Genomic DNA, 56,866 nt, shown 5'->3' with positions numbered 1-56,866 from the left:
CAGACGCCGGTGGCGATCCTGCCAGGCGATACCGGCGACACCCTGGCCGCGCGCGTGCTGATCGCGGAACACCAGCTCTATTCGCGCGTGCTGGCCGACTTCGTGACGCGCGAAACCGCGCCGGACTACCTTGTCGCGCAAGTGCGCGAACGCGCCATGGCGCTGCCCGAGGCGGACGAAGTCACCAGCCACGGCATGCCTTGCTTCGGCGTAACGAAGGGCAAGAAGTTCGCCTACATCTCGATCGACCACCACGGCGACGGCCGGACGGCGCTGCTGGTCAAGATCAGCGGGCTGGACGAACAGGAACAGCTGATCGAAAGCGATCCGGCGCGCTATTACCGGCCGGCCTATTTCGGCGATGGCTGGATCGCGATCCGGCTCGACCTGGGCGATACCGACTGGGACGGCATCGCCGACTGGCTGCGCCGAAGCTGGGCCGCCATCGCCCCCAAGCGCCTGGCCGCAATGATGGACTTCTGACGGGCGCTTTCCGCGTTCCTCGCTGCCTGACCCTTTACAGGCGCCCGCGCGCGTGGGACGCAGAGGGCGATGACGCTTTACCAGCTTGAAGTTACCGGCGCGCTCCTTCTCGTCGCGGCGGAAATATGGGCGCTGTTGCGCGCCATGCTGCGGCCGCACCGCGAACCCGAATCGCGCGTCGCCTGGCTTGTGGTCATCCTCATGTTCCCGGTCGTCGGCGTGCTGGGCTACCTGCTGCTGGGTGAAACGCTGCTCAGCCGCGACCGGAGGCGGCGCGGCGCGGAGATCGATGCCGCGCTGCCCCGCCCGCCCGGCGACATGGCCGCGCATTGCCAGGTGAGCCAGAGCCCCTATGCCGCGCCGTTCGCGCTGGCGAGCACGGTCAACGCGCTGGAGCCGGGCGGTGGCAACGCCGCCCGCCTGTTCACCGACAGCAATGCCGCGATCGACGGCATGATCGCGGACATCGAGGCGGCACGGGACACGGTCCACCTGTGCTTCTACATCTGGTTGCCCGACAACAACGGCACGCGGCTGGCCGAAACCATGGCCCGCGCCGCCCGGCGCGGGGTGCGCGTGCGCGTGCTGGCCGATGCGCTGGGATCGCGCCTGATGACATCGTCGCCGCTGTGGCGGATGATGCGCGAAGCGGGCGTGGAAGCCCTGCCCGCGCTGCCGGTGGGCAATGTACTGTGGACGATGCTGCGCGGCCGCGTAGACCTGCGCAACCACCGCAAGGTGCTGGTGATCGACAACCGCATCGCCTGGTGCGGCAGCCAGAACGCCGCCGACCGCGAATTCCGCATCAAGCCCCGCTTCGCGCCGTGGGTGGACATCATGACCCGCTGGGAAGGACCGGTAACGCGGCAATGCCAGTTCCTGTTCGCGTCCGACTGGATGGCCGAAGGCGGGGACGACGTATCACCGTTGCTGATCGACGCTTGCGAGGAGACGGACGAACGGCCGGGCGACATAATCGCGCAGGTCATCGGCACCGGCCCCACGCTGACGTATGCGGCGATGACCGCCTGCTTCGCCGAACTCATCCATTCCGCGCGGCGCGAACTGGTGATCAGCACGCCCTATTTCGTGCCAGACGAACAACTGCTCTACGCGCTGCTGTCCACTGCGCGGCGCGGCGTGGACACGGTGCTGATCGTGCCCGCGCGCAACGACAGCCGCTTCGTCGCGGCCGCCTGCCGCAGCTATTACCATGCGCTGCTGGAAGCCGGGGTGAAGATCCACGAATACCGGCCCGGCCTGCTCCACGCCAAGACCATGGCCGTCGACGGGCAGGTGACGATGATCGGTTCGGCCAATCTCGACCGCCGCAGCTTCGAGCTGAACTACGAGAACAACATCCTGTTTCTCGATCCGACGCTGACGAGCGCGATCCGGGCCACGCAGGACCACTGGATCGCGCAGTCCGTGCCCATCACCGCCGCGATCGTGGCCGGATACAGCCTGCCCCGCCGCCTGTGGCAGAACCTTGCCGCGATGATGAGCCCGCTGCTCTGAGAGTCAGATTTCGGCGTAATCGACCTGCGGCCGGCTTTCGCGCGTGCCGCGATAGCGGCAGGAGGGATCGTTGGCGTCGCCTGCGATCACCACGTGATCGTCATGCACTTCCAGCAGGGTGCCCACGAAAGGCATGCCTTCGAAACTGCCGTTGACGCGGTAGCTGACGGTATCGCCGACCTTGAACGTCGCGGCGTCGAAATTGAACTCGAAAGGGCAATCGCCCGAACCCATGCCATGCATCGCCTGTCTCCCGCGCCAGACATAGCTGGTCGGCAGCGGCAGGCAAAGCAAAAGGGCCGGAGCGCTTGCCCCGGCCCTTCATGCTTTCCGTTCGGTGCGAACGATTAGCCGACGATTTCTTCCGGCTTGAAGAAGAACGCGATCTCGATCGCGGCGTTCTCTTCGGAATCCGAACCGTGGACCGAGTTGGCTTCGATCGATTCGGCAAAGAGCTTGCGGATCGTGCCTTCGGCGGCGTCCTTGGGGTTGGTGGCGCCCATGATGTCGCGGTTGCGCTTCACGGCGTCTTCGCCTTCGAGCACCTGCACCACGACCGGACCGGAGATCATGAATTCAACGAGTTCGCCGAAGAAGGGGCGTTCCTTGTGCACTGCGTAGAAGCCTTCGGCCTGTTCGCGGCTCATGTGGATGCGCTTGGAGGCAACGACGCGCAGGCCCGCTTCCTCGAGCTTCGCCGTGACGGCGCCCGTCAGGTTGCGACGGGTGGCGTCGGGCTTGATGATCGAAAACGTGCGGGTAACCGCCATGGAATGTTCCTTCGCGAAATTGGGGATTTGTTGCGCGCGCCCCTAGCCGGGATTGTGCTGCGCCGCAAGACGCGCAAAAATCGGGGAGCGCGGTCGGGCTGCTACGGCCCTTCGCGCCACTTGCCGCCTTCCTGCCGCCAATAGCGCCGATCCACGCCTTCGCGCTGGCCCAGCATTCGCCAGCAATCGCGCGCGCCATCGATGCGATCGGGCGGGAACAGCAGGAACACGCGCTCGAAATCCTCCGCGCCTTCCGCCGCATCGCGCCACACCCCGTCGGCCAGCGCCAGGAAGCGCGCGCCGTTGGCGGGATTTACCGTATCGGACAGCAGAATCGGCTGGCGGCTGTCGTGCGCGCCGCCCGCCCGTCCATGCGCGAGAAAGCTGTCAGGCAGGCGCGTCCACAGCGCCTCGCCGATGCGGCCGAGCTGCGCCTCGTCCTGTGACACCACCAGCAGCCGGGCGCCCGCCCCCAGCGTGTTGCGCGCGATCTGTGGCAGCACGCCTTCGGCGGGATCGCGGCTCAACTGGTAGAAGTCGACGCGCACGGTGCCCGGTCAGGCTTCCAGCACGTCGCGCACGTAGCGGTCGAGCAGGCGCACGCCGAAACCGGTCGCGCCCTTGTCCCAGGTCGCGCCGGGCTTGTCCGCCCAGACCGTGCCGGCGATGTCGAGATGCGCCCAGGCCACGCCCTTGTCGACGAAGCGCTGGATGAACTGCGCGGCGGTGATCGACCCGCCATAGCGCGGCCCCACGTTCTTCATGTCGGCGATGGGGCTGTCGATCAGCTTGTCGTAAGCCGGCCCGATCGGGAAGCGCCACAGCTTGTCGCCGCTGGCCTTGCCCGCCGCATCGAGCTGGCTGGCGAGCAGATCGTCGTTGGCAAAGAGGCCGGCGTGTTCATGGCCGAGCGAGATGATCATCGCGCCGGTCAGCGTGGCAAGGTCAACGATCGTGGCGGGGGCATATTCCTTCTGCACCCAGGTCAGCGCATCGCACAGCACGAGGCGGCCTTCGGCATCGGTGTTGATCACCTCGATCGTCTGCCCCGACATCGAGGTGACGACATCACCGGGGCGCTGCGCGTTGCCGTCCGGCATGTTCTCGACCAGACCGCACACGCCGATCACGTCGGCTTCGGCGTTGCGCTTCGCCAGGGCGAGCATGGTGCCGGCAACGGCAGCGGCGCCACCCATGTCCCACTTCATGTCTTCCATGCCGGCGGCCGGCTTGATCGAGATGCCGCCGGTGTCGAACGTCACGCCCTTGCCCACGAACGCGGTCGGCTTGGTTCCGGCCTTGCCCTTCCAGCGCATTGCCAGGATGCGCGGTTCGCGGACCGACCCCTGCGCCACGCCGAGCAGCGCGCCCATGCCCAGTTCGGTCATTTCCGCCTTGTCGAGCACACGGATTTCCACGCCGAGGCCGGCCAGCCGCTCCTGCGCGCGGGCGACGAAGCTTTCGGGGTAGATCACGTTCGCCGGCTCGGTCACCAGTTCGCGGGTGAAGGCCACGCCTTCGGCCAGCGCGGCTTCCGCCTGCCAGGCGGCTTCGGTGCCATCGGGCGCGCCGATCGCGACAATCTCGGCCAGCGAGGGCTTCTGTTCGTCGGTCAGCCTGGTGCGATAGACATCGAGGCGCCAGCCGCGCAGCAGCGCGCCGAACAGCACCGCCACCGCTTCCTCGGCGGACAGCCCGCTGCCGGCGAAATCGATGCCCAGCGCGGTTTCGCCCGAGGTCAGGTATTTCGCGGTCAGCGCCGCGCCGGCGCGTTCCAGCGCCGACAGGCGATCCGCCGCACTCCCATCGCCGATGCCGGCGAAAGCGAGCCGCTGGAGACCGTCCGCACCTTGCGCGAAGGCTTCGAACACCTGCCCGATCTTGCCGGTGAAGCGCGCGGCGGCCGCGCCATCGCGCACGACGGCATCGGCCTGCGCCGGGAAGGCACCCTGCGGCACCAGCGTGGCCACCAGACGGGGACGGGTTTGGGCGGCCGGGCGGAAAACAACGTTCATCGGGTGCTCCTGTCGGAAAGCGGCCACAGCCCGGCGCAGTCTTGTCCGGGCTGAAATTGTGGATTTGCAGTTAGGGCGCGCTGGTGCGATAGGCAAGCCATGCAACCCGCCAAGCGGCCGCAGCCGCAAGCCCTTTACCGACGCTTGCGTCCGCGCCGCATGACCGCAGGCGTGGCGCTGATCCCGTTTTCCCGCGAGCTGGCGGGCGGCCTGGCGCTGGGCCTGATGCTCGGCACGGCCTGGCCCGCGCTGGCGCAGACGGCCATTCCGGCCTCTCCGCCCGCCCCTGCGCCATCCGCCACGCCAGCCGCCGCCGATTCGGATGATGACACCCCCGTCCAGTTCGCGGCGGACAAGGTCGAATACGCGAACGACTCCGATGTCGTCACCGCCCGCGGCAATGTCGTGCTGCGGCGCGAGGAACAGTCGGTCCGCGCCGATACGATCACGTGGAACCGCAAGACCGGCGCGATCCAGGCGCAAGGCAACGTCCGCATGGTCGATGACGTGGGCAACATCGTCTATACCGACAAGGCCGACCTGACCGAGGAACTGAAGGCCGGCGCGATGGACGACCTGCTGGTCGTGATGCGCGAAGGCGGGCGGCTGGCGGCGAAAAGCGGCGAGCGCGAGGACAATGGCGACATCATCCTGCACGATGCCGCCTATTCGGGCTGCGCGATCGAGGACATCGAAGGCTGCGCCAAGAAGCCGAGCTGGGAAATCACCGCCGTCCGCGTCCACTACGACGACAAGCAGAAGCGGGTGCGCTACAAGGGCGCGGTTCTGCACGTGTTCGGCGTGCCGCTGCTGCCGCTGCCCGGCCTTGCCCACACATCGGACTTCCGCGCCGTCAGCGGGTTGCTGATCCCGGACTTCCGGCTGGGCGCGTCGAACGGCGCCGAACTGGGCCTGACCTGGTACTGGCGCATCGCCCAGAACAAGGACCTGGCGGTAACCGGCAACTTCTACACCGGCTCGCTGCCGATGGTGAAGACCCGCTACCGCCAGTTGACCGAAAGCGGCGCCTTCCAGATCACGGGCTACCTCACGCGCAGCTCGGTGATCTCGGTCTCGGGCAATACGGGCGCGCAGAACCAGCAGTTCCGTGGCTATTTCGAAGGTAACGGCCGCTTCCAGCTTTCCGACAACTGGAGCATTTCGGGCTACGGCCGCATCGCCAGCGACCGCACCTTCCTGCGCCGCTATGACCTGGGCCGCGACGACCGGCTGCGCTCCTCGATCAATCTCGAACGCATCGACGACAACAGCTATTTCAGCCTGGCCGGCTGGGCGGTGCAGACGCTGCGCGTCGGCTACGCCCAGGGGCAGGTGCCGATCGCGATCCCGGCGATCGACTATCGCCGCCGGCTCGATATGCCGGGCGTGGGCGGCAAGCTGGAACTGCAGGCCAACACGCTGGCGATCACACGCACCGGCGGGCAGGATACGCAGCGCGCCTTCGCCCGCGCGCAGTGGGACCTGCGAACCGTGACCGGCATGGGCCAGGTGATCACGCTGACCGGGCTGCTGCGCGGCGACGTCTATCACAGCGACCAGAACGCCCTGACGCCAACCGTGCTCTATCGCGGCAATCCCGGCTGGCAGGCGCGCGGCATCGCCACCGCCGCGATCGACGTGCGCTGGCCCTTCGTGGGCGAATTCCTGGGCGGCACGCAGGTGCTGACCCCGCGCTTCCAGATCGTCGCCACGCCGCACGTGCGCAACCTGTCGATCCCCAACGAGGATTCGCGTTCGGTCGATCTCGACGATGCCAACCTGTTCTCGCTGAACCGGTTTCCCGGATACGACCGGATCGAGGACGGCGTCCGCTTCACCTACGGCCTCGACTGGAGCCTGACCCGGCCCGGCTGGCGCATTTCCAGCACGGTGGGGCAAAGCTACCGCCTGTCCAACGACATGACCCTGCTGCCCGACGGCACCGGCCTGACCACCCGCGCGTCCGACATCGTTGGCAGGACCGACCTGCGCTTTGGCGATATCGTCAAGTTCACGCACCGGTTCCGGCTGGATCACAACGATTTCGTGCTGCGCCGCAACGAATTCGACGCGACCATCGGCGGACACAAGTCCTACTTCGAAGTAGGCTACCTCCGCCTCAACCGCGATATCGCCTCCACCTTCGAGGACCTGCGCGACCGGCAGGAGCTGCGCTTCACCGGGCGCGTGGCCTTCGCGAAATACTGGTCGGTGTTTGGATCGGGCGTGGTCAACCTGACGCCGCGCGCCGAGGACCCGACGAACACCGCTTCCGACGGGTTCCAGATGCTGCGGCATCGGCTGGGCTTCGCCTATACCGACGATTGCCTCGACCTGTCCTTCACCTGGGTGCGCGACTACGTGACGACGGGCGACGCGAAGCAGGGTAACGGCTTCTCGTTCTCGCTGTCGCTGCGCAGCCTGGGCGGGCGTTGACCGGCGCTTGGGGATGTCCGGCACCCCGGCCGTTCGGGGTTTTCCCCGCTTTCGCTTCCCTCGCCGTTGCAATACGGCTATCGCCGCGCCACTCAGCTTGGGTTAAGCCCGGCGATACCATTTGCCGGGAAATGCGCAGAAGGATGCCGGTGCGCCGGTTCGACAGGATATTCAGATTGCCATGACGCGTACCGTCCGCCTTCCTTCCCCGATCCGTCGTCCCCTGATCGGCCAGAGCGCGCTGGTTCTGGGCCTTGCCGCCATGGTCGCCGGGCCGATCGCCTCGAGCGCAAGCGCGCAGGCCGTGCGGGAAAGCGCCGACGCCAACGGCGCCCTGAACATCCCGGCCAACCCCACCCTGTTCGGCAAGAGCGATCCCAACGTGCGCCGTGCCACGGCGATCGTGAACGGCGAGATCGTGACCGGCACCGACGTGGAACAGCGCCTGGCGCTGATCGTCAACGCCAACGGCAACAAGGTGGGGCCGGAGGAAATGGACCGCCTGCGCCTGCAGGTGCTGCGCAACCTGATCGACGAAACGCTACAGATCCAGGAAGCCAAGGCCGCCGACATCCAGATCGGCGACGACGAGGTGAACCAGACGTTCGAGCGCGTGGCCACGCAGAACTTCGGCCAGTCGGTGCCGGCGCTGGAAAAGTACCTCGCCTCGATCGGCTCGTCGGCCGCCTCGCTCAAGCGCCAGATCAAGGGCGAGCTTTCGTGGCAGCGCCTGCTGCGCCGTAACGTTCAGCCGTTCATCAACATCTCCGACGGCGAAGTGCGCGAGATGATGGAGCGGCTTCAGGCGTCGAAGGGCACCGAGGAATACCGCATCGGCGAAATCTTCCTGTCGGCGACGGACGAAACCCAGCAGCAGGTCCGCGCCAACGCCGAAAAGATCGTCGAGCAGATCAAGCAGGGCGGCAGCTTCGTTGCCTATGCGCGCCAGTTCTCCGAAGCCTCGACGGCGGCGGTCGGCGGCGATCTCGGCTGGATTCGCCTCGGCCAGTTGCCCAACGAACTGGCCGCGGCCGCGACCGGCATGGCCCCGGGCCAGCTTGCCGGCCCGATCCCGATTCCCGGCGGCTTCTCGATTCTCTACCTGATCGACAAGCGCCAGGTGCTGACCGCCGACCCGCGCGATGCCGTGCTCAGCCTCAAGCAAATCTCGATCGCGTTCCCCAAGGGCACCACGGAAAAGCAGGCTGCCGACAAGGCCGCCGACTTCGCCAGCATGGTGAAGTCGATCCACGGCTGCGGCGAGGCGGAAAAGGCCGCTGCGACGATCGGCGCATCGGTGGTCGCCAACGACCAGATCAAGGCGCGCGACCTGCCGGGTGCGCTGCAGGAAACGCTGCTCAAGCTCTCGGTCGGCGAGGCGACCCCGCCGTTCGGATCGATCGAGGACGGCGTGCGCGTGCTGCTGCTGTGCGGGCGTGACGATCCCAAGGTGGATTCCGGCCCCAGTTTCGACGAGTTGCAGCAGCAGATGGAAGACGATCGCGTCAACAAGCGCGCGCAGACCTATCTGCGCGATCTGCGGCGCGATGCGGTGATCGAATACAACTGACGCTGACCCCGCCGCGTCTTTGCGAATCCGCAAGGACCGGCGGCCCGGCGCATGACAGGGAACCGCTATGACGCTTTCCCTTCCCCTCGCCGCCAGCATCGGCGATCCCGCCGGTGTCGGCCCCGAACTGTTCTGCGCAGCCTGGGCGCTGAGCGGCGCCGAAGCCCTGCCCCCGTTCTTCGTAGTAGGCAGCCGGGCGCTGCTCGAACAGGCGGCGCATCGGCGCGGTATCGAGGTTCCGGTGCGCGCCATCGCCGGGCCGGACGAAGCGCTGGAGGTCTATGATACCGCGCTACCGGTCATAGACCTGGGCGACCTCCCTTATACCCCCGGCCAGCCCGACGAAGCCGGCGCGGCGCTCGCGCTGCGCGCGCTGGAAACGGCGACCGGCCTTGCCCGGTCCGGCACCGCGGCGGGCATCGTCACCGGCCCCATCGCCAAGAGCCGCCTTGCCGCGATCGGCTTCCGCCAGCCGGGGCAGACCGAATTCGTCGCCGAAGCCTGCGGCGTCACCCCCCGGAACGCGGTGATGATGCTGGCGGGGCCAAGCCTGCGCGTGGTGCCCGTGACCGTCCACGTTCCGCTGCGCGCCGTGCCCGACCTGCTGACTGCCGAGCTTATCCGCACGCGCACCGCGATCACGGCGGCGGCGCTGGCGCGCGATTTCGGCGTCGCGCACCCCCGGCTGGCCATCGCCGGGCTGAACCCGCACGCGGGCGAGGACGGCCGCATGGGGCACGAGGATGCCGATGTGGTCGCCCCCGCCGTCGCCGCGCTGCGCGCCGCCGGGATCGACGCGCGCGGGCCTTTGCCGGCGGACACGATGTTCCACGCCGAAGCGCGCGAAACCTATGACGCGGCGATCTGCATGTACCACGATCAGGCGCTGATCCCGCTCAAGGCGCTGGATTTCGACGCCGGCGTCAACGTCACGCTGGGGTTGCCGATCGTGCGCACCTCGCCCGACCATGGCACGGCCTTCGCCATTGCCGGAACGGGCACGGCGCGCGCGGGCGCGACCGTCGCCGCAATCCGCATGGCCGGGGAATGCGCGGTGCGCAGGCTTTCCGCATGACCGACCTACCGCCCCAATTGCCGCCATTGCGCGAGGTGGTGAACCGCCACGGTCTGTTCGCCAGCAAGGCGCTGGGCCAGAACTTCCTGTTCGACGAACAGTTGCTGGACCGGATCGCCAAGGTGCCCGGCAGCCTGCGCGGGGCGAACGTGCTGGAAGTCGGCCCCGGTCCCGGCGGGCTGACCCGCGCGCTGCTGCGCGCCGGGGCGAACGTGACCGCGATAGAGATGGACAAGCGCTGCCTGCCGGCGCTTGCGGAACTGTCGGATGCCTTCCCCGGCCAGTTGACCGTGATCGAGGGCGACGCGACGCGGATCGATCCCGTCACACTGTTCGACGGGCCGTGGCACGTGGCCGCCAACCTGCCCTACAACGTGGGCACGCTGCTGTTCACCGGCTGGCTTTCCGGCCAGGAATGGCCGCCGCGCTGGCAATCGCTGACGCTGATGTTCCAGCTGGAAGTGGCCGAACGCATCGTCGCCCGGCCCGGCACCGATGCCTATGGCCGGCTCGCCGTGCTGGCGCAGTGGCGCGCCAGCCCCGTCATCACGATGAAAGTGCACCGCAGCGCGTTCACCCCGCCGCCCAAGGTCATGTCGGCGATCGTGCATGTCGAGCCGGCGGCGATGCCCGCGGGCGTCTCCGCGCGGATGCTGGAACGGGTGACCGAGGCCGCCTTCGGCCAGCGCCGCAAGATGTTGCGCCAGTCGCTCAAGGGCCTGCCCGGCGCGCTGGACGTGCTGGAGCCACTGGGCATCGACCCCCAGCGGCGTGCCGAAACATTGGATGTCGCGGAATTCGTCGCGATCGCGCGCGCCCTGACGCCGTAAACGCCGGGCTACCCGTTCGTCTCGGCCAGCGTGTGCGCCACGATGGCATTCGCGTGGCCATGGCCCATGCCGTGCTGATTCTTCAGCATCGCCACCAGTTCCATATGCTTCGCCGGAAGCGCGGCGCGGACCAGTGCCTTCCATTCGGCGATCGGCTTGCCGTACTTCTTCTCGATCGACGGGAAGTACGATGCGGGTCCGGTGACTTTGGGCTCAGTCATGGCCGCGAAGCAACCATGCCGAGCCCTGCCCTGTCAATGCGCCCTGTCAATGCGGATCAGGCCGGCTCCGCCACCTTGGCGATCGCCGCCTTCTTCTTCTGCCGCCAGGCGTGCAGCAGCGGTTCGGTATAGCCGTTGGGCTGCTCCACGCCCTTGAACACCAGATCGCAGGCCGCGCGGAACGCGAAGCTGGTGTCCCAGTTGCCCGCCATCGGCTCGTAGAGCGGATCGCCCGCGTTCTGCGCATCGACCTTGGCCGCCATGCGGTGCAACGAATCCAGGACCTGCTCCTTCGAGCAAACGCCGTGCAGCAGCCAGTTGGCAATGTGCTGGCTGGAAATGCGCAGCGTGGCGCGGTCTTCCATCAGGCCCACGTCGTTGAGGTCGGGCACCTTGGAGCAGCCGACGCCCTGATCGATCCAGCGCACGACATAGCCCAGCAGCCCTTGCGCGTTGTTGTCCAGTTCCGCGCGCACTTCGTCTTCCGACCAGTTCGCGCCCGCCGCCAGCGGCACGGCCAGCAGCGCGTCCAGCCCGGGCGTTTCCTCCTTCGCCACGTCCTTCTGGACGGCGAAGACATCGACCTGGTGATAGTGCGTGGCGTGCAGCGTCGCGGCCGTGGGCGAAGGCACCCAGGCGGTGTTGGCGCCGGTCTTCGGATGGCCGATCTTCTGGTCCATCATGTCGCGCATCATGTCCGGCGCGGCCCACATGCCCTTGCCGATCTGCGCCTTGCCGGAAAGGCCATGGTGCAGGCCGATGCAGACGTTGCGCTTTTCGTAGGCGGCGATCCAGCCGGACGCCTTCATCGCACCCTTGCGGATCATCACGCCGGCCTGCATCGAGGTGTGGATCTCGTCGCCCGTGCGATCGAGGAAGCCGGTGTTGATGAACACGATGCGGTCCTTCACCGCCGCGATGCAGGCGGCAAGATTGGCGCTGGTGCGGCGTTCCTCGTCCATCACGCCGACCTTGACGGTGTGGCGCGGCAGCCCGAGCAGGTCTTCCACCGCATCGAACAGGGTGTTGGTGAAAGCCACTTCCTCCGGCCCGTGCATCTTGGGCTTGACGATATAGATGCTGCCGGTGCGGCTGTTGCGGAAGCGGCCAAGGCCCTTCACGTCGTGCGTGCTGATCGCCGAGGTGATGACCGCATCCAGGATGCCTTCGGGGATTTCCGATCCATCGGCCAGCAGGATCGCCGGATTGGTCATCAGATGGCCGACGTTGCGCACGAACAGCAGGCTGCGCCCCGGCAGGCTGAACGCCGATCCCGAAGGCGCGTGCCAGGTGCGGTCTTCCGCCAACGTGCGGGTGATGGTCTGGCCGCCCTTCTCGAACGTATCGGCCAGATCGCCCCGGATCACGCCCAGCCAGTTGGCGTAGGCCGCCAGCTTGTCCTCGGCATCGACCGCCGCGACCGAATCCTCCAGATCGACGATCGTGGTCAGCGCGGCTTCGAGCACGATGTCGGCAATGCCCAGCGGATCGCCCTTGCCCACCGGGTGATTGCGATCGATCACCACTTCGATGTGCAACCCGTTGTGCTTGAACATCACCCCGCCATCGCGCGTGGCGTAAGGATGCGGGCATTCGCCGCCGGTCAGCGCCGCTTCCCAGCCGGGCAGCGCGCCATTGAGGAACTGGCGCCCGGCAGCGATCACCGCCGCGCCGCGCGCCTCGTCATACCCGCCGGGGCGCGCCGGCGGCGCATCGAGCGCGTCGGTGCCGTAGAACGCGTCATAGAGGCTGCCCCAGCGCGCGTTGGCGGCGTTGAGCAGGAAGCGCGCGTTGAGCACGGGAACGACAAGCTGCGGCCCGGCCATCGTGGCGATTTCCTCGTCCACGTTCTGCGTGCCGATCAGGAAGTCCTCCGGTTCGGGCACGAGATAGCCGATCTCGGTCAGGAACGCGCGATAGGCGCCGGCGTCGATCGGCTGGCCCTTGCGCGCCAGATGCCAGGCGTCGATCTGCGCCTGCAGCGCATCGCGCTTGGCCAGCAGCGCGCGGTTCTGCGGCACGAGGCGATCGCACAGCGCGGCAAAGCCCTGCCAGAAGGCGGCGGCGTCCTGCCCGATCGGCGCCAGCACGCGCTGTTCGAGGAAAGCGGCCAGCTGGCCATCGACCCTCAGACCGCTGCGTTCAACCCGTTCACTCATCGCTTGCTCCCATGCGCATCCATTCCGATGCGCGCATTCTAGCCTTCGGCCTTCTCGTTCGGTAGAGTGATTAAAGTTACGACACTCATTCCTTAAGAGAACCAATGGACGGCGACCGGGACTATCGGCTTTTCGCGCAGATCGTGGCCAGCGGCAGCCTGGCCGGCGCGGCGCGCGCGCTGCGGCTTTCCCCGCCCATGGTGTCGAAGCGGCTGGCGCGGCTGGAGGAGCGGCTGGGTGCCGAACTGATCCGGCGCACGACGCGGCGGCTGGAACTGACCGAACAGGGCGCGCGCTTCCATGCCGATATGCTGGCGATCCTGGCGCGCATCGACGATGCCGAGGCGCGTGTCGCCGGGCGCACGCTGGCGCCGAAAGGGCCGCTGCGCATCGCCGCCCCCACCTCGTTCGGGCGCATGTTCATCGCCCCGCTGCTGCCCTCGTTCCTCGAACGCTTCCCCGAGGTGCGGATCGAGATCGAGCTGAGCGACGGCTTCACCGATCTGCTGGCGGAACGGATCGACCTGGCCGTCCGCATCACCGCGCAGGTCGAACGCGGGCTGGAGGCGGTGCGGCTCGCGCCAAGCCGCCGCATCCTCTGCGCGTCACCCGCCTATCTCGCCGCGCACGGCACGCCGGCATCGATTCGCGACCTGGCCGGGCACCGTCTGCTCGCCGCGCGTGGCCAGTTGCCGTGGCGGCTCAGCGCCAACGGCCGGCCGGTGACGATCGACGCGGAGAGTGTGGTCGCCACCAATTCGAGCGAGGTCGTGCGCGAACTGACGCTGGGGGGCGTGGGCATCGCGCTGCGTTCGCTGTGGGACATCCGGCCAGACCTGGCCGAAGGGCGCGTGGTGCGCGTGCTGCCCGATCACCAGGGCAGCGACGACGTGGCGATCTATGCGATCCGGCCGGCGGGCCAGCACATGGCGGCCAGCGTCGGCGCGTTCACCGAACACCTGCGCCGCCATTTCAGCCCGGTGCCGCCGTGGGAGCGGTAAGCCGCCCGCCCCGTCAGCCGGCTGGCGCCAACATCGAACCGGTATCGATATAGCGCTGGTGCCATGCCAGCGCCTCGGTCAGCAGCGTCGGCGAATGCTTGCCCCAGGAATCGCGCAAGGCACGCGCATAATAGTCGGCCAGCATATCCCGGTATGCGGGATGCACGCAGTTGCCGATCACCAGTTCGGCGCGGCTGCGCGGCGGCAGCCCGCGCAGATCCGCCAGGCCCTGTTCGGTCACGATGATCTGCACGTCTTGGTCGATGTGATCGACGTGGCTGACCTGCGGCACGATCGTCGAAATCTGGCCGCCCTTCGCGGTCGATGGGGCCATGAAGATCGAGATATAGGCGTTGCGCGCGAAATCGCCCGACCCGCCGATGCCGTTCTGGATGCGCGATCCCATCAGGTGCGTGGAATTGACGTTGCCGTAGATGTCGGCCTCGACCATCCCGTTCATCGCGAGGCAGCCGAGCCGGCGGATCAGTTCGGGATGGTTGCTGATCTCCTGCGGGCGCAGCACCAGCCGGTCGCGATAGCGCGCCATATCGGCGTTGATCGTCTCGGCCGCTTCGGGGCTGAGCGAGAAGGCCGTGGCCGACGCCATGCGCAGCTTGCCGGCGGACAGCAGGTCAAGCATCCCGTCCTGCAACACTTCGGTATAGGCGGTCAGGTTCTCGAACGGGCTGTCCATCAGCCCCGACAGCACGGCGTTGGCGATGTTGCCCACGCCCGACTGGATCGGCAGCAGCGACGGCGGCAGGCGCCCCATCTTCACTTCGTGCGCGAAGAATTCCATCAGGTGCCCGGCGATGGCGCGGGCGTTGGCGTCCGGCGCCTTGAACGGCTGGTTGCGATCGGGCGAATCCGTTTCGACCACGGCGATCACCTTGGCGGGATCGCACCGGAACGTCGTCTGGCCGATGCGGTCTTCGGGGCGGATCAGAGGGATCGGCACCCGGTGCGGCGGCAGGGCGGTGCCGTAATAGACGTCGTGCATCCCGTGCAGCGCCTCGCTTTGCCAGCGGTTCACTTCGAGGATCACCTTGTCGGCGCGATCGAGCCAGGTCTTGTTGTTGCCGATCGACGAGGACGGCACCAGCGACCCGTCGGGCAGGATCGCGGTCACTTCGATCAGCGCGATGTCGAGCGGGCCGAGGAAGCCCTGCCACGCCATCGGCGCGACTTGCGACAAGTGCATGTCGAAGTAGTTCATCTCGCCGCGGTTGATCTGTTCGCGCGCGATCGGGTCCGAATTATAAGGCAGGCGGAAATCGATGCCCTTCGCCTTGGCCAGCGCGCCATCGAGTTCCGGGCCGGTCGAGGCCCCGGTCCAGACCTTGATGCGGAACGGATCGCCCGCGTCATGGGCCGCCTCGATCCGCTTGGCCAGCGCCAGCGGAACCGCCTTGGGATAACCCGCGCCGGTAAAGCCGCTCATGCCGACGGTGGAGCCAGGGGGTATCAGCGCGGCGGCGCTATCGGCATCGGTCACGCGCGCCTGAAGGGCCGGATGGGCAATGCGCTGCGAAAGGGAGGACTGAGACATGGGACTCTCCGCTGTTTGGCCGCGCGTAGACCCGTGGCGAGTGGTTGATAACCACTACTTCCGTCGTAGCAATTCCTTATATTCCCACGCAAAAGTGTAATTGCGCATAATGCAATCACCGGGATTTGGCGATTTATAGCGCATTTGCCCGGACATGAAAAAAGGGAACCGACGGGGTCGGTTCCCTTTTTGCAATCGAGCCGTGCCGGTCGATCAGGCCGAGACGATGCTCGCCTTGCGGATCACGCCGGGGTTTGCCGGCGGCTCGCCCTTGGGCAGCGCATCGACGTGTTCCATGCCGCTCTCGACCTGGCCCCAGACGGTGTACTGCTTGTCGAGGAAGCGCGCATCGTCGAAGCAGATGAAGAACTGGCTGTTCGCCGAATGCGGATAGCTCGTCCGCGCCATCGAGCAGACGCCGCGCACGTGCGGTTCGCTGTTGAATTCCGCCTGCAGGTCGGGCTTGTCCGAGCCACCCATGCCGGTGCCCTGTGGGCAGCCGCCCTGCGCCATGAAGCCCGGGATCACGCGGTGGAACTTCACGCCGTCATAGAAGCCTTCGCCGACCAGTTCCTTGATCCGCGCCACATGATTGGGTGCAAGATCGGGGCGCAGCTTGATCACGACATCGCCGGAATCGAGCGAGAAGACGAGTTTCTCTTCAGCCATCTGTCACAAAATCCTTCCTTGTCTGCCGCCGATATAGGGTCTTCCCCGACAAAGTCACGCCATGCTCTTTTCGGGCGTTGCTTTTGGCTTGCGACCGCCTATCCCGGCCCTTGATGGAGCGCGAAGACGACCGGATCGACCTGGCCATCGACTTGGCCCTTGCCGACGGCGGCGATGCATCGCCGGCCGAGGAAAGCGCGCGCCATGCGGAGAGTCTGGACGAAGAACACAACACGCTGAAGCCGGCATTCATCCGCAAGGTCTGCGATGCGCTGGACGAAGGCGACCGCGACGCCGTCTATGACCTGGTCGAACCGCTGCACCCCGCCGACATCGCCGACCTGTTCGAGCTGATCGACGCCGAGGAACGCCCCCGGCTGGCCCGCGCCATCAACGACCTGATGGGCGGCGAAGTGCTCGCCGAACTCAACGATCACGTCCGCGAATCGCTGATCGACCAGCTCGATCCCGACGAAGTCGCCGAGCTGGCCGAGCAGATGGAGACCGACGACGCGGTCGCCCTGATCGAGGACCTCGACGAGGAGGACAAGGAAGCCGTCCTCGCCGAGCTCGATCCGGAGGATCGCGCCGCGATCGAAAGCGCGCTGTCCTATCCGGAAGAGACCGCCGGCCGCCTGATGAGCCGCGATCTGATCGCGGTGCCTGAACATCTCACCGTCGGCAATCTCATCGACTATCTGCGCGAAAACCAGGACCTCGCCACCGAGTTCTGGGAAGTGTTCATCGTCGATCACAAGCACCGCCCGATCGGCACCTGCGTGCTTTCGTGGATTCTGCGCACGCCGCGCGACGTGGCGCTGGCGGACGTGATGAAGCGCGACCAGACGCTGATTCCGGTCACGATGGATCAGGAGGAAGTGGCGCTCCGCTTCCAGAAGTATGCGCTGATCTCCGCCGCGGTGGTCGACGAGGACGGGCGGCTGGTCGGCCAGATCACCGTCGATGACGTGGTCCACATCATCCAGGAAGAAGCGGGCGAGGACGCGCTGCTGCTGTCCGGCGCCGGCGATGGCGACATCAACGAGCCGCTGCACCTCACCGTGCGCACGCGCCTGCTGTGGCTGCTGGTCAACCTGCCGACGGCGATGCTGGCCTCCAGCGTGGTCAGCCTGTTCGATGCCGAGATCGCGCGCTACGCGGTGCTGGCGACGCTGATGGGCATCGTCACGGGGATGGGCGGAAACGCCGGCACGCAGACCTTGGCCGTGATCGTCCGCGCCATCGCCACCAACCAGCTGACCAGCAGCAACACCCTGCGCGTGCTGAGCCGCGAGTTCCGCATCGCGGCCACCAACGGGGTTTCGCTCGGGACGCTGATCGGGATCGGCTCGTTCTTCATCTGGCACAGCGTGCCGCTCGCGCTGGTCTTCGCCGCCGCGATCTTCATCAACAACATGGTCGCCGGGCTGGCCGGGGTGTTCGTGCCCGTCACGCTCGATCGCATGAACATCGATCCGGCCACCTCGTCCGCGGTGTTCGTGACGATGTGCACCGATTGCATGGGCTTCCTCAGCTTCCTGGGTCTGGCGACATTGGCGGGAATCGGCGCCTGACGATGGACGATGCCTGATGGACGATGAAGGCCTGATGGACGATGAAGCCCCGCGTCTGCACATGACCAAGGTCGCCTATGGCGCGCAGTCGCTGGCCGAGGTCCACGCCTGGTTCGCGCAGCGCGGACCGGAAGCGCGGCTGACCACGCGCTACCTGCCCAAGCGCCACGCCGAAATGGTCGGCGGATCGCTGTTCTGGGTGTTGAAGCACCAGCTCGTCGCCCGATCGCCGATCCTGGGCTTCGAGGAAGCCGAGGGCGGCAAGACGCACATCGTCATCTCCACCCAGTTGATCGACGTCCACCCCGTGCCGCGCCGCGCGCACCAGGGCTGGCGCTATCTGGAAGACAAGGACGCGCCGCGCGATCTGGCCATGGGGGAAGCGGGCGAAGCCCTGCCCGCCGGGCTGGCCGGCGAGCTGGCAAAGCTGGGTCTGGTCTGAAGCAATCGACGGGCGCGGGGCGTGTCAGGCCCGCCCCCGTTTCCCGTCAGTCTTCGAGCTGACGCAGCAGCGTGCGCACGTCACCGTCCATGTCGGCATCACGCGTGCGCAGTTCCTCGATCAGCCGCACCGCGTGAATCACGGTGGAGTGATCGCGCCCGCCGAACTTGCGGCCGATTTCCGGATAGCTGCGCGGTGTCAGCACCTTGGCGAGATACATCGCCACCTGGCGCGGGCGGACCACGGCGCGGGCACGGCGCTTGGAGGCCATTTCCGTGCGGTCCACGCGGTAGAACTGGCAGACCGTGCGCTGGATCTCGTCGATCGTGATGCGCCGGCGGTTGGCCGAGAGAATGTCGGTGAGCTGTTCCTCGGCCAGTTGCAACGAGACCGGCTGGCCAGTGAGCTGGGCGAAGGCGATCAGCTTGTTGAGGCCGCCGACCAGTTCCCGGATATTGCGGTTGATCGTGCGCGCGAGGAATTCGATCACGTCGGACGGAACCTGCGTGCTGGTGAAGCGCGACAGGCGGTGTTCGAGGATCTTGCGGCGCAGTTCGATGTCGGCCGGCTGAATATCGGCCACCAGCCCCATCGACAGGCGCGACAGCAGCCGCTGTTCGACCCCATCGAGCGCCTGCGGCGCACGATCCGCCGCGACGACCAGCCGCTTGCCGGCGGCCAGCAGCGCGTCGATCGTGTGCAGGAATTCCTCCTGCGTGCTCGCCTTGCCGATGATGAACTGGATATCGTCGACCAGCAGCAGATCGAACCCGCGCAGGCGCGCCTTGAACTCGATCATCTCGTTCTGGCGCATGGCCTGTACGAATTCGATCATGAAGCGCTCGGCCGAGCAGTAGAAGATGCGCGCGCCGGGCCGGTTCGCGGCATAGGCGTGGCCGATCGCGTGCAACAGGTGGGTCTTGCCCTGCCCGGTCGAGGCCTTGAGATAGAGCGGCGAGAACTGGGGCGTCTCCAGCGCGGCCATGCGCTGCGCCGCGTTGACCGCCAGCACGTTGGCCGAACCGCTCACGAATTCGGCGAAGATCAGCGAGGGATCGAGGCCCGAAACCAGCGAATCCGACATGCCGATCGAAGCCGGGGTACGCACGGTGGCCGACGCCGCCGGCACCGGTGCATCGCCGCCGATGCGCAGTTCGGGCATGGCGCGGCGGCGCGGATGCACCGTGATGCGCACCTGACGCACTTCCGACCGCGCGATCTTCCACGCCAGCGACAGGCGATCGGCGAAGCGATCCGCCACCCAGTTCGCGGAGAACTCGGTCGGCAGGAACAGGTCGAGCGTGCCGGTTTCCTTGCAGAAGCTGCCAAGCTGGATCGGCTTGATCCACTGCCCGTGCAGCTGCGATCCCAGATCCTTTTTCAGACCCTGGCTGATGTCGGCCCAGTCCGCTGCCAGATCCAGCGCTTCCTGGTCCTCGATCATCCCGTCCCGTCCCTTCCTGCCTGAAACGGCTTCCGAGCCGCCCCCACGCGCAGCCGGTGCGCGGTAGCCGCCCGCGCTGCCAAATTCATCCATCTTCACGCGGCGCTGTCCCGACCTGATCAAGGCCTGCGACGACATCCCCCCGCCGCAGACATGACGAACCCCCGACCGCCGGCGGGGATTCCGCCAGCGGACTCGAACCATGCGATTTCCGTGACACCGTCACGCTGATCCCAGTGCTTGTTACGGCTCCGTGAGATCAACGATGCCGGTTCAGCCTGTCTATTGGTGACGGGGGGCGGAGCGCAAGCGTGGCGACGCAAAAAAACTGAAATAAATCGCCTTGACTCGCCAGACGCCGCGGAAATCTCGTAAGTATTTGAAAAATATACGTTTCGCTGCAGAGGCAAAGCGAATCGCGGAAAATCCATGACTTGCTGCGACCGCAAATAGTCACGGAACCGAAAAACGAAAAAGCCGGCGATGAAACCGCCGGCCTTTTCCTCTGTCAGATATCCGTATCGACCCTGAGCATCATCCCCGATGGGGGATGGGCGGTCGAATCAGAGAGCCGCGACTCGCTTGGTCAGGCGCGACATCTTGCGCGCCACGGTGTTCTTGTGAAGCACACCGCGCGCCACGCCACGCGCCAGTTCCGGCTGCGCCGCCTTGAGCGCTTCAGCCGCCGCCGACTTGTCGCCACCGGCGATCGCCGATTCGACCTTCTTCACGAAGGTGCGGATACGGGAAAGGCGGTTGCCGTTGATTTCGGCGCGACGTTCGTTGCGACGGATGCGCTTGCGGGCTTGCGGCGTATTGGCCATGTCTGTCCTGTTTCTGTCCTCTGGCGGGCCGTCCGGAGACGGACCGGGAAAATCCTGGTTGCTTGCACGTACAAGGCGGGCAAGCCCGCCGGAAAGCGGCGCCCATACCCACAGACGGGCGAATCGTCAACAGATTCGACCGGTTTCCGGCGCCTCGTCCTTCGAAGATGCCGATAAGCGCTTTATAGCCACCCCGCAAGCTCGCGCCGCACGAGCGCTTCGAGCAGGCGGACGCCCTCGTCCCCCGCGTTAAGGCAGGAAAGCGTGGCAAAGTCGGTTCCGCCCGCCGCCAGGAAATCATCGCGGCCCCGAATCGCCAGTTCCTCCAGCGTTTCGAGGCAATCGGCGGAAAAGCCCGGCGCGGCCACGGCGATCCGCCGCGTGCCTTTCGCGGCTTCAGCCTTCAGCACGGCGTCAGTGGCCGGCTCCAGCCAGCGGGCACGCCCGAACCGCGATTGAAAGGTCGTTTCGATCCGCAGGCCGGCATGCGTATCCGCAAAAGCCTCCTGCAGCAGCCGGGACGTCTTGCGGCAATGGCAGTGATAGGGATCGCCCAGATGCAGCGTGCGCTCGGGCATTCCGTGGTAGCTCAGCAGAAGCAGTTCGGGCACGAAGTCCAGCACCGCCATCTGGCGCGACAGATCGCGATGCAGCGCCGCGATGGCGAGCGGATCGTCGTGGTAGGGCGGCAGCGTGCGCAGGGCCGGCAGGCGGCGGCGGCTGGCGATCCACGTGCCGAGCGCGTCGAGGGCGCTGGCCGTGGTGGCGGCGCAATACTGCGGGTAGAGCGGCGCGAACAGGATGCGTTCGCACCCGGCCTCCACCAGCGCATCGAGTTCGCGCGCGATCGCCGGGTTCTGATAGCGCATAGCGTGGCGCACGATCACCGCATCGCCGGAATGCGCCTGCTCAAGCCGGGCCTGCAACGCCGCCGCCTGCGCGGCGGTGATCGCGGCCAGCGGCGATCCGTCCCTGCCCCAGACCTGGCCATAGGCATGGGCCGACTTCGCCGGCCGCGTGTTGAGAATGATGCCGCGCAAGATCGGCTGCCAGACCAGCGCGGGAATCTCGACCACGCGCCGATCGGACAGGAATTCCTTGAGATAGCGCTTCACCGCGCCGCGCTCGGGCGCGTCCGGCGTGCCAAGATTGACCAGCAGCACGCCGATCCGGCCGGTGGCGACCGGCGGGTGGTCGGCGGGCCGGTGATTGGCGGAGGATACGTTCACAGTCATGCGCGTCACAGACCTTCGGATAGCAGCGGCAACCGGCGAAACCGCAACCCCGTGGCCGAAAACAGGGCGTTGGCAATGGCGGGCGCGACCGCGACCACGGCCAGTTCCCCCGGATCGAACGGTTCCTCGCTGCTTTCGGCGAATGCAACATCGACTTTCGGGCAATCAGCCAGCAAAGGCAGGCCGAGCTGCGCGAGACGTCCCGACACCGGCAGCCCGCCGGCATAGGCCGTGCTGCCGCCGATGGCCTGCGCCAGCCCGAACACCAGCCCGCCCTCCACCTGCTGCCGGGCGATGTCCATGTTCACGATCCGGCCGATGTCGCAGAACACCGAAAGCCGGTCGACCCGGACCGCGCCTTCGTCCTGCCGGGCGGTGGCCACGACCGCGATGAAGCCGCTGCGCACCTGCCCCTTGCCTGTCGGCAGGTCCATGCGATGGCAGGCGATGCCCTGCCCCGAAGCATCCGCCCCGCCGCCCCACATCGCCATGCGCGCCACGCCGGAAAGGCAGGCGGCCAGGCGCGGCTGCCCGCCCAGCATGCCCATGCGGAACGCCAGCGGCTCCTGCCCGCCGGCATGGGCAAGTTCATCGACGAAGCTCTCGTTGCAGAAGGCGGCATAGCCATGGGCATTGCCGCGATAGCGCGCGGTCGGCAGCGGCAGGCTGGCCGCGATGTGATCGACCGCCTTTTCCGGAATGCCATAGAACGGCAAAGCCCCTTCGCAGGCAAGCGGATCGGCCCTCCCCTCGCTCGCTTCCAGCGCGTCGGGCACGCCACGGTCATGCAGCAGCCGCAGGCCGGATTCGATCGCGGTCGGCGGCAGCGCCATGCGCGCGCGCCAGCCAAGGACATGCTGCTTATCGGGGCTGAGCGAACCGGCCAGCTCGGCCGAAACCGGCGTGCGCGGCAGGCCGGCCAGCGATTCCTGCCAGCGCGACCAGACGAGTTGCACCGGGCGGCCCACCTGCCGCGCGATCGATGCCGCCTCCGCCGCCACGCGGCTGTCCAGCCGCGCATCGAAGCTGCCGCCGGCGTGCATCGGATAAACGATCACGTCCGCGCGCGAGACGCCGGCCGCCAGCGCGCCGGCGCGGCGCACCCGTTCGGGCGCCTGCGTCGCCACCCACAGCTCCAGCTTGCCGTCGCGCAGCCGCGCCGTGGCCGTGGCCGTTTCCAGCGGCGCGTGCAGCGCCGGCTCGACATCGTAGCGAGCGGCAAGCCCCAGTTTCACCGGCCCGGCCTTTTCCAGCAGGGCATCGGGATCGCCATCCGCGGCAACGCGGACGGGACGGCCCTTTTGCAGCGCGGTATTGAGCGCCTGGTCGATCGCGGCACTGTCCGCGATCGGGCCGGCCGCCCGGAACCGCGGCTCCATCGCCTTCACCGCCTTGTTCGCCGCGTGCCAGGTCGTCGCCACCGCCGCCAGCCAGCGCTTGGCATGGACCACGCCGACAAGTCCGCGCACGCCCGCCGCCGCGTCCTTGTCGTGGCTGGAGAGCACGCTGTTGCCCTGCGGCCCGTGCGCGATCGCGGCGAAGACCATGCCCGGCAACCGAACATCCCCCGCGAACACGAAGCTGCCGTCCGCCTTGGCCGGCAGATCGAGCCGGGGATAGCGTGGCCGCGCGCCTTCGGGGAAATCGCGCGGCCGTTCCGCCGGCGCGCCGGCGCGCAGCACCGGCGGATCGAGCGGATCATAGGCCAGCGCCTTTTCCAGCAGCGCGGCGAAGGCCAGCCGCTTGTCGCCATGGATCACGAAATGATCCCGTGCCTCGCACTCCTCCCAGCCGACGTTCCATTCCGCCGCCGCCGCCCGGGTCAGCATCGCCCGCACGCCGGCGGCGGCCGCGCGCAGCGGTTGTTCGAACGCCGCCAGCGCCGTGCCATCGGCGGTAATCATCAACGGTTCGCGTTCGGCCTTCAGCCGGGCGAGCACCCCGTCCGGATTCTCCGCCAGCCCCGCGCCAAGCGGCATCCACAGCGGCGCCCAGTGCGCGGCCAGCACCGGATCGGCATAGACCGGGCTGACCGGCGCGGGTTCCACGCCCACACGCCGCCAGTCCGCGCCCAGTTCCCACGCGACGATCTGCGCGACGAGCGTGGTGATGCCCTGCCCCATCTCGCAGAACGGCACGGCGACGCTGACCGCGCCATCCGCCGCCATCCGGATGAAGGCGTCGAAAACATGCTCGCCATCGCCCGCGCGCAATGGCGTGGCGTAGTGGCGCGGCACCAGCGAGAACGCCAACAGCAGGCCGCCACCCGCCGCGGCGGCGCCGGCCGCACCGACCAGCAGCCCCCGCCGGGTCAGCCGCCCGCCCAGCGCCACGCGATCAGCCCTGCCCGTCCAGCCAGCGCAACACGCCGCGCGCGATCGTGGCGAAGGCTTCGGCCTGCGGCCCTTCGCCCGCCGCCGGCGGGTGGCCCGCATCGCTGTCGCGCCGGATCGCCAGGTCCAGCGGCACGCGGCCCAGGAATGGCAGGTTCATGGTCTTCGCCGCCGCCTCCGCGCCGCCGATGCCGAACGGGTCGCTCTCCTCCCCGCAATGGGGGCAGATATAGCCGGCCATGTTCTCGACAAGGCCGATCAGCGGCACCTGCCCCTGTTCGAACAGCCCGATCGCGCGGGTCGCATCCATCAGCGCCAGATCCTGCGGCGTGGACACGATCACCGCGCCGGCGGGCTTGTGCTTCTGCAGCATGGTCAGCTGCACGTCGCCGGTGCCGGGCGGCAGATCGACCACGATGATCTCGGCATCCCCCCAGTGCGCGTCGATCAGCTGGCCCAGCGCGTTGCCCGCCATCGGCCCACGCCAGGCGATCGCCTGCCCGGGCTGGACAAGGTGCCCCATCGAGAGCATCGGCACGCCGAACGGACTAGGCACCGGGATCATCTTGTTGCCTTCGCCCTCCGGGCGGCGGCCCTCGGTCGCCAGCAGGCGCGGCTGCGAAGGGCCGTAGATATCGGCATCGACCAGCCCCACCTTGCGCCCCAGCCGCGCCATGGCGACCGCGAGATTGGCCGAGAGCGTCGACTTGCCCACGCCGCCCTTGCCCGAACCGACAGCGATGATGCGGCGCTGGCGCTTCTCCGCCGTCATCGCCAGCCGCACGTCCTGCGCACCCGCCTTGCGCGCGGCGTCGCGCACCGCCATTTCCAGCCGGTCCCGCTCCATGCGGTCCATCCCGCCGACGTCCAGCACGATCGTGGCGATGCCATCCGCGCCGCGCAGCGATTGCAGCCGCGCGCCAGCCAGTTCCTCAAGGGCGCTTCGCAGCGCGTCTTCGTTCAGACTCACGTGTTTTCCTGTTCTTCCGGGCCTTCCAACTCGCGCGCGTCCTAGCAGATGAATTTTGGGGAGGAGACACTGTTTTTCCGCGAAACCCGTTCCTATAACGACCTCATGAGCAGTTTTGGCGAGCGGATGACGCGCATCGGCCTGGCGATGGCCGGCAAGAAAAGCCCATGGGGCGATCCTGACAGCGCCGACGGCAGCGAGCCGGGCGGCGCCGCGCCTTCGGCCACGGGTGGCGAGGACGCCGATGCGCCGGACGGACCGGCGGGCGAAAAGCCGCAGGAGCCGAAGCAACCGAACGGCCCTCGCAATCCCTGGCTGCCGCCTTCGTCGGGCGAAGGTCGGCGCTCCGCCAGCATCGAGGACATCTTCCGCGCGCGCACCGGGCGCGGCCGTCCTGGCGGAGGCGATGGCGGCGGCAAGGGGCCGACGCTGCCGCGCCTGCCGCAGCGGCCGGACGGCAAGTCGTGGCTGCCGATCGGCATCGCGCTGGTCGCGGCCGTTTGGCTGGGCGCTTCCATGGTCCATCGCATCTCGCCGCAGGAAAAGGGCGTGGTCACCACGTTCGGCAAGTATTCGCGGATGCTGGACCCCGGCATGGCGCTGACGCTGCCCTGGCCGATCCAGTCGGTCGCGACGCAGGACGTCACCTCGATCCGCCGGGAATCGATTCCGGAAGGCGATGGCGAGAAGCTGATGCTCACGGGCGATCAGAACCTTGTCGACCTGTCGTACCTCGTGCGCTGGAACATCAAGAACCTGAAGCTCTATTCGTTCCAGCTGGCCGATCCGGACCAGACGGTGCGCGAGGTGGCCGAAGCGGCGATGCGCCAGTCGATCGCCGAAGTCACGCTGAACGACGCCATGGGCGCAGGCCGCGCCTCGATCGAACAAAGCGCGCGCGACCGGATGCAGAAGGTGCTCGACGCCTACCGTTCGGGCATCCTGATCCAGGGCGTGGACATCAAGAAGGTGGACCCGCCCGCCAAGGTGGTGGACGCTTTCAAGGAAGTGCTGGCCGCACAGCAGGACGCGCAGAGCGACGTCAACCGCGCGCAGGCCTGGGCGCAGCAAACCACCGCGCGCGCGCAGGGCGATGCAACCGCGTTCGACAAGGTCTATGAACAATACAAGCTGGCCCCGGAAGTGACGCGGCGCCGGATGTACTATGAAACGATGGAACGCGTGCTGAGCCAGACCGACAAGGTGATCGTCGAAACGCCGGGCGTCACGCCCTATCTGCCGTTGCCGCAACTGATGCAGCAACCCAAGCCCGCACCGACGGAGGGCCGCTGACATGGGCGGCTTCTTCGAGAACCTGTGGCGCGAACAGAAGGTGCTGCTCGGCGTGCTGGCCGCGGTGCTGCTGCTGGCGATCAGTTCGCTGATCGTCGTCGATGAAAAGGAACAGGTGCTGATCGTCCGGCTGGGCGATCCCGTGCGCGTGATCAACCGTTTCAGGCCCAACACCGACTACGGCCAGACCGGAGCGGGCCTGAGCTGGCGAATTCCGTTCTTCGAACAGGCCGTGCGCATCGACAAGCGCGTGCTGGACGTCGACCTGGAACGCCAGCAGGTGACCTCGGCCGACCAGCGCCGGCTGGAGGTGGACGCCTATGCCCGGTACCGCGTGATCGATCCGGTCAAGATGTACCAGACCGCCGGCACGGTGGACCGCGTTTCCGAACAGCTCCAGCCAATCCTCAATTCGGCGCTGCGCCAGGAACTGGGCAACCGCACCTTCGCCTCGCTGCTGACCGCCGAACGGGGGCAGGCCATGGCCAACATCCGCGCCGGGCTGGACAGCGAAGCGCGCGAATACGGCGCGCAAGTGATCGACGTGCGGATCAAGCGGGCGGATCTGCCCGACGGCACCCCGCTGGACAGCGCCTTCACCCGGATGAGCACCGCGCGCCAGCAGGAGGCGGCGACGATCCGCGCGCAGGGCTCGAAGAACGCGCAGATCATCCGCGCCGAAGCGTCCGCTTCCGCCGCGAAGACCTATGCCGACAGCTTCGGCAAGGACCCGGCGTTCTACGACTTCTACCGCGCGATGCAGAGCTATGACGCGACCTTCGCGCAGAAGGGCAGCAGCACCTCGATCGTGCTGTCGCCGGACAACGAATATCTGAAGCAGTTCAGGGGAAAGTAGGAACCGCGTCATTCAAATCCCGTTCATGCAACAAAGCGTGAAAAACGGGGCGGGATCTCACGCGGCGGCACTCCGCCCCAATCGAACAGACAAGAAGGAAATGGCCACGTGCGATATGCTTATGGTGTGACTACGGCCCTGCTCCTCGCCGGCAGCGCTCTGACGCTGGTCACCGGATTTCCCGCCGGGGCGCAGGTCGCGCAGAACGACAGCGCACAGATGCAGGCGGTCGTCCCCCGCGCCGGCGCGCCGGCCAGCTTCGCCGACCTGACCCAGCAGCTTCAGCCGGCAGTGGTGAACATCTCCACCCGCCAGCGGGTGAAGGTGCAGAACAACAATCCGTTCGCCGGCACGCCCTTCGGCGATCTGTTCGGCGGCGGCCAGGGCGGCGGCGGCACCACCACGCGCGAGGCGCAGTCGCTGGGATCGGGCTTCGTCATTTCCGCCGACGGCTATGTGGTGACCAACAACCACGTCATCACCGCCGACGGCCAGGGTGAGGTCGAATCGATCACCGTGACGATGACCGACGGCACCGATTATCCCGCCAAGCTGATCGGCCGCGATGCCGCATCCGACCTCGCGGTGCTGAAGATCAGCAGTTCCAAGCCCTTCCCGTTCGTGAAGTTCGGGGATTCGCGCAAGGCGCGCGTGGGCGACTGGGTGATCGCGATCGGCAACCCGTTCGGCCTGGGCGGCACCGTCACGCAGGGCATCATCTCGGCGGTCTATCGCAACACCGGTTCGGGTTCGGCCTATGACCGCTATCTGCAGACCGACGCATCGATCAACCGGGGCAACTCGGGCGGCCCGATGTTCGACATGCAGGGCAACGTGATCGGCATCAACAACGCGATCTTTTCGCCCACCGGCGGCAGCGTGGGGATCGGGTTCGCCATTCCCGCCGAAACCGCCGCGCCGATCGTGGACAAGCTGATCAAGGGCCAGGCGATCGAACGCGGCTATCTGGGCGTGCGGATCCAGCCGCTGTCGGACGATCTGGCCGCTTCGCTGGGTCTGGCCAAGAAGCGCGGCGAATTCATCCAGTCGGTGGAGCCGGGCCATGGCGCGGCCAAGGCCGGCATCCAGGCGGGCGACGTGGTCGTCTCCGTGGCGGGCAAGGAAGTGACGCCGGAACAGACGCTGTCGTTCATCGTCGCCAACACCGCGCCCGGCACGCGCATCCCGATCGAACTGGTCCGCAACGGCCAGCGCCTGACCGTGAACGCGGTGGTGGACAAGCGCCCGACCGAAGAGGAGCTGGCCAAGCAGAGCTTCGATCCCGACGCGCAGGATCAGGACGACAGCTTCGGCGGCAAGAGCCAGAGCCAGAAGCAGAACGGCACCGTGATCCAGCAGTCGCTCGGCCTGGCCGCCATTCCGCTGACCACCCAGATCGCCCGCCAGCTTGGCGCCAGCGACGATACGCGCGGCGTGGTGGTCACGGCGGTCGACGATTCGTCGGACGCCGGCTCCAAGGGGCTGCAGCGCGGCGACATCATCCTGTCGGCCAATTACCGCGCGCTGACCAGCATCGCCGATCTCGAAGCCGTGGTGCGCGCCGCCAAGGCGGAAAACCGCGAAGCCGTGCTGCTGCGCGTCCAGCGCCGCGGCCAGCCGGCGATCTACGTGCCGGTGCGCCTGCGCTGACCGCACGGGCGCGATAGCGGAACACGAAGAAGGAGGGCCTTACCGCCCTCCTTTTTTGTTGGCGGTTGGAAAGTGGGTGGCTGCCCACCCCCGGCCCCTCCCGCAAGCGGGAGGGGAGCGAGACTTGCGTCGCCGTAGGCGGCGCTAGTCGCAGCGGGGTGGGCTTTCCGCGCTCCGCGTTTGCATCTGATGGAACCAGCCTTCCCGACCGAGCGCAAGCAAACGATCAGGGGTTGCCCTGCCCTCCGCCAACGGTGGCGCGGGTGCCGCCGGTCGGTCGGGGGCGCGGTGCGGCCTGGCCGTTGGCGTCGTTCCGGCCCCGCCCGATCGCGCGGTCGAGGAAATCGTCGTTCGCGGCCGCCGGGCCGCTGCCATCGGCGCCGTTGCCATCGCGGTAGGTCGGCTGGCGTTCGCGCTGCGCCCCCGAGGGCGTGTTGCTGCCGATACCCGGCGCGCCGCCTGCTGGACCGTTCCCCGGCCCACCCGGTGCGCCGCCTGCCGGGGCCTGCCCGCCCTGGTCGACCAGATTGCCGTTCTCATCCACGTAGAAGTAGTTGTCGGAATTGTTGAGCAGGGCCTCGTCGTCGGGCTCGAGCTGCCATTGCGGCAGCTTGAGTTCGGTATCGAACTTCTCCGCCGGGCGCTTGGCGGTGGCGACTTTCATGTAGGCCGCGAACGCGCGCGCCGGCGCGGTGCCGCCCTGCAATCCCGGCACCGCGTGGGCATCGTCGCGCCCCATCCATACGCCGGTGGTGATGCCGCTGGAAAAGCCGAGGAACCAGCCATCCTTGTTCGAGCTGGTCGTTCCGGTCTTGCCTGCCACCGGCCGGCCGATCTGCGCGGCGCGGCCCGTACCGATGCTGACCGCCGTCTGCAGCAGATCGGTAATGCCGGCCGCGACATACGTGGGCACAAGCTGCTGCGACGCATCAGGGCGGTGGCTATAGACCACCTCGCCGTCCGTGGTGGTGATCTTGCGAATGCCATAGGGCGTGACCGACGCGCCCTTGTTCTGCACCGCGGCGAAGGCGCGCACCATGTCGATCACGCGCACGTCGGACGTGCCCAGCACCATCGAGGGCAACGTGTTGATCGGCGTGGTGATGCCGAAGCGGCGGGCCATGTTGGCCACCGCGCCGAAGCCTACCTCGTTGCCGAGCTGCGCGGCCACGGTGTTCTTGGAATAGGCGAAGGCGGTGCGCACGTCGATTTCGCCGGCGTAAGTGCCGCCCGAATTGCGCGGCGACCACCCGTCGATCGTGACCGGCGCATCGACCACGCGCGAATCCGGCGTGTAGCCAGCCTCGAGTGCGGCGAGATAGACGAACAGCTTCCACGCCGAGCCGGGCTGGCGCACGGCGTTGGTGGCGCGGTTGTAGTTGGACGTCACGTAATCCGTGCCGCCCACCATCGCCAGCACCGCGCCATCGCGGTCCACGCTGACCATCGCGCCTTGTGCGCCCTTGGGAGCATAGCCCTGAATCGCGCTGGTCGCGGCGCGCTGCATGACGGGGTCAAGCGTGGTCCAGACTTCGATCGGCTGGTCGTTTTCCGGCAGGATCAGGTCCAGTTGCGGCAGAACCCAGTCCGTGAAGTAGCGCGCGGAATTCTGCCCCTCCTCACCCGCCAGCTTCACGTCCTTGAAATTGACCGCCGCGGCGTCGGCGGGTGTGATCGTGCCGTTGCGCTGCATCACGTCGAGCACGACCTTGGCGCGCCCGACGGCGGCCTCGGCATCGGCAGTCGGCGAATAGTGCGAAGGCGCTTTCACCAGCCCGGCGATGATCGATGCCTCGGCCAGCGACAGGCGCTCGCCCGAATGGCCGAAGAACTTGCGCGCGGCGGAATCGACGCCATAGGCGCCGCCACCGAAGTATACCTTGTTGAGATAGAGTTCGAGGATCTGGTCCTTGGAGAACTTCTGCTCCAGCGCCAGCGCCAGCACCGCCTCGCGCAGCTTGCGGTCGAAGGTGCGGCTGTTGTTGAGGAAGATGTTGCGGGCAAGCTGCTGCGTGATCGTGGACCCGCCCTGCCGCCAGCGCCCGCTTTCGACGCGGACCATCAGCGAACGGGCAATGCCCAGCGGGTCCACGCCCCAGTGTTCGCGATAACGCCGGTCTTCCACCGAAACCATCGCATCGCGCATCACGCGCGGGATGCGATCGTAGGGAATCCACCGGCCGTAGCTTGGCCCCAGGGTGACGATTTCCGACCCGTCGTTGGCGCGTACCACGATCATCTGGCCGGCCTGGCTGGACTTCAGCTTCTCGTAGCTCGGCAGCGAGCGCGCGGTGACGAACACCGCCACCGCCGCGCCGATCACCGCGAGGAGCGCAAGGCCGCCGCCCCAGACGAAAATGCGCCGTATCCAACGGCGGAAGGCCGATGGCTTCTTCGGCGCGCGGGAAGAGCCGCCCGAATCCGGGCTGCGTGGAATATCCCGTCTGGCCATCAGTCTTCTACCGGACCTTTCCGTCTACTGCGAACCATGCTGGCGGGAGCAACACGGCATCCGGCATGGATGGCCCCCAACGCGAACCGCCCTTTGCATAGGCTATTTGTAACGCAGGGTTAATCGGAAGTTTTCCCGCGCGCGGAAAAGGCCCCTCCCGTCAGTCCTCGGGCGAAAAATCCAGCGAGGCACTGTTGATGCAATAGCGCAGGCCGGTGGGCGCGGGGCCATCGGGGAACACGTGGCCCAAGTGCCCGTCGCAGCGCGCACAGCGCACTTCGGTGCGGACCATGCCGTGTGTGACATCGCGGTGTTCGTCCACCGCCTCGGCCTCCATCGGCGCATAGAAGCTCGGCCAGCCGGAGCCGCTGTCATACTTGGTGGCGGCATCGAACAACGGCGCGCCGCAGCCGGCGCAGACATAGTCGCCCGCCGCCTTGTTCTTTTCGTACTTGCCGGTGAAGGCGCGCTCGGTGCCCGCCTGCCGCAGGATCGCGTACTGCTCCGGCGTCAGCCTTTCACGCCATTCGGCTTCGGTGAGGTTCAGCTTGTCGGCCATGGGGATCTCCTTTGCCGCGCATATGGGGTCAGTCGGGAAACTCTACAATGAGCACCGCGCCATCGTGCCCGGCCACGCGCATCCGCGCGCCGACCGGCGCATCCGGGCCGCGCACCAGCCATTCGGTATCACCCTGGCGCACGCGTCCGCCGCCGCCGTCGATCGCCTGGACGACGGTGACGCTCTGGCCGATCAGCCGCCCGCCGCGATCGTTGAGCAGGGGATCGGCCGAAACCACCGGATTACGGGCCAGCCAGCGCCGCGCCGCAAACAGCACGCAGCCCGCCAGCACGGCGAACAGCACCACCTGCGCGGCCAGCGCCACCGGCAGCGCCGCCGCCACGAAGCCCGTGAGCAGCGCCGCCGCTGCCAGCCAGATCAGGAAATACCCCGGGGCGACGAGTTCCGCGATGGCCAGCGCGACTCCCAGCGCCAGCCAGCCCCAGTGCGGCGCCAGGGCGTCAAGCACGGCCTATCCCCGATTTGTCCGCCCCCGCCTTGTCCGCCGGTGCGGGGTTGGCCCGGGGCTTCACCGCATCGCCGATCAGTTCCCCGATACCGCCCAGCGAGCCAATCAGTTGCGTCGCCTCCACCGGGAACAGGATGGTCTTGGCGTTGGGCGAAACCGCGAACTGCTGCACCGCCTCCACATATTTCTGCGCCACGAAATAGTTGAGCGCCTGCGTGCCCGAAGACGCGATCGCCTCGGACACGACCTGTGTGGCCCGTGCCTCGGCCTCGGCCGCGCGTTCGCGCGCCTCGGCATCGCGATAGGCCGCTTCGCGCCGCCCTTCGGCTTCGAGGATCTGCGCCTGCTTCTGCCCTTCGGCGCGCAGGATTTCCGCGCTTTTCAGCCCCTCGGCCTCGAGAATCTGCGCGCGCTTCTCGCGCTCGGCCTTCATCTGGCGCGCCATGGCGTTGGAAATGTCCGCTGGCGGGCGGATGTCCTTGATCTCGACGCGCGTGATTTTGAGGCCCCAGGGCGAGGTGGCGTGATCGACCACGGCCAGCAGGCGGGCATTGATCTCGTCCCGCTTGGACAGCGTCTCGTCCAGGTCCATCGACCCCATCACCGTGCGCAAGTTGGTGGTAGTGAGTTGCATGATCGCGACGAAGAGGTCCGATACCTCGTAGGCCGCCTTGCCCGCGTCCAGCACCTGGAAGAACACGATGGCGTCCACGCCGACCATGGCGTTGTCGCGGGTGATGATCTCCTGGCCGGGGATGTCGAGCACCTGCTCCATCATGTTGACCTTGCGCCCGACGCGATCGACGAACGGCATGATGAAATGCAGGCCGGGCGTGGCCGCCAGGGTGAACTTGCCCAGCCGCTCGATGGTATAGACATAGCCCTGGCGCACGACGCGGACGCCGGTGAAGAAATAGACGGCAACGAGCACCGCCAGCAGAACGAGAACGCCTTCCATCGCCACCCCCATCACTTCGATGCCGGAGTCTAGCGCACGGCGCATTCCAGCCAAGCACAAACCGCTCCGGCCAACGAAGCGCGATGGAACCTGATCAATAGTGCGATTTCTGATCCGGCTTCGCGAGGTCGTAACAGTGGGCGATGTCGTACTTTTCGACACCCCCGCCCTCGTCGAACGCTTCCTTGAGCATGGCGTCGTGCGCCTCGGCGATCGCCCGGTCGGCCTGGTCGCCGCTCCTGCCCGCGGCGATCAGCGCTTCACGCTCGCGCGCGGTCAGCACCGAGGCCAGCGTCTTCATGTCCTGCGCCGCCGGCGTCATGCCCTCGCGCCCGTGAATTTCCTCGAAGGCGAGAGAGAGGATCGCGGTGCATTGCAGAAGGTCGGGCGCGCGCAGTGGCGGAACGGTCTTGTCCAGCAGCGGAAGACAGGCGCGCATCTGCGCAGCCAGCACAGCATCCGCGGGATCGGCACTGGCGCCCTTCTGCAAGGTGCCGACATCGGCCACGATCAGATCGCGCACCTGTTCGCGCGTCAGGCCGGCTTCGGCGACGACCCGCGTGCTTACCTCGACGAAATAGCGCTTTCCCCGCACGGCCAGCGGCGGGAACGCGAGCGCGGCAGGTGCCCCGTTGGCCTGCTCGGACGCAACGATCGCGAAGACGGCGGCGCATTGCAGCGCGGCGCGGTGTTCCGGGGTCAGGCTGTCAGCTGTAACCGCATCGGCGGCCGCATCCGCCGCCACGGCCGGGGATGCCGGCAGGGCAGATGGAACAAGCAACGAAAGCGCGGCAAGCGCGGCGGGAATGCGCATGGTCAGGCTATAGGCGCGGCGTGCGCAAAAAAGAAGCCGCGAGCATGACGCTCGCGGCCCTGGCAGGTTTGGCGTGTCCGGCAGGGTAGCGGGAGGACACGAGCTGGAGAAAAGATCGGATCGGCCGGGCGCTTGTTAAGGCCCGGATCGATCCTTCAGGCCAGAATCAGGCCTTCCCGCCGTTGCAGCGGGCAAGTTCCTCGGCGGAAAGCTCGCCGTCCGGCGTGGCGAAGCGGGCGATCGTGCCGACCTTCTGGGAAATGCGCGCACAGACCATCGCGGGGCGCGAGGTGTCGCGCGCGCCCGAGCATTCCGATCCGGTGCAGGACCAGGCAACGCCGTGTTCGATCAGGCGCTTGGGCGCATCGAGAGCCGTTGCCAGGGTAACGGAATAGTAGCCGCCCGCTGCGTGCGAAGGCGTGGCGGTTGCGGTGAAACCGGCGACCGTTCCGACCAGCGCGAGAACGGCAGGCGCAAGCTGGCGCAACGCGCCATGGCGAAGTGCAATCATGATTCTTCCCCTTTTTCATGGCAAGGAAATCATGGGGTCCTTGGAGAGGGTCGATTTCCGTTGCGAATCGTTTCCTATATCGATAAGTTTTAAGTTGCAACTAAAAACTTAAATAGGCCGACGATATGGGGTACAAGCGCGACGACATGCACAAACTTCACGAACCCCTTGCCGAGATCGGACAGTGTGGCCTTCCCGTGGCGCTGGAAGCCATGGGCGAGCGCTGGTCGTTCATGATCCTGCGCGCCGCCCTGAACGGCGTCCGGCACTTCGAGGATTTCCTCGACGAGCTTGGGATCGCCCGGAACATCCTTTCAAACCGCCTGTCAAGGCTGGTCGAAGCAGGCATTCTCAAGCGCGAGCATTGCGCCGACGATCGCCGTCGCATCGAATACCGGTTGACGGAAAAGGGATTCGACCTGTTGCCGGCCATGCTGGCATTGCGCCAGTGGGGCGAGAAATGGCAACTCGGCGTCGCCGCCAATCCGGTGCTGTGCGACGCGCGCGACGGCAGGCCCATCGCGCCGATCACGATCCGCGCGCACGACGATCGCCAGTTGAAGCACAGCGACCTCACCTGGCGTGATCTGGCGGATGTGGAAGCGGAAGAAGCGGGCGGCGTTGCTGCCGGAACAGCTCCGGTCCGCATCGTCGGGTAGCAAGCCCCGCAGACTATCTGCAAAAAGAACCCGGGAGCGGGGGGCTGAGGTCCGCCCCCGGGGTGCAGATTACCGGCTGTGGACCGGTCCGCGCTTGATCGAGGCGAATTTCGCCCGCGCATTGTTCAGCGCGCTGTTATAGCAAGTCCGTTCGGACACCTGCTCGTTCAGAGAAGCGCGATCGGTGCCGATGCCGCAGACACCGCGGGCCGCGCTGCGCAGGCGGGCGTCGAACGCGGACTGTCCGTGCGGCGTGGAAAGGTCGAGATCGGCATAGTCCACCGCGCGGGTTTCCTGGGCAAAGGCGGGCTGCGCGGCGATGGTCAGGCCCAAAAGGGCAGTAGCGAAAGCGGTCTTGGTGAGAGCGGTCATGGTCTGGTCCTCAATCTGGTGTCCGGAACCGTTTGGCGGTCGATCCCGGAAGGGGGGCTGCGACGGCAGATCGGGGTATGGGGGGCAACGCCGTCGCTGAAGTTGTCCTACGCCGCCCCGCCCCGTCGCGCCCGCCGTCATCGACAAGGCAGGAAGTCCCGCCGACGAGAAGCGACCGCGTCCGATGAACGACCGTCCTGATCCGGTGAACCGCATGGGCCGCATGTTGCTGACAACCGGGAAGAAGAGTTCTATCGTTACGCGGCAATGGACATTTTCGTCACATTCCTGCTCGGCATCGGCAATTTCGCTCTGCACCGGGCAGTCCTGGACAGCGGCCATCCGCTGCTGGGCAAAATGCCTTGGTTCTATCACGGCCTCCACCGGCGCTTCAGCTTCGCGGTCGAATTCCTGATGCTGTTTGCCGGGCTGCTGCTGACCGCGCAGGGCATTGCGTGGGGGCCGGTCGCCTACCTCGGCTATACCGCGCTCAACGGCCTATCCGCGTGGCTGATCCTGAGCGACCGTATCTGAACCGGTCCGGGAACCACGCGCGCCCAGCCGCATTGCCCGAACGATGGACCGAACCCCGCCAATCTGGCTGGTCGCCAACGCGGCCAGCGGCAGCAACAGCGACGACGCGCTCGACGACCTGATGGCCAGACTGGCCGCCACCGGGAGAGAACCGGCGCGCGTCGTGCGCTTTCCTGACGATGCCCTGCCGGCGCGCGCCGATCTCGACCGCGAAGGCATCGGCATGCTTGCGGTGTTCACCGGGGACGGCACCGTCAACGCGCAGTGCACGCGGCTCTATGGCTGGCAAGGCGACGTGCTCGTCTTGCCGGGCGGCACGCAGAACCTCATGGCCAAGGCGCTGCATGGCGAAGACGTGTCTGTCGAAGGCGTGGTTGCGGCGCTGGAACAGGGCAGCCTCTCATCCACACGCCGCCGCCTGATCCGCTGCGCGCAAGGCGACGCCCTGTGCGAGATCGTGGCCGGCCCCGGCGCGGTATGGGCCGACGTGCGCGAGGAAATCCGCGACGGCGACCTGGGCGGCATCGCGACATCGCTGGGCGAAGCGATTCGCCGCAGCGCCTCGGACCCCGGCGTGACGATCGTCGAGCCGGCAACGGGGCGCGAGGAAGGCTACCCCGCCATACGCCTTCACCCCGGCGCTGCGGGCATGGCTGTCGATGCCTATGGCCCGCAGGACATCGCCGGCATCGCACAGCAAGCGGGCGCGATCCTGCGGCGGGATTTCCGCACTGGCCCGCACGACAAGCTGGGCGAACACGATCGCGTGCGCTGCCGCTCCGAGGAACCGATCGAACTGATGATCGACGGCGAACGCCGCACCGGAGCGCGCGAAGAGACGTTCGAAATCATGGACTGCGACGTGAATTTCCTGTCTAGCATCCGGCAGCATGAGTAGCTCTGCCCCGATCCGGATCTTCCATCTCAGCGACATCCATTTCGGGCTGGAGGACCGCGAGGCGCTGGCCTGGGCGCGCGAAAGCATCGCGCGCGAACGGCCCGACGCGGTGGCCATCACCGGCGACCTGACGATGCGCGCGCGCCACCGCGAATTCGCCGCCGCGTGCGACTGGATTCTTTCGCTCGATGCCGCCGTGACGGTGGAGGTGGGCAATCACGACCTGCCCTATTTCAACCTCTTCGAACGCTTCACCGATCCCTATCGCCGTTTCCGCCGGATCGAGGCGCTGGTCGAGCGCGCGATTCCGGTCAACGGCATCGCGATCATCCCGCTCAAGACCACGGCACGCGCGCAGCCGCGCCTCAACTGGTCGAAAGGCTGTGTGACCCGGCGCGCGCTGGCGCAGACGCTGGCGGCGATCGACGCGCTTCCCGTGGGCGTCCGCGCCATCGTTACCGCACATCACCCGCTGGTGGAGGCCGGCACGCGCGGCAAGGCGCTGACGCGGGGAGGATCGCGCGCGCTGGCGGAACTGGCGAAGCGCGATGTGCTGGCCGTGCTTTCCGGCCACGTCCACGATCCGTTCGACCTGATCCACCCCACCCCAAACGGCCCGGTCCGCATGATCGGCGCGGGCACGCTTTCGCAGCGGATCCGCTCGACTCCGGTCAGCTTCAACGAACTGACGATCGCGGACGGCCGGATCGACGTGCGCGTGCGAAATATGGAGCGCGTGCCAACGCGCGCCATGCAGATCGACGACATCCCCGAAGACGCCCTGCCCCCGCGGGAGACCGGCGCGCCGGTGGCCCCGATCGGCGCCGTGCCCGACGTCGATCCGCCGGTGCATTGAGCGCGGCGCGACACGCGCTATAGGGCACCCATGTCCGCAAACCTTTCCACGCCGGTCGTCACGCGCTTCGCGCCATCGCCCACCGGGCGGCTCCATGTCGGCAATATTCGCACGGCGCTGCACAACTGGCTGCTCGCCAAGCGCCACGGTGGCCGCTTCCTGCTGCGCATCGACGATACCGATGCCGAGCGCAGCCGCGAGGAGCATGTCGAAGCGATACGCGCCGATCTGGCGTGGCTGGGCCTCCATCCCGAAGGCGAGGAGCGCCAATCGGCGCGCTTTGCGATCTACGAAGCCGCGTTCGACCGGCTGGTCGCCGCCGGGCGGCTCTATCGCTGCTACGAGACCGCCCAGGAACTCGATCTCAAGCGCAAGGTCCTGCTCGGGCGCGGTCTGCCGCCGATCTACGATCGCGCCGCGCTGCACCTGTCCGAAGCCGATCACGCGGCCAGGGCGGCGGCGGGCGAAAAGCCGCACTGGCGCTTCCTGCTGGACCACGACACGCCGATCGCATGGCACGACGGCATCCGCGGCCCGCAACACTTCGATCCGCGCCAGATGTCCGACCCGGTGGTACGCCGCGCCGACGGATCGTGGCTCTACATGCTGCCCAGCGCGATCGACGATGCCGCCATGGGGATCAGCGACGTGTTGCGCGGCGAGGACCACGTTTCCAACACCGCCACGCAGATCCAGATGTTCGGCGCGCTGGGGGCGGAGCCGCCGCGCTTCGCCCACGCCGCGCTGCTGACCGGCACCGAAGGCAAGCTCTCCAAGCGGCTGGGCTCGCTGGGGGTCGCCGATCTGCGCGAGGCGGGGATTGAACCCGAAGCCCTGATCGCCATGCTGGCGCGCCTGGGAACGTCGGACCCGATCGATCCCGCGCTGGATGCGGATGCCCTGGCCGCCGCGTTCGACCTTTCCCGGTTCGGCCGCGCGCCGGCGCGGTTCGACGATGCCGAGCTGCACCGCATCAACGCCGCCGTGGTCCATCGCCTGCCCTTCGCGCGCGTGGCCCATCTCCTGCCCGAAGGCATGACCGAGGTCGCCTGGGAAACGATCCGCCCCAACCTGGCCCATATCGGCGAAGCGGCCGACTGGTGGCGCGTGGTGACCGGGCCGGTCAGGGCCCCCGAGGCCGACCCCGAGACGCGGGCCTTCCTCGATCAGGCAGCGACGATCGCCGCCGGGATCGACTGGGCGTCCGACCCCTGGAGCGCATTGACGGCGACGCTCAAGGACGCGACCGGGCGCAAGGGCAAGGCCCTGTTTCTGCCGCTGCGGCAGGCACTCACGGGCATGGACCACGGGCCGGACATGAAGGCGCTGCTGCCGCTGATCGGCAAGGCCGAAGCAATCGGACGGCTCAGCCCCGCGCCCTGACGCCGAAGCGGGTCAGGCGCTGCCCGTTTCGCTCGCCAGCAAGGCGGGATCGATGCCGTGGATGCGCCAGGTCGCGGCCCAGCGCGCGCCGACCGGCGTATCGAACAGGATATCCGAACTGCCGTCCGCCGCGAACCAGCCGTGCCGCCGCATCTCGCCTTCGAGCTGGCCAGGCGCCCAGCCGGCATAGCCCAGCGCGATCAGCCAGTGCCGTGGCCCGCGCCCCTCCGCGATGGCCCGAAGGATGTCGAGCGAAGCGGAAAGCCCGCACAGCGGATGCACGTCGATCGTGCCCGCCCCGCCCCAGTCCCGCGAATGGAGGACGAACCCGCGCGATGGTTCCACCGGACCGCCATGGAGCACCGGCCCATCGGGCGCGACACCGGGATCGATGCCCACGTCTTCCAGAAGGCCGTGCAGGGTCACACCATCACGGGGCTGGCCAATGCCGATGCCCATTGCGCCGTTTTCGTCGTGCACGCACATCGCGATCACCGCGTGGTCAAAACGCGGATCGCCCATGCCCGGCATGGCCAGCAGGATCCGGCCGGCGAGGTACTGCGCTTCAGGCATGTGAAACCGTATCCTTTCGAGCCTCCCGCACCCCATCATGACGCAGCTGGACGACCGGCACAACGGGACGAATCGTCGGGCATTTGATACCGGTCAACCCATATTAGGCAAAACTGATTAATCCGAGTCGCGATCCCTTTTGAACGCAATGGCCCGGTTCGGCGGAATGCCGGCCAAGGGGCCGTTCGGACCAGGAAGGAACGCGCCGTGCTGCGCCTGATGCTTGTGCTTCACGCTGTCATCGCCACCACCCTGATGGGGGCTGGAATCACCGCCGCGCTGGCGGCAGGTTATGTTGCCAAGGGGCCGATCCTGGCCGCCGCGCTGGGCGGCTTCGTTCTGGCGTTCCCGGCAAGCTGGCTGATCGCCCGCCAGATCGTGGCGCGCGCGGGCTGAAACCCGCCCGCATCCCGTCAGGCTGCGACCGCCTTCATCTCGTGTTCGCCGGCCGCTTCCAGCAGGCGCTTCTCCACCGTTTTCAGCCTGTTTTCGGCGGCCACCTTCTCACCCAGCACATCGGTGACGTAGAACGTATCGACCGCGCGCTCGCCATAGGTAGCGATATGCGCGGAATGGACGACCAGCCGCGCCTCGAACAGCGCGCGCGCCAGGCGGTTAAGCAGAGCGGGCCGATCGCGCGCGCCCACCTCGATCACGGTGAAGCGGTTGGACGCCTTGTTGTCGAAGATCACGATCGGCTGGACCTCGAACGCATCGGCGCGCGGGCGGGCCAGCGGGCGCGCCGCCAGTTGCGGCACCAGCTTGACCCGGTTCGCCAGAGCATCGCCGATCATGGCCTTGAGCCGCCCGATCTGGGCCTCTTCGCTGAACGGACGCCCAAGCGGGTCCTGCACCAGGAAGTTGTCGACCGCCGTACCGTTGCGCGCGGTGTGGATGCGCGCGTCGATGATGTTGCCGCCGGCCAGATGGATGCCGCCCGCGATGCGATAGAACAGCCCCGGATGGTCCGCCGCCATCACCGTGACCAGCGTCGCCCCGCGCGCCGGGTAGTATTGCGCCTCGACCGATAGCGGCTGCCCGTGCGCGCGGTCGAGCTGCTGGAGGTTGAGCGCGATGATGTCCTCCGGCTCGGCGATCCAGTAGGCTTCGCCCAGCTGGCGGCCGGCGGTGCCGATCAGGTTGTCCCGCTCGCGCAGGATCTCGCCCACCGCCTTCTTCTTCGCCGCGATCCGTTCCGCGCGCCCATGCTGCTTGTGGCCCAGCCGCAGCATTTCCTCCGTCGCCAGGAACAAGTCGCCCAGTAGCTGCCGCTTCCAGCCGTTCCAGATGCCAGGGCCGACGGCGCGAATGTCCACGATCGTCAGGACCAGTAGCAGGCGCAGCCGCTCGACGCTTTGAACCGTGCCGGCGAAATCGGCGATGGTCTTGTAGTCCGCCAGATCGCGCTTGAACGCGGTGGCGCTCATCAGAAGGTGCTGGCGAACCAGCCAGGCGACTAGTTCGGTTTCCGCCGCCGACAGCCCGAGCCGCGGGCACAGCTTCATCGCCACTTCCGCGCCAAGGATCGAATGGTCCCCGCGCCGGCCCTTGGCGATATCGTGCAGCAGCGTGGCGACATAAAGCACGCGGCGCGACGCGACCTTGGCGATCACGTCGCTGGCCAGCGGATGATCGTCGCGCGCCTCGCCCTTCTCGATCCGCGCCAGCAGGCCGATCGCGCGGATCGTATGCTCGTCCACCGTGTAGTGGTGGTACATGTCGAACTGCATCTGCGCCACGACACGGCCGAAATCGGGCACGAAGCGGCCGAACACACCCGCCTCGTTCATCCAGCGCAACACGGTTTCGGGATCGTTGCGACTGGTCAGGATGTCGAGGAACAGCGCATTGGCGCGCGGGTCCTTGCGCACGCGGGCATCGATCAACCCGGCATCGCGCTGGGCCAGCCGCATCGCTTCCGGATGGATTTCCATCGCCTCGCGATCGGCGAGCGCGAACATCTCCAGCAGCCGCACCGGCTCCTTGCGGAAGAAATCGTCGCCAGTCACGGTGATGCGCCCGGCATCGATGGTGAACACGCCCACCTTTTTCTTCCGCCGCCGGAATGCCGCGAAGAACCCGCGCTTCTGGCGGGCAAACTGTTCGTCCAGCTGCGCCAGGAACACGCCAGTCAGCGATCCCACCTGCTTGGCCTGCAGGAAGAAGAACTGCATGAACCGTTCGACCGCGCTCTTGCCCGGCCGGTCGGCGAAGTTCATGTGCATGGCGACCTCGCGCTGGAGATCGAACGTCAGCCGGTCCTCGGCCCGGTTCGTCAGCGCGTGGAGATGGCAGCGCACCGCCCAGAAGAAGTTCTCGGCGCGCCGGAACTGGCGGTATTCGTCGGCGGTCAGCAGACCCACGTCGACCAGTTCGCTGGGATCGCGTACCTTGTGGATGTACTTGCCGATCCAGTAGAGCGTGTGAAGATCGCGCAGCCCGCCCTTGCCTTCCTTCACGTTCGGCTCGACCACGTAGCGGCTGTCACCCAGCCGCTTGTGCCGCTCGTTGCGCTCGGCCAGCTTTTCGGAAACGAACTGCCGTTCGGTGCCAGTAACGACCTCGGCCCAGAAGCGGCGCGAACCTTCCTCGAACAGTTCGCGATCGCCCCACACGTAGCGCCCTTCGAGCAGCGCGGTGCGGATGGTCAGATCGCTGCGCGCCATGCGCACAAGTTCGTCCAGCGAACGGCTGGAATGGCCAACCTTCAGCCCCAGATCCCACAGGAAATAGAGCATCGCCTCGATCACCTGTTCGCACCACGCCGTCGGCTTGATCGGCGTGAGAAAGGCGATGTCGACATCGGAATGCGGCGCCATTTCGCCCCGGCCGTATCCGCCCACCGCCAGCACGGCGATCCGTTCGCCGGTGCTGCGGTTGCTGGCGCGATAGACGTCGCCGACGACGTGATCGTAAATCACGCGGACCAGCTGGTCGATCAGGAAGGCGTGCCCCTGCGCGCATTCGTAACCGGCGGACGGCTTTTCCGACAGCCGCCGCATCAGCTCCGACCGCCCGCGCGACAGCGCATCGCGCAGCAGTTCGACCACGACAGGCCGTGCCTTGTCGCGATGCTCGGCCACGGCGGCGGCCACCGCGTCGGTCAGGGTACGCCGATCAACGATCGCGCGCTGGTGCGGAAGGCGGGGAAGCGTCATGGCGGCTCTATAGAAGGAGCGGGGTTGACGGGAAACCACGAAGTCCTCCGTGGTTCCCGCAAAGCCGCGCTAGGTTATTCCAGCCGGTCAACCAGCCTTGACCGTCCACAGCTTCGCATAAGTCTCGCGCAGCGACCGCTTGTCGACCTTTTCCGTGCCCAGGCGCGGAAGCGGCTCGTGAACCTGCCAGAAACGCACGGGAATCTTGAACGGCGCGATGTGTTCGGCCAGGAAAACGCGCAGTTCCTCCTCGCTGGCCGAGCAACCGTCCTTGGCCAGATAGACCGCCACCGGCACTTCGCCATAGAGTTCGTCGGGCAGGCCAAACACGCTGGCCTCGGCGACGCAGGGATGCGCGTAAATCGCCCCTTCCACCTCGATGCACGAGATGTTCTCGCCACCGCGAATGATGATGTCCTTCTTGCGATCGACGATGAACAGATAGCCTTCGGGGTCGAGATAGCCGAGATCGCCGGTGCGGAAATAGCCGTCGGGCATGATCGCCTCGGCGGTCGCCTTGGGATTGTCCCAATACCCCAGGAAATTGCAGACGCTGCGAATCGAGACTTCGCCGATTTCGCCCTGCGGCCGCTGCTTGCCCGCGTCATCGAGGATGGCCAGATCAACCAGCGGGCGCGAGGCCGTGCCGGTGCTGTCGGGCTTGGCGAGATAGTTCTCGTTGAGATTGCCGCAGCCGACGCCATTGGTTTCGGTCAGGCCATAGCCGATGATCGGAAAGCCCTGCGGCAGCGCCTTGCGGATGCGTTCGACGTGCTCCACCGGGCGCGGCGCGCCGCCGGCGGCGAAGGTCACGCAGCTCGACAGGTCGTACTTGTCGCGATCGGGATGCGTGGCGATCTCGAAGCTCATCAGCGGCACGCCGACGAAATAGGTCACCTTCTCGCGCTCGATCAGGCGCATCGCCTCGGTCGCGTCCCACTTGGGCATCAGCACCAGCTTGCGGCCGAGCGCGAAGCTCTGGAGGAACACCGGAACCTCGCCCGTGACATGGAACAGCGGCACGTTGACCAGCGTCACCGGCTGCGCGCCCAGCGGAGGTGCCTCGCCCCGTTCGGTCATCAGGCCCAGCGCCATCACGCTCTGCGCCAGATAGTTCATCGTGCCCTGCACCACCCCGCGATGATCGGAATAGGCGCCCTTGGCATTGCCGGTGGAGCCGGAGGTGAACAGCACCGTCGCCAGATCGTCACCGCCCAGATCCGGCAAAGGCGTTTCGGCGCCGCCGCCCTGCGCCGTCAGCGCGGCCAGCCCCTGCAGCGGCGGGCAGTCGTGCTCCATCGGCAGCAGCGTCGCTCCGTGGTCCAGCCCCTCGAGCCGCGCCGCGCGGCCGGCGTCGGCGATGACCAGGCGGCACCCCACCAGCCGGATGCCGTGCGCCAGTTCCTCGCCGCTCCACCAGCCGTTGAGCAGCGTGACGCAGCCTCCCGCCATCACCACCGCCATGTAGGCCACGACCCAGCTTGCCGAATTGCGCGCGACGATGCCGATCCGCTCGCCTTTCTGCACGCCGTGGCCTTCCACCAACCCGCCGGCCACCACGCGCGCGGCAGCATATATCTGCGCGAACGTCAGCCGCTGTCCGCCATCGATGATGAATTCGCGATCGCCCTGCTGCGCGCAGAACAGCGCGAAATAGGCCGCCAGGCTGGGCGGGGCGGCGGCGATCATCGGCACCGTCCAGCCCGCGCGCTGGAACGGAACCGTGGCAAACATGCCGCCTTGGGCGGTCAGGGCATCCATGATCCGGGACAGATCCCGATCGAGCTGGCTCAGCATTGCTTTCGTTACTCTCCCAAGTGCGCGTGCCGCACGGCGCGGCCTTTTCATGTTTGTCAGGCATTCGCTGCCGTGCCAAAAGCCGGCGGCGAACCTGCCGGCGAAGACACAGACAGGTCCCTTTCTGCAACTTGTACGGAGTTCACTCCTTGCTGTCACTATCGGCGCTGTTACAGTCGGTTCCGCTGCTTGCGTCGGGTGCGATGGCCCTGCCCCACCAGCCACTGCACTGGGAAGACCTGGGCCTTTCCCCGATCGCCGTCGACCTCGGCTTCTTCACGATCAAGTGGTATTCGCTGGCCTATCTGGCGGGCATCCTGCTCGCCTACTGGCACCTTCTGCGCATGATCCGTTCGCCCGGCGCGCCGCTGGCGCAGCGCCATGCAGACGATCTGTTCTTCTACGCCACGCTGGGCGTGATCCTTGGCGGGCGGCTGGGCTATGCCACGTTCTACGCGCCGCGCATGTTCGCGGATCCGGGCGAACTGGTAAAGCTGTGGGAAGGCGGCATGAGCTTCCATGGCGGCATGATCGGCACGGTGCTGGCGATCGCGTGGGTTTCGTGGCGCAACAAGCTCAATTTCGTGCGGGTGTGCGATTACATCGCCGTCTGCGTGCCTTTCGGTCTGCTGTTCGGCCGCCTGGCCAACTTCGTGAACGGCGAGTTGTGGGGCCGCGTGACCACCTCCACGGTGCCCTGGGTCATGATCTTTCCCGGCGCCGGCCCCCAGCCGCGCCATCCCAGCCAGCTCTACGAGGCGCTGCTCGAAGGCCTGGTGCTGGCCGTGCTGCTGATCACGCTGTTCTGGAAGACCCGCGCGCGCTGGCGGCCGGGTCTGCTGGTCGGGCTGTTCACGCTGGGCTACGGCCTGTCGCGCTTCACCGTGGAATACTTCCGCGAACCGGACGCGCAGCTTGAGGAATTCGCCCGCAGCACCGGCTTCTCGATGGGCCAGTGGCTGACCATGCCGATGATGGCGGTGGGCCTGTTCTTCTTCATTCGCGCGCTGGTTCGCCCTCCGCTTTCGGCCCCGAAGCCGGCAACCGCGCCGGCCGCCACCGCGTGACCGGGGGGGCCACGACGGCCCGGGACGATCGTTCGCTCACCGCGACGTTCGCCCGCCTGATCGCCGCCACCGGGCCACTGAGCATCGCGCATTTCATGGCCGAATCGAACGCGCGCTATTACGATTCGCGCGATCCGCTGGGCCTCACGGGAGACTTCATCACCGCCCCGGAAATCAGCCAGATGTTCGGCGAACTGATCGGGTTGTGGCTGACGGACATCTGGACGCGCGCCGGCGCGCCATATCCCGTCCACTACGTCGAACTCGGCCCGGGCCGCGGCACGCTGGCGCGCGACGTGCTGCGCGTGATGCGACGACAGGGCATGGCACCCGCCGTGCATTTCGTGGAAGGCAGCACGGCGCTGCGCGCGATCCAGCGCGAACACCATCCCGATGCCAACTGGCACGACGATCTCTCCACCTTGCCCGCGGACGCGCCGCTGCTGATCGTCGCCAACGAGTTTCTCGATGCGCTGCCGGTGCATCAACTGGTGAAGACCGCCGCCGGCTGGCGCGAACGCCTGGTGGGGATGCACGAAGGCAGGCTGGCCCCGGTCGTGGGCGCGCGCCCCATGGATGCGGCGGTGGCGATGGGTGGCACCGTCTCCGCCGCGCTTGCCGCGCTGATCGCGGACGCGCCCGACGGCGCGATCCTCGAAAGCAGTCCCGCGTCTGCGGCGGCTGTGCGCGCGGTCGCGGAACGGCTGGCCGCGCAGGGCGGCGCGGCGCTGTTCATCGACTATGGCCACACCGCGCCGCGCCTTGGCAGCACGCTGCAGGCGGTGCGCGCGCACCGCAAGGTCGATGCTTTCGCCATGCCCGGCGAGGCTGACCTCACCGCGCACGTCGATTTCGCGGCGATGGCGGAAACCGCCGAAGCCGGCGGCGCGCGGTGGATGGGCACGGCGGAACAGGGCCACTGGCTCCACGCGCTCGGCATCGGCGCACGCGCGCAGGCGTTGGCGCGCTCGGCGCCGGCACAGGTCGCGACCCTCAACGCGGCGCTCGACCGACTGACCGGAGAATCGCAGATGGGCGCGCTTTTCAAGGTTATGGGGCTGGCGAACCCCGGCTGGCCTGCGGGCGCCGGTTTCGCGCGTTAGGCCGCGAATCCCCCTTCCGGGGTTCTTCCGGCGAAACCCTGCTCGCCCCCCTGCCCAAACCCTTGTGAATCCGCGCTTCCCGCAGGACCAAAATGCCTGTTGGCAAACTATCGCCTTTGCGTCTATCAGGCCCCCCAAGTGGGGGTTTGGTGCGCGCTGTTCGCGTGCGCCCGGCCCCTGTGCAAGGGGGATAAACCGGACGGTCCTTTCCCCGGGCACGTTCAAAGGGGCAAGTTGGACCGCGCCCGGTCCGCGGGCGCGGCGGCAGCAGGCAGGGAATTTCAATGGCTGATGAGGCGAGCATCGACACTCCGGCTGATGGTACCGGAGAAGGTGTGCGGCGGCGCGATTTCATCAATATCGCGGCCGTAAGTTTTGCGGGAGTGGGCGGCCTTGCCGCCGTCTGGCCGCTGGTGCGGCAGATGAGTCCGTCGGCGGACGTCCTGGCGGAAAGCTCCACGGAGATCGACATCTCGGCGATCCAGCCGGGACAGGCGATCAAGGCCGTGTTCCGCAAGCAGCCGGTGTTCCTCCGCAACCTGACCCCGAAGGAAATCTCGGAAGCGGACGCGGTCGACGCCTCGACGCTGCGCGATCCGCAGACGCTCGAGCAGCGCACCAAGGAAGGCCACAAGAACTGGCTGATCACCATGGGTGTCTGCACCCACCTGGGCTGCGTGCCGCTGGGCGCCGGCGAAGGCGAGGTGAAGGGCGAGTTCGGCGGTTACTTCTGCCCCTGCCACGGTTCGGTTTACGATACCGCGGCGCGCATCCGCAAAGGCCCGGCACCGAAGAATCTCGAAGTGCCTCCCTACGAATTCACTTCCGACACTGTCGTGAAGATCGGCTGAGGATAAGACCCGATGAGCTTTCCCTGGGCGAACCATTACAAGCCTAGCCACCCCTTCATGCAGTGGCTGGACGAGAAGCTGCCTTTGCCGCGCTTCGTCTACAACGCCGTCGGCGCCGGTTATCCGGTGCCGCGCAACCTGAACTATTTCTGGAACTTCGGCATCCTGGCAGGCGTCTGCCTGATGCTCCAGATCGTCACCGGCGTGATCCTGGCGATGCACTATGCCGCCAACACCGGCGTGGCGTTCGATTCCACCGAACACATCATGCGTGACGTGAACTGGGGCTGGATGCTGCGCTACGCGCACGCCAACGGTGCCTCGGCGTTCTTCGTCGTGGTCTATGTCCACATCTTCCGCGGGTTTTTCTTCAGCTCGTACAAGGCCCCGCGCGAGATGATCTGGCTGCTGGGCGTGGTGATTTTCCTGCTGATGATGGCCACCGCCTTCATGGGCTACGTGCTGCCCTGGGGCCAGATGAGCTTCTGGGGCGCCAAGGTCATCACCGGCCTGTTCGGCGCGATCCCGCTGGTGGGCGAACCGCTGCAGCAGTGGCTGCTCGGCGGCTTCTCGCCCGATCAGGCGGCGCTGAACCGCTTCTTCTCGCTGCACTTCCTGCTGCCCTTCGTGATCCTGGGCGTGGTGATCCTGCACGTGTGGGCGCTGCACATCCCCGGTTCGTCGAACCCGACGGGCGTGGAAGTGAAGAGCGAGAGCGACACCGTTCCCTTCCACCCGTACTACACGGCGAAGGACGGCTTCGGACTGGGCGTGTTCCTGCTGCTCTACTGCGCGGTGCTGTTCTTCGCACCGAACGCGTTGGGCCACCCGGACAACTACATTCCGGCAAACCCGATGAGCACCCCGGCGCACATCGTGCCCGAATGGTACTTCTGGCCGTTCTACGCGATCCTGCGCGCCTTCACGTCGGACTTCTTCTTCATCCCGGCCAAGCTGATGGGCGTGCTCGCCATGTTCAGCGCGATCCTGGTGTGGTTCTTCCTGCCCTGGCTGGATACCTCGCCGGTCCGTTCGGGCCTGTACCGTCCGCTGTTCCGCAAGTTCTTCTACGTCCTGCTCGTGGACGTGCTGATCCTGGGATACTGCGGCGGCGCGCCGGCCGCGGAACCCTACGTGATGATCTCGCAGATCGCCGCGACGTACTACTTCCTGCACTTCCTCGTCATTCTCCCGCTCGTTTCGTCGATCGAGAAGCCCGAACCGCTTCCCTATTCGATCACCGAAGCCGTGCTGGGCAAGGATGACGGCGCCGTGCTGTCCGCCAACCCCGCTGCCTGAGCCAGCCGAACCGGAAAGAACGAGAGAACCCCTATGGTCCGTCTTTTTGGCCCCTTCGTCGGCCTTTTCTTCGCCGTCGCGCTGCTCTGGTCGTTCGGTAATGGCGCCTATGTCGCCATCACCGAGCCGGCGGCCCCGACAGCCGAGCACGAGTTCCACAAGCACCCCAAGGAAGTGCATTTCGCCAGCGATGGCGCGTTCGGCCGCTTCAACAAGGAACAGCTGCAGCGCGGCTTCCTGGTTTACAAGGAAGTGTGCTCGGCCTGCCACTCGCTCAAGCACGTCGCGTTCCGCGATCTCCAGCAGCTCGGCTATTCGGAAGCCGAAGTGAAGGCGATCGCCAAGCAGTGGGGCACCAAGCAGCCGACCTTCGACCCGAAGACCGGCGACCGTGGCGAGCGTGACAACCTGCCCGCCGATCACTTCCCGATGGTCTACTACGCCGGCCAGGGCAGCCCGCCCGACCTGTCGCTGATCACCAAGGCGCGTCACGAAGGGCCGGCCTATGTGTACTCGCTGCTGACCGGCTACCAGGACCAGCCCGCGGAACTCCTCAAGAAGTTCCCGGACGCCAAGACGCCGGAAGGGCTGCACTACAACCCGTACTTCGCCAACCTGAACCTGGCGATGCCCGCGCCGCTGACCGGCGATGGCCAGGTGACCTACAGCGATGGCACGCCGGCGACGGTCGACCAGATGTCCAAGGACGTCGCGGCGTTCCTGATCTGGACAGCGGAACCCAAGCTGGACAAGCGCAAGCAGACCGGCTGGGCCGTGCTGGGCTTCCTGCTGGCGGCCACCGTGCTGGCCTATCTGTCCAAGAAGCAGGTCTGGAGCAACGTGGGCGGACATTGATCGCCCGCCGCTTGCCAGACGCGAGAAGGCCACCGGAAACGGTGGCCTTTTTCGTTGGCGCACGGCCGCCGCAACGCCATGGTGCGCCGCGCCCATCGCGCCGAAATTCCCGCAACCTCTCCTCGAAAGTTTCCCGATGACGCCCGACGATCTCAAGATGCTTGTCCGGTCGGTTCCCGATTTCCCCTCCCCCGGCATCCTGTTTCGCGACATCACCACGCTGATTGCCCATGGCGAAGGGCTTAGCGCCTGCGTGGATCACCTGGCCGAACGCGCCCGCGCGGCAGACGCGGAACTGATTGCCGGCATGGAAGCGCGCGGCTTCATCTTCGGCGCGGCGGTGGCGGCGCGCATGGGCGTGGGCTTCCTGCCGGTACGCAAGCCGGGCAAGCTGCCGGTCAAGACGATCGGCATCGACTATGCGCTGGAATACGGGCGCGACCGGCTGGAAATCGATCCCACGGTCATCCGCGAAGGCCAGCGCGTGGTCATCGTGGACGATCTGATCGCCACCGGCGGCACGGCGCTGGCCGCCGCCGAACTGCTGCGCCAGGCAGGCGCGGCGGTGCGGCACGCGCTGTTCGTGATCGACCTGCCCGATCTCCACGGCGCCGAACGGCTGCGCGGTGCCGGCCTGACCGTGGATGCCCTGATGGATTTTCCCGGGCACTGAAACGCGAAAGCCCCGCTCTCCGGCGAGAGCGGGGCCTTTGTGCCTTACCGCCTATTCCGGCGGTCAGTCGACCAGCATCAGCGCGTCGAGCGCCACGACGCCTTCGCCCACCGGGTGCAGGATCACCGGATTGAGATCGATCTCGCGGATCGCGGGCTCGGCGCGCAGCACCTGCCCCACGGTGACGATCAGGCGCGCGAGCGCCGCCACGTCCAGCGCGGGCGATCCGCGATAGCCCTGGAGCAGCGCCGCGCTCTTCAGCTTCATCAGTTCGGCCACGACCGCTTCCTCGGTCAGATCGGCGGTCAGCAGGCGCACGTCCTGCAGGATCTCCGCCGTCACGCCGCCGAAGCCGGCCAGCACCACCGGCCCCCATTCGGGATCGTTCTTGGCGCCGACGATCATTTCCAGCCCGCGCTTGCCCATCGCCTCGATCAGCACGCCGTCCAGCCGGATCGCCGCCGAATAGGCCGCGACGTTATCGTGGATGCGCTCCCACGCCGCGCGCACCGCGGCGCCGTCGGCCAGGTTGAGCAGCACGCCGCCGGCGTCGCTCTTATGCCCCAGCGCGGCGGCCTGTGCCTTCATCGCCACCGGATAACCGACCGCGTCGGCGGCCGCGACCGCCTCGTCCGCGCTCGCCGCGAAACGACCGGCGGGGAACGGCAGGCCCAGCGGCCCCAGCAGTTCCTTGGCCTTGTATTCCGGCACCACGCCCGAAACCGCGTCCAGACCCGCCAGCGGCAGGGCCGGCTTGTCCGTGGCCGAAAGATCGCGCGCGGACCAGTGGGTCAGGCGCGCGATGGCGCGCAGCGCGCGTTCGGTGGTCGGGAACCAGGGGATGCCGGCGGCCCGCAACGCGGCGATGCGCTCGGCCGGCACATCCGCCCCTTCGTCCAGCCCGGCGAAGACCAGCGGCTTGGTCAGCGTCTTGCCGTCCACCGCCGCCAGGATCGGCGGGTACTTGATCGCGCAGGTGATCGGCTCGGCCTGGATGATCCCGGCCAGCACGGTGCCGACGCGGTCGTCCGCCAGCAGCGCTTCCAGCGTGCGGGTATAGATCGACGGTTCGGACAGCCCCTGCGCGGTGATGTCGAGCGGGTTGCTCACCGGCACGAAGGGCGGCAGCGCGGCGCGCAGGGCCGGCGAATCCGCGTCGTGCAGATCGGCCAGCGGCAGTTCCAGTTCCTCGGCCAGATCGAGCGTCAGCGCCTTGAACGCGCCCGATTCGCCCAGCACGGCCGTGTTGCCGGAGGGCGGCACGGGGCAGCGCACGGCAATCTCGGCAATGTCACCCAGTTCTTCCAGCGTTTCGGCGAAGATCACGCCAGCGCGCGAAACCATCGCCCGCATCAGCTTGTAGTCGCCCGCCATCGCGCCGGTATGCGTGGCGGCGGATTCGCGCGCCGCGCTCGACTTGCCGGGGTGCAGCAGGACGATCGGCTTGCCCGCCGCTCGCGCCCGTCGCGCCGCCGCCAGGAAGCGTTGCGGCTTGCGGAACTGTTCGACGATCATCGCGATCACATGGGTGTCGGGCTGATCGACCATCCAGTCGACATAGTCCTCCACGCCGCTCGCCGCCTCGTTGCCGGTCGATACCGAATAGGACACGCCGGCATCGCGCGCGAGCAGCATGGTCCCCAGCACCGCCGCCATCGCGCCGGATTGCGAGACGATGCCGATCGCGCGGCGATCGCCCGGCGGCACGGCGTTGGTTTCCACGAAGGTCAGCGGCACGCGATCGACATAGTTGACGAGGCCCAGGCAGTTCGGCCCTTCGACCACCAGCCCCGCCTCCTGCGCGATCCGGGCGATCTCGTGCTGTTCGGCCAGCCCTTCCTCACCCCCTTCGGCGAATCCGGCGGAGAAGATCACCACGCCGCCGGCCTTGCGCGCCGCCAGCCCGCGCACCGCATCCAGCACGCCCGCGCGCGGAATGGCGAGCACCGCCACGTCCACACCCTCCGGCAGCGCATCGACCGAGGGATAGCACCGCAGCCCCATGATCTCCTCGCGCTTCGGGTTCACCGGATAGATCGCGCCGGAATAGCCGTTGTTCGCCAGGTTGGTGAGCAGCGTGGCGCCCAGCGCGCCCGGCTTGTCGGACGCCCCCACCACCGCAACCGAACGCGGGCGCAGGAAACGGTCAAGGGCGGCGTGCGAGAGATTCGCGTCAGTCATGACATCCTCCGAAATTAGCTATGTTCTATAACAATATTCGGAGGCGCGTAAAGGCGGAACTCAGGCCGGATGCCAGTCGAACACCAGTTCGCCTTCACGGAAGGCGAAGCGGTTCAGGTGATCGGCAACCACCTTCTGCATCCGCGCCACGTCGCCGCCCTCGGCAACGATGCAGGTCACGGTAAGCGCCGTCTCGTCCGCGACAAGATCGACGGGGCCGAGCGGCAGCGGCACGCGCCCCTGATGCGCATCGAAGGTAACGTCGAACTTGTGGCTCCAGTGCTTGCACAACTGCTGGAGATAGCGGCTGGCGCTGGCGGTGGGCACGATGGCGCGGGTTACGGACATGAAGAAAGCCTCGCTTGTTAAGATGGCTCAAAGATATATCTTTATCGCCAGGATACAAGGGGGCCGGCGCTTCGCCCGGTTTGCCAATACGCCGGTTGACGCCGCCGCCCCGCCGTGGCAATCGGCCCGTATCAGGGCGGCGACAGCGGTCGCTGCCGCGATCAAGAGCACGACGCTTGATTGCGCGGGTATAGCACAATGGTAGTGCAGCAGCCTTCCAAGCTGAATACGCGGGTTCGATTCCCGCTACCCGCTCCATTTCTCGATCTCAGAACATCCCCAACAGCTTTACAAACCGCTGAAATCTGCGGTATTTTTCGGGTCATCCGGCTCGTGAAATCTCGCCTCATGCCATGGAAGCCCAGGCAAAAGTGGGGCCTTTCTCGAAAATAGCGGGCCAAAAAATGCACGAGGCCCCCAAGAGTGGGGGCCTCGCCATCGAAGGCCTGATCTATGTCATTGACTGATATAGCAATTCGCCGAGCCAAGACGCGCGATAAGCCCTATAAGCTTTACGATGAGCTGGGCCTCTTCCTAGTGATCTCCCCATCTGGCTCGCGACTCTGGCGAATGAAGTTCCGTCACGGCGGATCTGAGAAAAAACTGAGCTTTGGCGCTTACCCTCATGTGAGCCTGCGCGACGCGCGAAAAATGCGCGATGACGCTCGCGACCTGATTGCAGACGGCAAGGACCCTGCGCTTGAGAGGCAACGCGAGAAGCTCAGGGCGGGCGCACTGGCCGAAAACACCTTCACCAGCATCGCCAACGAATATTGCCGCAAGCGGCGCCGCGACGGTGACAGGGCCTGGGCACCGGCTACCGCTGCGCGCTGCGAATATCTCCTGAGCCTGCTGGACAACTCCATCGGCAAAATGCCGATCCATGAGATCGAGCCCATCGATGCCCTCGCCGCGATCCGCAAGATCGAGAAGCGGGGCAAGCTGGAAAGCGCGCGGCGAACCTTGCAACTGGCCAGCGCCGTGTTCCGCTATGCCGTAGCCACGGCCCGCCTGCGGTCCGACCCAACACGTGACCTGCGCGGGGCGCTGATGACCCCCACGGTCACGCATTACGGGGCGGTCACCGATGCCAGTGAGGTCGGCGACCTGCTCAGGGCTATCGAGGGCTACGAGGGCCAGGGTATGACAAAATGGGCGCTGCAACTGGCACCACACGTCTTCGTGCGCCCCGGTGAGCTTCGTCATGCGCGATGGGATGAGATCGACTTCGACGCCGCACTATGGACGATCCCGGCCGGGAAGATGAAGATGCGCAAGGCGCACCACGTGCCGCTCTCGCGCCAGTCGATCGCGATCCTGCAGGAAATCCGCTCGATCACCGGATCGTCTGGCTATGTTTTGCCGTCTATGCGATCCCGAACGCGGCCGATGTCGGAGAACACCCTCAACGCCGCCCTACGCCGCATGGGCTATGCCACCAATGAAATGACCGCGCATGGCTTCCGGGCGATGGCGAGCACTCTTCTCAACGAGTCGGGCAAGTGGTCGTCCGACGCTATCGAGCGAGCGCTGGCGCATGGCGACGGGGACAAGGTGCGCGCGGCCTACCATCGCGGCGCCCATTGGAAGGAGCGCGTCGCGATGGCGCAATGGTGGTCCGATCTCCTGGATTCGATGAGGAGTGGTGCCACCATCCTGCCGTTCCCGGGGGCGAAGGCTGGCTAGCCGGTCGGGATCCATTGGATTGCCTTCTAGTCCTGTTTTGCGTCCAGGACTGGAGTCGACCAAAAGGGGACGTTGCAGGACTCGGAGGCCCACCACGCGAGCCGCCAATTTGGGCATTGCGCCGCGATCGCCGCGAGAGACCCCGTTCAGTCGTTCAAATCGGCTTCTCGAAACCTTCCGTTCGTTTATCAAGCTCTCAGGACGGACGGACCGACCAACCAGATCTGGGACATTTTGCGCGGTCCGGTTTGGAGAAACGACAGTCAAAGGTCGACATCTCGAGCGCAATGCGTAACGACGGCTTAGCGCCCCAACTGACGCCGTTCGAGCGATCCAGCTTCGATCCTAAAATTGGACGTCCGGTTCGAAAAGCCGTATGATCGAGATCGCCATTGTGGCCTCCCACCACCCTTGCAGCTGTTTACACAATCGCATGAACGCCGATTGGCAGTCCTGCAAAGACGCGCCAAGATGAGACTTGATGAGCGAGGCCTCGGACCTACCCGTTAATCTCGACAGCCTGACGCCGGAGCTACGCCCCTATATCGAGGAAGCTCTCAAAGGCGGCGCGAGCTTCGTGTCTGACCTCGGTGACGAGCTATCGGGCAAGGCCGCTGGCGGGCTGACCTCGCTGGGCGTCAACGCGGCAACCTCGATCGTGAAGGCGATCCGAAATCGGCGGCGCCGATCCAAGGCCTGGCATCAGCTTGAAAACAGTTGGCGCGACGCGTCGGACGACTCGTCGCGGGAAGCAGCTATTCGCGCATTTCTTGCAGAAGATCCGCGTTTCGCATCCTCGCTTGAGATGTTGCTCATCCGCCGAGACTTCGTCCGAGCAATGCTCCTTGCCTGCCAGCGGCTGCCGTTCGTCGAACTGCTTGATACCGAACGTCAGCTTTCCGAGGTCTATGTGCCTGCGGCGCTGAGGCGGGCGGAAGCCGAGGACGAGCAGTCTCTCGGAAGCGCGGACCTCATTGAAGAGATTCTGAGCACGGACGATGGCCAATATCTGATTGAGGGGCCAGCAGGCAGCGGCAAGTCCGTCCTGGCTCGCCACCTCGTCGCCACTGCATGCCACAAGCTATTGGACGGGCGACAGGTCGTCGCCTTCGACCAGTTTCGGCTGCCGGTGTATGTTTCGGCTCGGGATCTTGGCGCGGGAGACTTTACTAGCGCTGTGGACAGAGCGGTTGAGGCGACCTTGGGACCACTTGGCATCGCACCACTGCCCGAACGTTTCTTCGTTCCTTACGCGCAGAACGGGCATAGGCGATGGCTGATCGTCCTCGACGGCCTGGATGAGGTCGATGACCCACGCGCTCGGACCGCGCTATGGGACGCGATCACCCGAATGCACGGGAATTCGGGAAATGCGTTCCGCTTTGTCGTCACTGCACGTGTTGGAACAATCAGCTCGGTGCCTGAGACCGTCTCGCGATGGTCGATCGAGCCGCTCTCGCCAGGAGCCTCCGAAGCGATGGCCGAGAGGTACGCTCGCGGTGCCCAGCGGAAAGCTCTCAAGAAGTACGTGCAGCGCCCCGAATTTCGTGACATCGCGCGCGTTCCGCTGCTGCTAGCGATCGCCGCATCACTCTTCGACCATGATGCCACTTTCTCGGCGCAACGCGACAAGCTTCTCGAAGCATATGTCGATCATCTGCTCGACAAGGCGCATCTTAGGGAGCCCGCGCGCCGGGTGGCGGCCGTCGCATTGCTTGGGCGGGTTGCGCTTACTCCGAAGGCAAGCGCCAGCGACATCATCAAGGTGTTGATTTCCGCTGAGAGTTGACCCGGGATTTCCATCGAGAAGTGACCCGGGTGGGTAATATGTCCCGCGATACGGGCGGTGGGTCAAGCGGGTGATTTTTCCTTTCTGGATTTGGGTGCTGCCGA

At 66.9% G+C, this 56,866-nt stretch carries 51 protein-coding genes and 1 tRNA gene (1 of these 52 cut by a window edge); 27 read left to right on the top strand and 25 right to left on the bottom strand.

What is annotated here, in order from left to right; translation table 11 throughout:
• Together purN and cls are read left to right on the top strand one after the other, a co-directional pair.
• Nucleotides 1–483, top strand: partial view of a phosphoribosylglycinamide formyltransferase gene (gene purN, locus EH199_RS14645; protein WP_124810037.1) — the 3' portion only. 459 nt of this gene lie to the left of the window's left edge; 483 of the gene's 942 nt are visible here — the last part of the coding sequence; its start codon lies beyond the left edge, outside the window; its stop codon occupies nt 481–483.
• A gap of 69 nt (nt 484–552) precedes the next feature.
• Nucleotides 553–2,001, top strand: a complete 1,449-nt coding sequence (cls, locus tag EH199_RS14640) for a cardiolipin synthase (RefSeq protein WP_124810036.1) — start codon at nt 553–555, stop codon at nt 1,999–2,001.
• Between the two features lie 3 nt (nt 2,002–2,004).
• Here cls and EH199_RS14635 read toward each other — a convergent pair whose 3' ends face one another.
• From EH199_RS14635 to EH199_RS14620, 4 genes are all read right to left on the bottom strand, one after another.
• Entirely contained in the window at nt 2,005–2,244 is a 240-nt protein-coding gene (locus EH199_RS14635) for a hypothetical protein (protein ID WP_124810035.1), read from the bottom strand.
• Nucleotides 2,245–2,348: 104 nt separating this feature from the next.
• Nucleotides 2,349–2,771: a nucleoside-diphosphate kinase gene (ndk, locus tag EH199_RS14630; RefSeq protein ID WP_124810034.1), complete on the bottom strand. Its 423-nt coding sequence runs from the start codon at nt 2,769–2,771 to the stop codon at nt 2,349–2,351.
• A 101-nt stretch (nt 2,772–2,872) separates the two neighbouring features.
• Entirely contained in the window at nt 2,873–3,319 is a 447-nt protein-coding gene (locus EH199_RS14625; protein ID WP_124810033.1) for a DNA polymerase III subunit chi, read from the bottom strand.
• A gap of 9 nt (nt 3,320–3,328) precedes the next feature.
• Nucleotides 3,329–4,786, bottom strand: coding sequence for a leucyl aminopeptidase (locus EH199_RS14620; protein WP_124810032.1), 1,458 nt, complete (start codon nt 4,784–4,786; stop codon nt 3,329–3,331).
• 159 nt (nt 4,787–4,945) lie between these two features.
• Here EH199_RS14620 and EH199_RS14615 point away from each other — a divergent pair, with 159 nt between their 5' ends.
• From EH199_RS14615 to rsmA, 4 genes are all read left to right on the top strand, one after another.
• Nucleotides 4,946–7,222 carry an LPS-assembly protein LptD gene (locus EH199_RS14615; protein WP_223806693.1) on the top strand — a complete coding sequence of 759 codons (2,277 nt, stop codon included), beginning with the start codon at nt 4,946–4,948 and terminating at the stop codon, nt 7,220–7,222.
• 181 nt (nt 7,223–7,403) lie between these two features.
• Entirely contained in the window at nt 7,404–8,792 is a 1,389-nt protein-coding gene (locus EH199_RS14610) for a peptidylprolyl isomerase (RefSeq protein WP_124810030.1), read from the top strand.
• A 67-nt stretch (nt 8,793–8,859) separates the two neighbouring features.
• Nucleotides 8,860–9,867: a 4-hydroxythreonine-4-phosphate dehydrogenase PdxA gene (gene pdxA, locus EH199_RS14605; protein ID WP_124810029.1), complete on the top strand. Its 1,008-nt coding sequence runs from the start codon at nt 8,860–8,862 to the stop codon at nt 9,865–9,867.
• Complete coding sequence (gene rsmA, locus EH199_RS14600) at nt 9,864–10,697, top strand: 16S rRNA (adenine(1518)-N(6)/adenine(1519)-N(6))-dimethyltransferase RsmA (protein WP_124810028.1); 834 nt, start codon at nt 9,864–9,866, stop codon at nt 10,695–10,697. The genes pdxA and rsmA overlap by 4 nt, the downstream gene beginning before the upstream one ends.
• A gap of 8 nt (nt 10,698–10,705) precedes the next feature.
• Here the strand turns inward: rsmA and EH199_RS14595 are convergent, their stop codons facing one another.
• On the bottom strand, nt 10,706–10,918 hold the full coding sequence (locus EH199_RS14595) for a DUF4287 domain-containing protein (protein WP_124810027.1): 213 nt from the start codon (nt 10,916–10,918) through the stop codon (nt 10,706–10,708).
• A gap of 56 nt (nt 10,919–10,974) precedes the next feature.
• Nucleotides 10,975–13,077: a malate synthase G gene (locus tag EH199_RS14590; protein ID WP_124810026.1), complete on the bottom strand. Its 2,103-nt coding sequence runs from the start codon at nt 13,075–13,077 to the stop codon at nt 10,975–10,977.
• A gap of 104 nt (nt 13,078–13,181) precedes the next feature.
• Here EH199_RS14590 and EH199_RS14585 point away from each other — a divergent pair, with 104 nt between their 5' ends.
• Complete coding sequence (locus tag EH199_RS14585) at nt 13,182–14,078, top strand: LysR family transcriptional regulator (protein ID WP_124810025.1); 897 nt, start codon at nt 13,182–13,184, stop codon at nt 14,076–14,078.
• A 13-nt stretch (nt 14,079–14,091) separates the two neighbouring features.
• Here EH199_RS14585 and EH199_RS14580 read toward each other — a convergent pair whose 3' ends face one another.
• Both EH199_RS14580 and EH199_RS14575 read right to left on the bottom strand, forming a co-directional pair.
• Nucleotides 14,092–15,627, bottom strand: coding sequence for an acetyl-CoA hydrolase/transferase family protein (locus EH199_RS14580; protein WP_124810024.1), 1,536 nt, complete (start codon nt 15,625–15,627; stop codon nt 14,092–14,094).
• A gap of 213 nt (nt 15,628–15,840) precedes the next feature.
• Complete coding sequence (locus tag EH199_RS14575) at nt 15,841–16,296, bottom strand: peptidylprolyl isomerase (RefSeq protein WP_124810023.1); 456 nt, start codon at nt 16,294–16,296, stop codon at nt 15,841–15,843.
• A gap of 113 nt (nt 16,297–16,409) precedes the next feature.
• Here EH199_RS14575 and mgtE point away from each other — a divergent pair, with 113 nt between their 5' ends.
• Entirely contained in the window at nt 16,410–17,870 is a 1,461-nt protein-coding gene (gene mgtE / locus EH199_RS14570; RefSeq protein WP_124810022.1) for a magnesium transporter, read from the top strand.
• A 16-nt stretch (nt 17,871–17,886) separates the two neighbouring features.
• Complete coding sequence (locus EH199_RS14565) at nt 17,887–18,312, top strand: DUF1489 family protein (RefSeq protein WP_223806692.1); 426 nt, start codon at nt 17,887–17,889, stop codon at nt 18,310–18,312.
• A gap of 46 nt (nt 18,313–18,358) precedes the next feature.
• Here EH199_RS14565 and dnaA read toward each other — a convergent pair whose 3' ends face one another.
• From dnaA to EH199_RS14540, 5 genes are all read right to left on the bottom strand, one after another.
• Nucleotides 18,359–19,756, bottom strand: a complete 1,398-nt coding sequence (gene dnaA, locus EH199_RS14560) for a chromosomal replication initiator protein DnaA (RefSeq protein WP_124810064.1) — start codon at nt 19,754–19,756, stop codon at nt 18,359–18,361.
• 563 nt (nt 19,757–20,319) lie between these two features.
• Entirely contained in the window at nt 20,320–20,580 is a 261-nt protein-coding gene (gene rpsT / locus EH199_RS14555; protein ID WP_124810021.1) for a 30S ribosomal protein S20, read from the bottom strand.
• Between the two features lie 182 nt (nt 20,581–20,762).
• Entirely contained in the window at nt 20,763–21,815 is a 1,053-nt protein-coding gene (gene hemH / locus EH199_RS14550) for a ferrochelatase (protein ID WP_124810020.1), read from the bottom strand.
• A gap of 5 nt (nt 21,816–21,820) precedes the next feature.
• Complete coding sequence (locus EH199_RS14545) at nt 21,821–24,148, bottom strand: molybdopterin cofactor-binding domain-containing protein (RefSeq protein ID WP_223806691.1); 2,328 nt, start codon at nt 24,146–24,148, stop codon at nt 21,821–21,823.
• 4 nt (nt 24,149–24,152) lie between these two features.
• The gene (locus EH199_RS14540; RefSeq protein ID WP_223806696.1) at nt 24,153–24,920 is read right to left on the bottom strand and encodes an Mrp/NBP35 family ATP-binding protein; all 768 of its coding nucleotides are present in this window, start codon (nt 24,918–24,920) and stop codon (nt 24,153–24,155) included.
• Between the two features lie 303 nt (nt 24,921–25,223).
• Here EH199_RS14540 and hflK point away from each other — a divergent pair, with 303 nt between their 5' ends.
• From hflK to EH199_RS14525, 3 genes are all read left to right on the top strand, one after another.
• Nucleotides 25,224–26,411, top strand: coding sequence for a protease modulator HflK (hflK, locus tag EH199_RS14535; protein ID WP_223806690.1), 1,188 nt, complete (start codon nt 25,224–25,226; stop codon nt 26,409–26,411).
• 1 nt (nt 26,412) lies between these two features.
• A complete protein-coding gene (gene hflC, locus EH199_RS14530) occupies nt 26,413–27,267 on the top strand; it encodes a protease modulator HflC (protein WP_124810018.1) in 855 nt (284 codons plus the stop codon).
• A gap of 108 nt (nt 27,268–27,375) precedes the next feature.
• Nucleotides 27,376–28,917 (top strand): Do family serine endopeptidase, encoded by a 1,542-nt coding sequence (locus EH199_RS14525; protein ID WP_190287280.1) that lies wholly within the window; start codon nt 27,376–27,378, stop codon nt 28,915–28,917.
• A 226-nt stretch (nt 28,918–29,143) separates the two neighbouring features.
• Here the strand turns inward: EH199_RS14525 and EH199_RS14520 are convergent, their stop codons facing one another.
• From EH199_RS14520 to EH199_RS14495, 6 genes are all read right to left on the bottom strand, one after another.
• A complete protein-coding gene (locus tag EH199_RS14520; protein WP_124810017.1) occupies nt 29,144–31,369 on the bottom strand; it encodes a transglycosylase domain-containing protein in 2,226 nt (741 codons plus the stop codon).
• A 160-nt stretch (nt 31,370–31,529) separates the two neighbouring features.
• Entirely contained in the window at nt 31,530–31,928 is a 399-nt protein-coding gene (gene msrB, locus EH199_RS14515) for a peptide-methionine (R)-S-oxide reductase MsrB (RefSeq protein WP_124810016.1), read from the bottom strand.
• A gap of 28 nt (nt 31,929–31,956) precedes the next feature.
• On the bottom strand, nt 31,957–32,397 hold the full coding sequence (locus tag EH199_RS14510; protein WP_124810015.1) for an NfeD family protein: 441 nt from the start codon (nt 32,395–32,397) through the stop codon (nt 31,957–31,959).
• The gene (locus EH199_RS14505; protein WP_124810060.1) at nt 32,390–33,355 is read right to left on the bottom strand and encodes an SPFH domain-containing protein; all 966 of its coding nucleotides are present in this window, start codon (nt 33,353–33,355) and stop codon (nt 32,390–32,392) included. The genes EH199_RS14510 and EH199_RS14505 overlap by 8 nt, the downstream gene beginning before the upstream one ends.
• Before the next feature lie 94 nt (nt 33,356–33,449).
• The gene (locus EH199_RS14500; RefSeq protein WP_124810014.1) at nt 33,450–34,169 is read right to left on the bottom strand and encodes a hypothetical protein; all 720 of its coding nucleotides are present in this window, start codon (nt 34,167–34,169) and stop codon (nt 33,450–33,452) included.
• A gap of 166 nt (nt 34,170–34,335) precedes the next feature.
• Nucleotides 34,336–34,680: a hypothetical protein gene (locus EH199_RS14495; protein WP_223806689.1), complete on the bottom strand. Its 345-nt coding sequence runs from the start codon at nt 34,678–34,680 to the stop codon at nt 34,336–34,338.
• Nucleotides 34,681–34,826: 146 nt separating this feature from the next.
• Here EH199_RS14495 and EH199_RS14490 point away from each other — a divergent pair, with 146 nt between their 5' ends.
• On the top strand, nt 34,827–35,339 hold the full coding sequence (locus EH199_RS14490; protein ID WP_124810013.1) for a helix-turn-helix domain-containing protein: 513 nt from the start codon (nt 34,827–34,829) through the stop codon (nt 35,337–35,339).
• 69 nt (nt 35,340–35,408) lie between these two features.
• On the opposite strand, the gene EH199_RS24420 is transcribed toward EH199_RS14490, so the two are convergent.
• Nucleotides 35,409–35,711 (bottom strand): UrcA family protein, encoded by a 303-nt coding sequence (locus tag EH199_RS24420; protein ID WP_190287279.1) that lies wholly within the window; start codon nt 35,709–35,711, stop codon nt 35,409–35,411.
• 267 nt (nt 35,712–35,978) lie between these two features.
• On the opposite strand from EH199_RS24420, the gene EH199_RS14480 reads away from it, so the two are divergent.
• From EH199_RS14480 to gltX, 4 genes are read left to right on the top strand one after another with little or no spacing between them, the layout of a single operon-like run.
• Nucleotides 35,979–36,245: a hypothetical protein gene (locus EH199_RS14480; RefSeq protein ID WP_124810011.1), complete on the top strand. Its 267-nt coding sequence runs from the start codon at nt 35,979–35,981 to the stop codon at nt 36,243–36,245.
• Nucleotides 36,246–36,288: 43 nt separating this feature from the next.
• Nucleotides 36,289–37,143: a diacylglycerol kinase family protein gene (locus tag EH199_RS14475; RefSeq protein ID WP_124810010.1), complete on the top strand. Its 855-nt coding sequence runs from the start codon at nt 36,289–36,291 to the stop codon at nt 37,141–37,143.
• Nucleotides 37,136–37,999: a metallophosphoesterase gene (locus EH199_RS14470; RefSeq protein WP_124810009.1), complete on the top strand. Its 864-nt coding sequence runs from the start codon at nt 37,136–37,138 to the stop codon at nt 37,997–37,999. Before EH199_RS14475 ends, EH199_RS14470 begins: the two co-directional genes overlap by 8 nt.
• A gap of 30 nt (nt 38,000–38,029) precedes the next feature.
• The gene (gltX, locus tag EH199_RS14465) at nt 38,030–39,382 is read left to right on the top strand and encodes a glutamate--tRNA ligase (RefSeq protein WP_124810008.1); all 1,353 of its coding nucleotides are present in this window, start codon (nt 38,030–38,032) and stop codon (nt 39,380–39,382) included.
• A 12-nt stretch (nt 39,383–39,394) separates the two neighbouring features.
• Here gltX and EH199_RS14460 read toward each other — a convergent pair whose 3' ends face one another.
• Nucleotides 39,395–39,955: a YqgE/AlgH family protein gene (locus tag EH199_RS14460; RefSeq protein ID WP_124810007.1), complete on the bottom strand. Its 561-nt coding sequence runs from the start codon at nt 39,953–39,955 to the stop codon at nt 39,395–39,397.
• 207 nt (nt 39,956–40,162) lie between these two features.
• On the opposite strand from EH199_RS14460, the gene EH199_RS14455 reads away from it, so the two are divergent.
• Nucleotides 40,163–40,351, top strand: a complete 189-nt coding sequence (locus EH199_RS14455) for a hypothetical protein (protein WP_124810006.1) — start codon at nt 40,163–40,165, stop codon at nt 40,349–40,351.
• A gap of 17 nt (nt 40,352–40,368) precedes the next feature.
• On the opposite strand, the gene EH199_RS14450 is transcribed toward EH199_RS14455, so the two are convergent.
• Nucleotides 40,369–43,113: a [protein-PII] uridylyltransferase gene (locus EH199_RS14450; RefSeq protein WP_124810005.1), complete on the bottom strand. Its 2,745-nt coding sequence runs from the start codon at nt 43,111–43,113 to the stop codon at nt 40,369–40,371.
• A gap of 87 nt (nt 43,114–43,200) precedes the next feature.
• A complete protein-coding gene (locus EH199_RS14445) occupies nt 43,201–44,910 on the bottom strand; it encodes a class I adenylate-forming enzyme family protein (protein WP_124810004.1) in 1,710 nt (569 codons plus the stop codon).
• Nucleotides 44,911–45,113: 203 nt separating this feature from the next.
• Here EH199_RS14445 and lgt point away from each other — a divergent pair, with 203 nt between their 5' ends.
• From lgt to EH199_RS14415, 6 genes are all read left to right on the top strand, one after another.
• Entirely contained in the window at nt 45,114–45,977 is an 864-nt protein-coding gene (gene lgt / locus EH199_RS14440; protein ID WP_124810057.1) for a prolipoprotein diacylglyceryl transferase, read from the top strand.
• A complete protein-coding gene (locus EH199_RS14435) occupies nt 45,974–47,080 on the top strand; it encodes a class I SAM-dependent methyltransferase (protein ID WP_223806695.1) in 1,107 nt (368 codons plus the stop codon). Before lgt ends, EH199_RS14435 begins: the two co-directional genes overlap by 4 nt.
• 284 nt (nt 47,081–47,364) lie before the next feature.
• The gene (gene petA / locus EH199_RS14430) at nt 47,365–47,931 is read left to right on the top strand and encodes a ubiquinol-cytochrome c reductase iron-sulfur subunit (protein ID WP_124810003.1); all 567 of its coding nucleotides are present in this window, start codon (nt 47,365–47,367) and stop codon (nt 47,929–47,931) included.
• 12 nt (nt 47,932–47,943) lie between these two features.
• The gene (locus EH199_RS14425) at nt 47,944–49,230 is read left to right on the top strand and encodes a cytochrome b/b6 (protein WP_124810002.1); all 1,287 of its coding nucleotides are present in this window, start codon (nt 47,944–47,946) and stop codon (nt 49,228–49,230) included.
• A 33-nt stretch (nt 49,231–49,263) separates the two neighbouring features.
• On the top strand, nt 49,264–50,085 hold the full coding sequence (locus EH199_RS14420; RefSeq protein WP_124810001.1) for a cytochrome c1: 822 nt from the start codon (nt 49,264–49,266) through the stop codon (nt 50,083–50,085).
• Between the two features lie 136 nt (nt 50,086–50,221).
• Nucleotides 50,222–50,758 (top strand): adenine phosphoribosyltransferase, encoded by a 537-nt coding sequence (locus EH199_RS14415; protein WP_124810000.1) that lies wholly within the window; start codon nt 50,222–50,224, stop codon nt 50,756–50,758.
• A 63-nt stretch (nt 50,759–50,821) separates the two neighbouring features.
• On the opposite strand, the gene EH199_RS14410 is transcribed toward EH199_RS14415, so the two are convergent.
• A complete protein-coding gene (locus EH199_RS14410; RefSeq protein ID WP_124809999.1) occupies nt 50,822–52,939 on the bottom strand; it encodes an acetate--CoA ligase family protein in 2,118 nt (705 codons plus the stop codon).
• A 60-nt stretch (nt 52,940–52,999) separates the two neighbouring features.
• Nucleotides 53,000–53,287, bottom strand: a complete 288-nt coding sequence (locus EH199_RS14405) for a DUF2218 domain-containing protein (protein ID WP_124809998.1) — start codon at nt 53,285–53,287, stop codon at nt 53,000–53,002.
• 184 nt (nt 53,288–53,471) lie between these two features.
• Between EH199_RS14405 and EH199_RS14400 the strand changes: the two genes are divergently transcribed.
• The 3 genes from EH199_RS14400 to EH199_RS14390 all read left to right on the top strand — a co-directional run bounded on the left by EH199_RS14400 (nt 53,472) and on the right by EH199_RS14390 (nt 56,762).
• Nucleotides 53,472–53,545 (top strand) — tRNA-Gly (locus tag EH199_RS14400).
• Nucleotides 53,546–53,740: 195 nt separating this feature from the next.
• Complete coding sequence (locus EH199_RS14395; RefSeq protein WP_124809997.1) at nt 53,741–54,973, top strand: integrase arm-type DNA-binding domain-containing protein; 1,233 nt, start codon at nt 53,741–53,743, stop codon at nt 54,971–54,973.
• 481 nt (nt 54,974–55,454) lie between these two features.
• Nucleotides 55,455–56,762, top strand: coding sequence for an NACHT domain-containing NTPase (locus EH199_RS14390; protein ID WP_124809996.1), 1,308 nt, complete (start codon nt 55,455–55,457; stop codon nt 56,760–56,762).
• Nucleotides 56,763–56,866: the final 104 nt, after the last annotated feature.

Origin of the sequence: Novosphingobium sp. LASN5T (assembly GCF_003856955.1) — a bacterium.
Classification (GTDB): domain Bacteria; phylum Pseudomonadota; class Alphaproteobacteria; order Sphingomonadales; family Sphingomonadaceae; genus Novosphingobium.
Note: the sequence above shows the minus strand (reverse complement) of the source record. Positions and strands in the feature narration are given on the sequence as shown.

Coding starts and splice junctions, on each gene's coding strand:
- cls (WP_124810036.1), top strand. CDS start 553: ATGACGCTTTACCAGCTTGAAGTTACCGGCGCGCTCCTTCTCGTCGCG.
- EH199_RS14635 (WP_124810035.1), bottom strand. CDS start 2,244: ATGCATGGCATGGGTTCGGGCGATTGCCCTTTCGAGTTCAATTTCGAC.
- ndk (WP_124810034.1), bottom strand. CDS start 2,771: ATGGCGGTTACCCGCACGTTTTCGATCATCAAGCCCGACGCCACCCGT.
- EH199_RS14620 (WP_124810032.1), bottom strand. CDS start 4,786: ATGAACGTTGTTTTCCGCCCGGCCGCCCAAACCCGTCCCCGTCTGGTG.
- EH199_RS14615 (WP_223806693.1), top strand. CDS start 4,946: ATGACCGCAGGCGTGGCGCTGATCCCGTTTTCCCGCGAGCTGGCGGGC.
- EH199_RS14610 (WP_124810030.1), top strand. CDS start 7,404: ATGACGCGTACCGTCCGCCTTCCTTCCCCGATCCGTCGTCCCCTGATC.
- pdxA (WP_124810029.1), top strand. CDS start 8,860: ATGACGCTTTCCCTTCCCCTCGCCGCCAGCATCGGCGATCCCGCCGGT.
- rsmA (WP_124810028.1), top strand. CDS start 9,864: ATGACCGACCTACCGCCCCAATTGCCGCCATTGCGCGAGGTGGTGAAC.
- EH199_RS14595 (WP_124810027.1), bottom strand. CDS start 10,918: ATGACTGAGCCCAAAGTCACCGGACCCGCATCGTACTTCCCGTCGATC.
- EH199_RS14590 (WP_124810026.1), bottom strand. CDS start 13,077: ATGAGTGAACGGGTTGAACGCAGCGGTCTGAGGGTCGATGGCCAGCTG.
- EH199_RS14585 (WP_124810025.1), top strand. CDS start 13,182: ATGGACGGCGACCGGGACTATCGGCTTTTCGCGCAGATCGTGGCCAGC.
- EH199_RS14580 (WP_124810024.1), bottom strand. CDS start 15,627: ATGTCTCAGTCCTCCCTTTCGCAGCGCATTGCCCATCCGGCCCTTCAG.
- EH199_RS14575 (WP_124810023.1), bottom strand. CDS start 16,296: ATGGCTGAAGAGAAACTCGTCTTCTCGCTCGATTCCGGCGATGTCGTG.
- mgtE (WP_124810022.1), top strand. CDS start 16,410: ATGGAGCGCGAAGACGACCGGATCGACCTGGCCATCGACTTGGCCCTT.
- EH199_RS14565 (WP_223806692.1), top strand. CDS start 17,887: ATGGACGATGAAGGCCTGATGGACGATGAAGCCCCGCGTCTGCACATG.
- dnaA (WP_124810064.1), bottom strand. CDS start 19,756: ATGATCGAGGACCAGGAAGCGCTGGATCTGGCAGCGGACTGGGCCGAC.
- rpsT (WP_124810021.1), bottom strand. CDS start 20,580: ATGGCCAATACGCCGCAAGCCCGCAAGCGCATCCGTCGCAACGAACGT.
- hemH (WP_124810020.1), bottom strand. CDS start 21,815: ATGACTGTGAACGTATCCTCCGCCAATCACCGGCCCGCCGACCACCCG.
- EH199_RS14540 (WP_223806696.1), bottom strand. CDS start 24,920: ATGACGGCGGAGAAGCGCCAGCGCCGCATCATCGCTGTCGGTTCGGGC.
- hflK (WP_223806690.1), top strand. CDS start 25,224: ATGAGCAGTTTTGGCGAGCGGATGACGCGCATCGGCCTGGCGATGGCC.
- hflC (WP_124810018.1), top strand. CDS start 26,413: ATGGGCGGCTTCTTCGAGAACCTGTGGCGCGAACAGAAGGTGCTGCTC.
- EH199_RS14520 (WP_124810017.1), bottom strand. CDS start 31,369: ATGGCCAGACGGGATATTCCACGCAGCCCGGATTCGGGCGGCTCTTCC.
- msrB (WP_124810016.1), bottom strand. CDS start 31,928: ATGGCCGACAAGCTGAACCTCACCGAAGCCGAATGGCGTGAAAGGCTG.
- EH199_RS14505 (WP_124810060.1), bottom strand. CDS start 33,355: ATGGAAGGCGTTCTCGTTCTGCTGGCGGTGCTCGTTGCCGTCTATTTC.
- EH199_RS14500 (WP_124810014.1), bottom strand. CDS start 34,169: ATGCGCATTCCCGCCGCGCTTGCCGCGCTTTCGTTGCTTGTTCCATCT.
- EH199_RS14495 (WP_223806689.1), bottom strand. CDS start 34,680: ATGATTGCACTTCGCCATGGCGCGTTGCGCCAGCTTGCGCCTGCCGTT.
- EH199_RS14490 (WP_124810013.1), top strand. CDS start 34,827: ATGCACAAACTTCACGAACCCCTTGCCGAGATCGGACAGTGTGGCCTT.
- EH199_RS24420 (WP_190287279.1), bottom strand. CDS start 35,711: ATGACCGCTCTCACCAAGACCGCTTTCGCTACTGCCCTTTTGGGCCTG.
- EH199_RS14480 (WP_124810011.1), top strand. CDS start 35,979: ATGGACATTTTCGTCACATTCCTGCTCGGCATCGGCAATTTCGCTCTG.
- EH199_RS14475 (WP_124810010.1), top strand. CDS start 36,289: ATGGACCGAACCCCGCCAATCTGGCTGGTCGCCAACGCGGCCAGCGGC.
- EH199_RS14470 (WP_124810009.1), top strand. CDS start 37,136: ATGAGTAGCTCTGCCCCGATCCGGATCTTCCATCTCAGCGACATCCAT.
- gltX (WP_124810008.1), top strand. CDS start 38,030: ATGTCCGCAAACCTTTCCACGCCGGTCGTCACGCGCTTCGCGCCATCG.
- EH199_RS14460 (WP_124810007.1), bottom strand. CDS start 39,955: ATGCCTGAAGCGCAGTACCTCGCCGGCCGGATCCTGCTGGCCATGCCG.
- EH199_RS14450 (WP_124810005.1), bottom strand. CDS start 43,113: ATGACGCTTCCCCGCCTTCCGCACCAGCGCGCGATCGTTGATCGGCGT.
- EH199_RS14445 (WP_124810004.1), bottom strand. CDS start 44,910: ATGCTGAGCCAGCTCGATCGGGATCTGTCCCGGATCATGGATGCCCTG.
- lgt (WP_124810057.1), top strand. CDS start 45,114: ATGGCCCTGCCCCACCAGCCACTGCACTGGGAAGACCTGGGCCTTTCC.
- petA (WP_124810003.1), top strand. CDS start 47,365: ATGGCTGATGAGGCGAGCATCGACACTCCGGCTGATGGTACCGGAGAA.
- EH199_RS14425 (WP_124810002.1), top strand. CDS start 47,944: ATGAGCTTTCCCTGGGCGAACCATTACAAGCCTAGCCACCCCTTCATG.
- EH199_RS14420 (WP_124810001.1), top strand. CDS start 49,264: ATGGTCCGTCTTTTTGGCCCCTTCGTCGGCCTTTTCTTCGCCGTCGCG.
- EH199_RS14415 (WP_124810000.1), top strand. CDS start 50,222: ATGACGCCCGACGATCTCAAGATGCTTGTCCGGTCGGTTCCCGATTTC.
- EH199_RS14410 (WP_124809999.1), bottom strand. CDS start 52,939: ATGACTGACGCGAATCTCTCGCACGCCGCCCTTGACCGTTTCCTGCGC.
- EH199_RS14405 (WP_124809998.1), bottom strand. CDS start 53,287: ATGTCCGTAACCCGCGCCATCGTGCCCACCGCCAGCGCCAGCCGCTAT.
- EH199_RS14395 (WP_124809997.1), top strand. CDS start 53,741: ATGTCATTGACTGATATAGCAATTCGCCGAGCCAAGACGCGCGATAAG.
- EH199_RS14390 (WP_124809996.1), top strand. CDS start 55,455: ATGAGCGAGGCCTCGGACCTACCCGTTAATCTCGACAGCCTGACGCCG.